Genomic DNA, 54,871 nt, shown 5'->3' with positions numbered 1-54,871 from the left:
AAACATCAAGAACTCACGTTTGTTGATGTCGGTCAGCTCGTCGACGTGGTGGTTGGCGATCTTGCCGAAGATGACGCGCTTGGCCATCCACAGCGAGTAGGCTGCGCCGAAGATCAGCGCGGTCGCGGCCAGCAGGCCGATCCAGAAGTTGTACTGCACCGCGCCCAGGATCACCATGAACTCGCCGACGAAACCGGAGGTCGCCGGCAGGCCGCAGTTGGCCATCGAGAAGAAGATGAAGAAGGCGGCGAACTTCGGCATGCGGTTGACCACCCCGCCGTAGTCGGCGATCTGGCGCGAGTGCATGCGGTCGTACAGCGCGCCGATGGACAGGAACATCGCGCCGGAGATGAAGCCGTGCGAGATCATTTGCATGATGCCGCCCTGCACCGCCATGTCGTTGAACATGAAGAAGCCCAGCGTGACGAAGCCCATGTGGGCGATCGAGGAATAGGCGACCAGTTTTTTCATGTCTTTCTGCACCAGCGCGACCAGGCCGATGTAGATCACGGCGATCAGCGACAGCGTAATCATGAAGCCCGACAGGTTGCGGCTGGCGTCGGGGGCGATCGGCAGCGAGAAACGCAGGAAGCCGTAAGCGCCCAGCTTGAGCATGATCGCGGCCAGCACGGCGGAGCCGCCGGTGGGCGCCTCGACGTGGACGTCGGGCAGCCAGGTGTGCACCGGGAACATCGGCACCTTGACGGCGAAGGCCATCAGGAAGGCCAGGAAGATGAAGGTCTGCTCTTTCATCGTCAGCGGCAGCTTGTGCCAGGCCAGGATGTCGAAGCTGCCGCCCGAGACGTTGTACAGGTAGATGATGGCGATCAGCGTCAGCAGCGAACCGAAGAAGGTGTACAGGAAGAACTTGAACGAGGCGTACACGCGGTTCTCGCCGCCCCACACGCCGATGATGATGAACATCGGGATCAGGGTCGCTTCGAAGAAGAAGTAGAACAGCAGGCCGTCCATGGCGGCGAACACGCCGATCATCAGGCCGGACAGGATCAGGAAGGCCGCCATGTACTGGGCGATGCGCTTCTCGATGACTTGCCAGGCCGAGATCACGACGATCACGGTGATGAAGGCCGTCAGCGGAATGAACCACAGCGACAGGCCGTCGATGCCCAGCGAGTACAGGATGTTGAAGCGGCCGATCCAGGGCGTTTTCTCGACGAACTGCATGCCGTGGGCGGCATTGTCGAAATGCTGGATCAGCGGCAGCGTGCACAGGAAGCTGACGCCGGCGCCGAACAGCGACAGCAGGCGGGTGAAGCCGGCCTTTTCGTCGCGGCCCAGCGCCAGGACCAGGACCCCGAACAGGACGGGAACCCAGATCGCCAGGCTCAGGTAAGGAGGAAGTGTAGAAATCGTAGACTGCATCATGGTTGTCAGTATTCTTTTATCAGGTCAGCTTACTTAGCGGGCCAGAATGGCAGGAAGTAGATCAAGGCACCCAGCACGCCGAGTATCATCACGAAGGCGTAGTGGTAGATGTAGCCGGTCTGCAGCGTGCGCGTCAGCGCGGCGATCCACGCCACCACTTTCGCGCTGCCATTGACGACCAGGCCGTCGATCAGGGTCTTGTCGCCGACATTCCACAGGCCGTTGCCGAGCATGCGGGCGCCGCCGGCGAACACGACTTCGTTGAACTTGTCCATGTAGTACTTATTGTCCAACAGCGTGTGCAGCGCATGGAATTTCTCGAAGAACCATGCCGGCACGCGCGGGTTGATCATGTAGCAGTAGTACGCCGAGGCGACACCGGCCGCGGCCAGCATCAGCGGCAAGGTGCTGATCGAGTGCAGCGCCATCGCCAGCGCGCCGTGGAACTCTTCGGCCAGCTCTTTCATCGCGTGGTGGTTGTCGCCGACCGCAATGACGCCCTTGAAGAAGTCGCCGTGCAGCATCGGGCCGATGGTCAGGTAGCCGATGATGACCGAAGGGATGGCCAGCATGACCAGCGGGAACCAGACGACGAATGGCGATTCGTGCGGCTTTTGTCCCGGCGCCAGGCCGTGGTGGTGCTCGTCTTCCTCGTGCTCGTCGTGGCCGTGGCCGTCGTCGTGGGCGCCGTGGGCGGCTTTCGCCGCGTGGTGGTCGTCATGGGCGTGGGCCTTGCCGAAACGCTCTTCGCCGTGGAATACCAGGAAGTACATGCGGAAGGAGTAGAACGCCGTCACGAAGACGCCGGCCAGCACGGCGAAGTTGGCGAAGCCGGCACCCCAGATGTGGGTGGCGTGGACCGCCTCGATGATGCTGTCCTTCGAGTAGAAACCGGAGAAGAACGGCGTGCCGATCAGCGCCAGGGAGCCCAGCAGCGAGGTGATCCAGGTGATCGGCATGTATTTGCGCAGGCCGCCCATGTTGCGGATGTCCTGGTCGTGGTGCATGCCGATGATGACGGAGCCGGCGCCAAGGAACAGCAGCGCCTTGAAGAAGGCGTGGGTCATCAGGTGGAACACGGCCACCGAGTAGGCCGAGCAACCGAGCGCCACCGTCATGTAGCCGAGCTGCGACAGGGTCGAGTAGGCGACGACGCGCTTGATGTCGGTCTGGATGATGCCGAGGAAGCCCATGAAGAGCGCCGTGATCGAGCCGATCACCAGGATGAAGGACAGGGCCGTGTCGCTGAGCTCGAACAGCGGCGACATGCGGGTGACCATGAAGATGCCGGCGGTAACCATCGTCGCGGCGTGGATCAGCGCGGAGATCGGCGTCGGACCTTCCATCGAGTCAGGCAGCCAGACGTGCAGCGGGAACTGGGCCGACTTGCCCATCGCGCCGATGAACAGGCAGATGCAGGCGACGCTGAGCAGGGCCCAGTCGGTGCCCGGCAGGGTCAGCATGGACAGCGCCTCTTTCTTGGCGAACACTTCCTGGTAGTTCATCGAACCGCCGTAAGCGAGCAGCAGGCCGATGCCGAGGATGAAGCCGAAGTCGCCGACCCGGTTCACCAGGAAGGCCTTCATGTTGGCGACGATAGCCGTCGGGCGGGTGTACCAGAAACCGATCAGCAGATAGGACACCAGGCCCACCGCTTCCCAACCGAAGAACAGTTGCAGGAAGTTGTTGGACATGACCAGCATCAGCATCGAGAACGTGAACAGCGAGATGTAGGCGAAGAAGCGGTTGTAGCCCTCGTCGTCCTTCATGTAGCCGATCGTGTAGATGTGCACCATCAGCGAGACGAACGTCACCACGCACATCATCATCGCCGACAGGCTGTCGATCTGGAACCCGACTTCGAGTTTCAGGGTGCCGACCGTCATCCAGTTATAGATGACGCCATTGAAGCTGGCGCCGTCGAGCACGCCCATGAGCGTCTGGACCGACAGAATGAATGCAATCAGCACGCCCAAAATCGTCACAGTATGCGACGTTTTGCGTCCGACCAAATTACCCAGGAACTGGGTTCCAAACAAGCCCGCAATCGCAGCGCCGGCCAGCGGCGCCAGGGGTACGGCAAGAAGGAGGTTAGGGTTAAGTATTTGCCCCGCCATGATGAACCTTAATCGTTATTATTCGAGGTTTAAAACTTAGCCTTTGAGGCTATCCAGGTCTTCCACATTGATGGTGTCCAGATTACGGAACATGACCACCAAAATAGCCAGGCCGATCGCCGATTCGGCGGCCGCCACTGTCAGGATGAAGAAGACGAAGATCTGCCCGGCCGCGTCGCCCAGGTAGTGCGAGAAGGCGATGAAGTTCATGTTCACCGCCAGCAGCATCAGCTCGATGGCCATCAGCAGCACGATGACGTTCTTGCGGTTCAGGAAGATCCCGACGACCGAGATCGCGAACAGGATCGCGCCCAGGACCAGGTAGTGTGCGAGCGAAAGTGTCATGGTGCCTCCTTGGTTTCTGGCGCTGCCGGACGCTCGACGACGGCGTCCATCTTGACGATGCGCAGGCGGTCGTTGCGTTTCACGCGGACGGCCTCGGACGGCGCGAAATGTTTGGTGTCCTTGCGGCGGCGCAGCGTCAGCGCGACGGCGGCGACGATGGCCACCAGCAGGATCGCGGCGGCGATTTCAAAGGCGTAGACATATTGCGTGTAGATCAGCATGCCCAGTTCCTTGGTGCCGCCGATGTTGCCGGCGACGGCGGGCGCGCGCGGCTCGAACTCCAGGAAGGAGCGCCACAGCACCGAGGCCATTTCCAGCACGATGACGACGCCGATGGTGGCGGCCAGCGGCAGATAGGCCCAGAAGCCCTCGCGCATCTTGTCGATGTTGATGTCCAGCATCATCACGACGAAGAGGAACAGCACCATGACGGCGCCGACATACACCAGGACCAGCACGATGGCCAGGAACTCGGCCTTGAGCAGCATCCAGATACCGGCCGCCGAGAAGAAGGACAACACCAGGAACAGCGCGGCGTGGACCGGATTGCGGGCCGTGATAACGCGGGTCGCGGCCAATATCAATATGGCCGAGAACGCGTAAAACAAAGCAGTTTTAAATTCCATAACAAACCCAGGAGACGTACAGATTAACGATCATCGCGCCCGCGCCGTCGGCGCGGGCGCGTGCATCAGCGATATGGCGCATCGGCGGCGCGCGCGGCGGCGATTTCGTCTTCGTAACGATCGCCCACGGCCAACAGCATCTCTTTCGTGTAATACAGATCGCCGCGTTTCTCGCCGTGGTATTCCAGCACGTGCGTCTCGACGATCGAGTCGACCGGGCAGGACTCTTCGCAGAAACCGCAGAAGATGCACTTGGTCAGATCGATGTCGTAGCGCGTGGTGCGGCGCGAGCCGTCTTCACGCTGCTCCGACTCGATCGTGATGGCCATCGCCGGGCAGACCGCTTCGCACAATTTGCAGGCGATGCAGCGCTCTTCCCCGTTCGGATAGCGGCGCAGCGCATGCAGGCCGCGGAAGCGCGGCGACATCGGCGTCTTCTCCTCCGGGAACTGCACGGTGATCTTGCGGGCGAACATGTACTTGCCCGTCAGCGCCATCCCTTTGAATAGTTCGGTCAGCATCAGGCTGCCGAAAAAATCTTTTACCTTGTCCATTCGTATTTCGCTCTCTTACTTCCAAATATTCCAGGATGTCTGCATCCAGGCGGCGACGAAGACCAAATAAGCCAATGTCAGCGGGATAAACACTTTCCAGCCCAGACGCATGATCTGGTCATAGCGGTAGCGCGGGAAGGTTCCACGGGTCCAGATGAACAGCGACACCACCAGGAAGGCCTTGGCGAACAGCCAGCACCAGCCGGGAATGAAGCTCAGCGCCTCGATCGGCGCGGACCAGCCGCCCATGAACATCAGCGCGGCGAGCACGCCGATCAGTATCATGTTGGCGTATTCGGCCAGGAAGAACATCGCGTAGGACATGCCCGAGTACTCGACCATGTGGCCGCCGACGATTTCCGACTCGCCCTCGACGACGTCGAAGGGGTGGCGGTTGCACTCGGCCAGGCCGGACACCAGGTAGACGACGAACACCGGCAGCAGCGGCAGCCAGTTCCACGAGAGGAAGTTCAAGCCCTTCTCGGCGAAATAGCCGTGCGTCTGGCCGTTGACGATGTCGATGAAGTTCAGGCTGCCCGACACCATCAGCACGATGACCAGCACGAAGCCCATGGCGATTTCATAGGACACCATCTGCGCCGAGGCGCGCATCGCGCCCATGAAGGAGTACTTCGAGTTGGAGGCCCAGCCGGCGATGATGATGCCGTAGACTTCCATCGAGGTGATCGCCAGCAGCAGCAGCAGGCCGGCGTTGACGTTGGCCAGCACCACTTCCGGGCCGAAGGGAATGACCGACCAGGCGGCCAGCGCCGGCATGATGGTCATGATCGGGCCGATGACGAACAGGGCCTTGCTGGACTTCGCCGGGATGATGATTTCCTTGAACAGCAACTTGAGCGCGTCGGCGATCGGTTGCAGCAGGCCCATCGGACCGACACGGTTCGGGCCGATACGGATTTGTATCCAGCCGAGCAGCTTGCGCTCCCACAGCGTCAGGTAGGCGACGGCGCCCATCAGGGGCAGCGTCACGCACAGGATCTTGGCCAGCGTCCAGAAGAACGGCCAGGTGGCGCCGACCAGGTTCTGGCCGGTGGTGTTGATGGTGGTGATGATTTCAGGCAGAGCCATTAGATACCCTCTCCTGCTTTTTCAACGGTGATGGAAGCGAACATGCCGCCCAGGGTGGCCGTCGACGGATGGGCCGCCGGGACGCGCACCACGTTCGCCGGCAAGCCGGCTTGCACGCAGGCGACCAGGATGGCGCTGCCGGAGCCTTGCGCCAGCTTGACCTTGTCGCCGGACTTGACGCCCAGTTGCTGCGCCAACGCGGCCGACAGGCCGGCCTGCGGCGCGGCCGCGTCGGCCGTGCGTTGCAGCGGCGCGGAGCGGCGCACCAGCGCGTCGGCGAAGTAGATCGGCACGTCGGTGACGCGCTCCAGCGCGGCCGATGGCGGCGCGAAGACGGCGGCGCGCGGCGCCAGCGTGGCGACGTTGCTGAGCTTCGCCGACAGGTCGGTGACGCCCTTGCCGAACGCCTCGTCGCGGATCGCTTCCGAGGTGTCGTAGTCGAAGCCGGACAGGCCGAGGATGTTGCCCAGCACGCGCAGCACTTTCCAGCCCGGGCGGGTTTCGCCGAGCGGCTTGACGGTGCCGTTGAAGCTTTGCGCGCGGCCTTCGCAGTTGACGAAGGTGCCCGAGGTTTCGGCGAACGGCGAAATCGGCAGCAAGACGTCGGCGTAGTCCATGCCGTGCTTGAAGGCGGACAGGGCGATGACCATCTCGGCCTTGCCCAGGGCGGCCGTGGCCGCCTGTGGGTTGGCGCTGTCGAGTTCCGGTTCGGCGTTCAGCAGGATGTAGGCTTTTTTCGGCGCGGCGAATGCCGGCGCCGCGTTTTTCGCCGTGGCGTTGACCAGGTAGCCGCCGACGGTGTTGGCCGCTTCGGTCAGGTAGCCCAGCTTGGCGCCGGTGTGGTCGGCGATCCATTGCGCGGCGGCGTGCAGCGCCGACGCTTGCGGGTGCTGCGCTGCCGCGTTGCCCAGCAAGACGGCGCCCTGCTCGCCCGCCAGCAGCGACGCGGCGATGTTGCCGGCGACCGCGGACGGCACGATGTGTTCAAAGCCGGCCGGCGCCGCCATGTCCTTGGCTTGCGCCACGGCGGCGACCACCTCGGACAAGGCCGCCAGCCAGTCGGACGGCGCGGCGATCATCTTGTTGGCGATCTTGATCAACTGGTCGTCGTCGGAGGCGTGCAGGATCGACAGCTTGGCGCCGCCCTTGACGGCGGCGCGCAGGCGCGTCGCCAGCAAAGGATGGTCCTTGCGCAAGAAGGAGCCGATGACGAAGGCGCGCTTGATCTGACCGAATTCGGCGATCGACATGCCCAGCCATGGCTTGACGTCGGCGTCCAGCGCGAAGTCGCTCTGGCGCAGGCGGAAGTCGACGTTCTCGGAACCGAGGCCGCGCACCAGCTTCTGCAGCAGGGCCAGCTCTTCCACGGTCGAGTGCGGCGTGGCCAGGGCGGCGATGGCGTCGGCGCCGTGTTCGTGCTTGATGTTCTTCAGGCCGTGGGCGACGTATTCCAGCGCCGTCTGCCAATCGACTTCCTTCCACTCGTTGCCCTGCTTGAGCATCGGCGTGCTCAGGCGCTCGGCGCTGTCCAGGCCGTCATACGAGAAGCGGTCCTTGTCGGAAATCCAGCATTCGTTGATGTCGTCGTTTTCCAGCGGCAGCACGCGCTTGACCTTGCCGCCCTTGACTTGCACGATGAGGTTGGTGCCCAGGCCGTCATGCGGGCTGACGGATTTGCGGCGCGACAGTTCCCAGGTGCGGGCGCTGTAGCGGAACGGTTTCGACGTCAGCGCGCCGACCGGGCACAGGTCGATCATATTGCCCGACAGCTCGGAGTCGACGGACTGGCCGACGAAGGAGACGATTTCCGAGTGCTCGCCGCGGCCTATCATGCCCAGCTCCATGACGCCGGCCACTTCCTGGCCGAAACGCACGCAGCGCGTGCATTGTATGCAGCGCGACATCTCTTGCATCGAGACGAGCGGGCCGGCTTCCTTCGGCGCGACGACGCGCTTGTCTTCCTGGTAGCGCGACTCGCCCTTGCCGTAGCCGACGGCCAGATCCTGCAACTGGCATTCGCCGCCCTGATCGCAGATCGGGCAGTCGAGCGGGTGGTTAATCAAGAGGAATTCCATCACGCTCTTCTGGGCTTGAACGGCCTTGTCGCTGTTCGAGCGCACAATCATGCCGGCCGAAACCGGCGTTGCGCACGCGGGCAAAGGCTTGGGCGCCTTTTCCACTTCGACGAGGCACATGCGGCAGTTCGCGGCGATCGACAATTTCTTGTGATAGCAGAAGTGCGGGATGTAGGTTCCCAATTTATTGGCGGCGTCCATCACCATGCTACCAGCAGGGACTTCGACTTTTTTGCCGTCTATTTCGATTTCAACCATGGTGATCGTTACCTGACGCAGCTTAGATGTAAGCGGGCACTAAGCAATGCTTGTGCTCGATGTGATATTCAAATTCTTCACGGAAATTCTTAATGAAGGCCCGTACCGGCATCGCCGCCGCATCGCCCAGCGCGCAGATGGTGCGGCCCTGGATGTTGTCGGCGATGGAGTTCAGCATGTCCAGATCGTCAGGCCGGCCCTGGCCCTGCTCGATGCGGTGGACCATGCGGTACATCCAGCCCGTGCCTTCGCGGCAAGGGGTACACTGGCCGCAGGACTCTTCAAAATAGAAGTAGGACAGCCGCTCCAGCGCCTTGACCATGCAGCGGGTTTCGTCCATGACGATGACGGCGCCGGAACCGAGCATCGAGCCGGCTTTGGCGATCGAGTCGTAGTCCAGGTCGGTGTTCATCATGACGTCGCCGCGTATCACCGGAGCGGACGAGCCGCCGGGGATGACGGCCTTGATCTTTTTGCCGCCGCGCATGCCGCCGGCCAGTTCCAAGAGCTTGGCGAACGGGGTGCCGAGCGGCACTTCGTAGTTGCCCGGCAGTTCGACGTCGCCCGAGATCGAGAAGATCTTGCTGCCGCCATTGTTCGGTTTGCCCATGCCCAGGTATTTCTCCGGGCCGATGTTGAGCACGAAGGGAACGGCGGCGAAGGTTTCCGTGTTGTTGATGGTCGTCGGCTTGCCGTACAGGCCGAACGAGGCGGGGAACGGCGGCTTGAAGCGCGGCTGGCCTTTCTTGCCTTCCAGCGACTCCAGCAGCGCCGTTTCCTCGCCGCAGATGTAGGCGCCGTAACCGTGGTGGGCGTGCAGCTGGAAGCTGAACTCGCTGCCCATGATCTTGTCGCCCAGGAAGTTGGCGGCGCGCGCCTCTTCCAGCGCTTCCTCGAAGCGGTCGTAGGCGGAGAAGATCTCGCCGTGGATGTAGTTGTAACCCACCGTGATGCCCATCGCGTAAGCGCCGATGGCCATGCCTTCGATCAAGGCATGGGGATTGTAACGAATGATGTCGCGGTCCTTGAAAGTGCCCGGTTCGCCTTCATCTGTATTGCAGACGAGGTATTTCTGGCCCGGGAACTGGCGCGGCATGAAGCTCCACTTCAAGCCCGTGGGGAAACCCGCGCCGCCGCGGCCGCGCAGGGACGAGGCTTTCAAGTCGGCGATGATTTGCTCGGGCGTGATTTTTTCTTCGAGGATGCGGCGCAGCGCGCTGTAACCGCCGCGGGCCACGTAATCTTCCAGGTGCCAGTTCTTGCCGTCCAGGCCCTTCAGGATCAAGGGATCGATGTGCCGATTATGGAGTGACGTCATTTCTTCAATTCCTCGACCAATGCGTCGATTTTGTCGTTCGACATCCAGCTGCACATGCGCTTGTTATTGACCAGCATCACGGGCGCGTCGCCGCAGGCGCCCATGCACTCGCCCTCGACGAGCGTGAACTGGCCGTCGGCCGTCGTTTCGCGGTAGTCGATGCCGAGCTTTTCTTTCAGGTGGTGGGCGGCGCGTTCGCCGCCGGACAAGGCGCACGGCAAGTTGGTGCACACGGAAATCTTGTGCTTGCCGACCGGCTTGGTGTTGTACATATTGTAGAAGGTGGCCACTTCCTGCACGGCGATCGCCGGCATGCCGATGTAGTCGGCGATGTCCTTCATCGTTTCCGGCGCCAGCCAGCCCTTTTCATCCTGGGCAATGGCAAGCGCGGCCATGACGGCCGACTGACGCTGGTCGGCCGGATACTTGGCCAACTCGCGGTCGATTTTTTTGTAAGACTGCTCTGATAACAACATGTGTATGCCTCTAGGACTTATCTGTCGATTTCGCCGAAGACGATATCTTGTGTACCAATAATCGTGACCGCGTCGGCAATCATATGCCCGCGCGCCATTTCATCCAGACCCTGCAGGTGCGCATAGCCGGGGGCACGAATCTTCATGCGGTAAGGCTTGTTGGCGCCGTCCGAGACGAGGTAGATGCCGAACTCGCCCTTCGGATGCTCGACCGCGCTGTACGCTTCGCCGGGCGGAACGTGGAAGCCTTCGGTGAACAGCTTGAAGTGGTGGATCAGCGATTCCATATTCGTCTTCATGTCGACGCGGCCCGGAGGCGCCACCTTGCGGTTGTCGGTCATGACGGGACCCGGATTGTTGCGCAGCCATTCTACGCATTGTTTGATGATGCGGTTGGACTGGCGCATTTCCTCGATGCGCACCAGATAGCGGTCGTAGCAGTCGCCGTTGGTGCCGACGGGGACGTCGAAATCCATCAGGTCGTACACTTCGTAAGGCTGCTTCTTGCGCAGATCCCACTCGACGCCGGAGCCGCGCAGCATGGCGCCCGTGAAGCCCATGGCCAGCGCCGCTTCCGGCGAGACGACGCCGATGCCGACGGTGCGCTGCTTCCAGATGCGGTTGTCGGTCAGCAGGGTTTCGTATTCGTCGACATAGGTCGGGAAACGGCGGGTGAAGTCTTCGATGAAGTCGAGCAGCGAACCCTGGCGGTTTTCGTTCAGCTGGGAAATCGCCTTGGCGTTGCGGATGATCGACGCCTTGTGCTGCGGCATCGCGTCCGGCAGGTCGCGGTAGACGCCGCCCGGGCGGTAATACGCGGCGTGCATGCGGGCGCCCGATACCGCCTCGTAGCAATCCATCAAATCTTCGCGGTCGCGGAAGGCGTACAGGAAGGGGCCCATGGCGCCGACGTCGAGCGCGTGCGCGCCCAGCCACAGCAAATGGTTCAGCAGGCGCGTGATTTCGTCGAACATGACGCGGATGTACTGGGCGCGCAGCGGCACGTCGAGCTGCAGCAGCTTCTCGATCGCCATCACGTAGGCGTGCTCGTTGCACATCATCGACACGTAGTCGAGGCGGTCCATATACGGCACCGACTGCAGATAGGTCTTTTGCTCGGCCAGCTTCTCGGTGGCGCGGTGCAGCAGGCCGATGTGCGGATCGGCGCGCTGGATGACTTCGCCGTCCAGCTCCAGCACCAGGCGCAGCACGCCGTGGGCGGCCGGATGCTGGGGACCAAAGTTCAGGGTGTAATTCTTAATTTCAGCCATTATTTCATCCCGTAATGTTCTTCGCGGATCACACGCGGCACGTTTTCCCGCGGCTCGATCGTCACGGGCTGGTAGATCACGCGCTTTTGCTCGGGATCGTAGCGCATCTCGACATAACCGGAGACGGGGAAGTCTTTACGGAAGGGATGGCCGATGAAGCCGTAGTCCGTCAGCAGGCGGCGCAAGTCGTTGTGGCCGTCGAACAGGATGCCGTACAGGTCGAACGCCTCGCGCTCGAACCAGTTGGCGGTGCGCCAGATGCCGGTCACCGAGGCCACCAACGGCATGGCGTCGTCGGGCGCGAACACGCGCACGCGCAAACGCCAGTTGTGCTTGACCGACATCAGGTGCGACACGGCGGCGAAACGCAAGCCATCCCATGTGCCTTCGCCATAGGATTGGTAATCGACGCCGCACAGGTCGATCAACTGCTCAAAATGCAAAGCTGCGTCGTCGCGCAGCGTTTGCATCGCTTCCAGGTAATCCGCCGCCTTCAACACCAGGGTCACTTCACCCAGCGCGACGGTGATGCTTGCACGCTCGCCCAGCGCGTTGCGCAGGGCGATTTCCAAGGCTTCTAGTTTTGTAGTCATAGTAAAAAAGCTGCCCCTTAGCGTGCGATCGTGTTGGTGCGCTTGATCTTGTTATGCAGTTGCAAAATACCGTACAGCAGCGCTTCCGCCGTCGGCGGGCAACCGGGCACATACACGTCGACCGGCACGATGCGGTCGCAACCGCGCACCACCGAGTAGGAGTAGTGGTAATAACCGCCGCCGTTGGCGCAGGAGCCCATCGAGATGACCCAGCGCGGCTCGGGCATCTGGTCGTAGACCTTGCGCAGCGCCGGCGCCATCTTGTTGCACAGCGTGCCGGCCACGATCATCACGTCGGACTGACGCGGCGACGGGCGGAACATGAAGCCGAAACGTTCGAGATCGTAACGGGCGGCACCTGCATGCATCATCTCCACCGCGCAGCAAGCCAGGCCGAACGACATCGGATACATAGACCCGGTGCGCGCCCAGTTGATCAGCTTGTCGGCTGTCGTGGTGATGAAACCTTCGTTTAATACGCCTTCAATAGACATGGCTTATTCCCAATCAAGGGCACCTTTCTTCCAGATATACCAAAATCCGACCACGAATTCAGCGATGAACACCATCATCGTGACGAAACCGGCCCAGCCCAGGTCGCGCATTGCCACGCCCCACGGGAAGAAGAATGCCGTTTCCAGATCGAACAAAATAAAGAGAATCGCGACCAGATAGTAACGGACGTCGAACTTCATGCGCGCATCTTCAAATGCTTCGAAGCCGCACTCATAAGGGGACAATTTCGCTACGTCGGGATTATTGGGGGCCAGCAGGCGCCCCAGCACTTGCGGGACAACACCAACGCCGATACCGACGAGGATGAATAAGAGAACGGGGAAGTAATTTTCGAGGTTCACGATTGATGAGCTTATGTTGAACGTTCGGTTAAATGAGGACGCCGCGCGGTATTGCGGGACACTTAACGTTACGACCCTAATCGAAGCTTAGACCAGGATCAAACGACAATTATCCTCGTAAAAAAGCCAGCTTAGGCATGAGCCATGGCTCATGCGCCAATGCTGGCTTCTGATTTCTGGTGCCGACGACGAGACTCGAACTCGTACAGCTTTCGCCACTACCCCCTCAAGATAGCGTGTCTACCAATTTCACCACGTCGGCGGTAAGGCCCGTATTCTACTCTGCTTTGCCCGCTTTGTTAATGCACAATTGCGTCAAAACAAGAAGAAAAACGATAAATCTTTACATCCAATCCCGGCGCACCGGGTGCCGCATCATTTTTTCGCCTGCGCTGCCGAAATAATGGGCACCCCACCGGTGCCACTGCCTGCGTTACTACTTGTTACTAGCTATTTTACCGTATTACTTTGGAATCTGGGCGGCCGGAGCGCTCGACGCCGGCGCTGGCGCCGCAGGAGCGGCCGGCGCCGGAGCGGCCGGGGCGGCCGGGGCCGCCGTCGGGATCGCCGCCGAACCGGAAACCGGCACCGGTTTGGTGGCGCGCTCCATCACGCTATTACCGCCGGAAACGGGGCGATTCGTCGACATATAAGACAGGGCCAAGGTGGCGCTGAAGAAAATCGCAGCGGCGACGCCGGTCGACTTGGACATGAAGTTCGAGGAGCCGGTGGCACCAAACAAACTACCCGAGGCGCCGGAACCGAAAGCGGCGCCCATATCGGCACCCTTACCGTGCTGCAGCAGCACCAGACCAATAATCGCCAAAGCCGCCAACACCTGCACCACCACAACCAGTTTGAACAACATGTCCATTGCTTTATTCCATTCTCAGTTTAAATTAATTCAATCGGCGGCGTGAACAATAGCCAGGAAATCTGCCGCCTTCAATGCTGCCCCGCCGATCAAACCGCCATCGATATCCGGCATCGCCATCAATTCTTTTGCGTTGTCCGGCTTCATGCTGCCGCCGTACAGAATCTGCACGCCGGCCGCCGCTGCCGCATTCTTTGTCGCCACTTGCGCGCGCAGCAGCAAATGCACATCCTGGGCCATTTGCGGCGTCGCCGTCTTGCCGGTGCCGATGGCCCAGACCGGCTCGTAGGCGAGCACGATCCTGGCGACATCGCCGGCGCCGATGGCGTCGAGCACGGCGCCCAGTTGCGCGCCGACGACGGCCTCGGTCTGCCCCGCTTCGCGCTGCGCCAGCGTTTCGCCGATGCACACGATGGGCGTCAGGCCGGCGGCCAGCGCGGCCACGGTCTTCTGCGCCACCAGCGCGTCGCTTTCGACGTGGTAGGCGCGCCGCTCGGAATGACCGAGGATCACATAGCTGCAGGCGAAATCGAGCAGCATGCCGGCCGCCACCTCGCCCGTGTAAGCGCCGCTGGCGTAGGCCGACATATCCTGCGCGCCCCAGGCCAGCGGCGTGCCGGACAACTCGGCTTCGCACTGCGCCAGATACGGCGCCGGCACGCACACGGCGCACGCTGCGCCCGCCGGCGTCAAGCCCGCGACCACACCCGACAGCAACACCGAATTCGCGGTGCGGCTGCCGTTCATCTTCCAGTTTCCGACAACGAGTTTGCGACGCATAGTAGCCTAAATTCTATTAACCCGCTATTTTAACAAGGGGCTTGGGGACAGACCACGATTTTTGAGAAATAATTTCTCGAAAATCGTGGTCCGTCCCCAGCTTTAGATAACTTGCAACATGATTTTGCCGACGTGGGCGCTGCTTTCCATCAGCGCGTGCGCCTGCGCCGCCTGCGCCAGCGGGAAGGTCTGGTAGATCACCGGCTTGATGGTGCCCGCCTCCAGCAGGGGCCACACGGTGGCGCGCAGCTGCGCCGCGATGGCCGCCTTGAAGGCGACGGGACGGGGGCGCAGCGTCGAGCCGCTGATGCTCAGGCGCCGCCGCAGGATCTGGCCGAGGTCGATGTTCGCCTTGGCCCCGCCCAGCAGCGCGATCAGGCCGATGCGGCCGTCGTCGGCCAGGCAGTTGATTTCGCGCTGCAGGTAGTCGCCGCCCACCATGTCGAGGATGACGTCGACGCCGCGGCCGTCCGTGAGCGCCTTGGCGACGCCGGCAAAGTCCTCGCTGCGGTAGTTGATGCCGCGCTCGGCGCCCAGCGCCTCGCAGGCGCGGCATTTGTCGTCGCTGCCGGCCGTGGCGAAGACGCGGTGGCCCAGCGCTGCGGCGATCTGGATGGCCGTCACGCCGATGCCGGAACTGCCGCCCTGCACCAGCAGGGTTTCGCCGGCCGACAGGCCGGCGCGGTCGAAGACATTGCTCCACACCGTGAAGTAGTTTTCCGGCAGCGAGGCCGCCTGCAGCGGACTCAGTCCGGCCGGCATCGGCAGGCACTGGCCGGCCGGCGCGGCGCAGTATTCGGCGTAGCCGCCGCCCTGCACCAGCGCGCACACCATGTCGCCCTTGCTGAAGCCGCTGCCTGCCAGGTCGCCGTCGACGATTTCGCCGGCCACTTCCAGGCCGGGCAAATCGGAGGCGCCCGGCGGCGGCGCGTACTGGCCCAGGCGCTGGAACACGTCGGGGCGGTTGACGCCGGCCGCATGCACCTTGATCAGCAGCTCGCCCGGCTTGAGCGACGGCAGCGGCCGCTCGGTAAGTTGCAGAACGTCGGCTGGGCCGGGCTGGCTGATTTCGATTGCGCGCATGGCGGGAGTCCCTCGTATTGAAAGGGCGATTGTACGACAGGCGCGCGCGCCGCGCCGGACGCGCGGGCGCGGCCCCTCAGCCGCCGGTGCGCGACTGTTTCGGCAGCGGCGTGCCCGGTTTCCAGCGGGCCGACAGGGCCTGGCCCTCCTCGATTTGCTCGGACGTCATTTTGCGCACCACGGCGGCGCGCTGCTCGGCCGCGTTGGCCGAGCCATTCGCCGCCGCCAGATTCCACAGCATGTAAGCGATCACGACGTCCTGCGGCATGCCGCCGATGTGGTAGCGGTACATCAGGCCCAGCACCTGCTGCGCCTCGGCATGGCCCTGCTCGGCCGCCTTGCGGAACCAGACCACGGCCTGCTTGTAGTCCTGGATCACGGCATTGCCGGTGTAATACATCGCGCCGACCACATATTGCGCGTCGGCCTTGCCGCGCTGGGCCGCCTTGCGGTGCCAGCCCAACGCCAGCTTGTAGTCCTGGGGCACGCCGCGGCCCATGTAGTACATCAGCCCCAGCAGGTGCTCGGCGTCGGCATTGCCGGCCTGCGCCAGCGGCACCACTTCCTTGTACGCCTGCTGATAGTTTTTCGAGTTATAGGCGGTTGCCCCTTCGGCGAAGCCGGCCAGCGCGGCCCGCTGCCCGCCCAGGATGAGGATGAACGCAAGAATTATTTTTTTCATGTCGCACAAAAAATGAGGATCAGTCGAATTACTCGTCTATTCCGGAAAAGCACCCTACTTCCAGCTCACCTTGCCCAGGCCGTCGACGCTGACATTGCGGCCCTGCGGCCGGCCATACACGGTCACCGAGCCGAGTCCGCTCAGGCTCAGCGTGGCATTTTGCTTGGCATTCACGGTCGCATTGCCCAGGCCGCTCAATTCGAGGTTCACGTTTTCCGCCTGGAATTGCTGCGCGTTCAGGCCGCCCAAGCCGCCCAAGTTGGCCTTGAGGATTTTGCTGCGCCCGCCCAGCGTGATGTAACCGGCGCCGCGCAAATCGAGCTCGGTGCTGTCGTTGTCGCTGACCCAGATCTGCATGCTGCCGACGCCGCCAAGGCTGGCCGTCAGTTTCTTGTAGTCGCAGACGACTTTCATGGTGCCGGCGCCGTCGAGCGACAACTCCAGCTCGTCGCCGGTGAAGCCGCTGACTTCACTCGACCCCATGCCCTCCGCGCTCAATTCCCGCAAGGCCGGCAAAATCAGTTCGGCGCGCACGGTGCTGGAGCTGTTGAACTTGAAGCCGTGGCCCTCGCTGGAAATATGCAGGGTGTCGCCCGACTGCGCCGTCGTGATTTTCGACACCATGCGCTTGTCGCCGTGGACGATCAGCGAGGCCGCGCTGCCCTGGCGCAGCTTGATGTTGACGGTGCCGTCGAGCTTGACGCGCACCACCTGCGCGCCGACGGCACGGGTTTCCGTCACGATATCGTCGGCGCTGGCAGTGCGCACGACGGCCATGATGCCCATCAGGACCAGCCCTAGCTGGAATACTTTTTTCATGTCGATTCCTCCTTATTTGTGTTGTTCTCAGGCGGCGCCAAGCGGGCCGGCCATGCGATGCAATCGGTCGACGGCTACTGTAGCAGCCGAGCATGTTCAAGGGCAATATTTTAAATTGCGATATGTGCTCACTATAACAACACGCGGCGGCGCGCCGCAGGCGATTGCGACGAACTGCGTATTTGGCGTGCCAGCCTACGCATTCCAAGGAGTGGCGGGCAAAGAAAAACCGCCAGGCTTGACAGGCTGGCGGTTTTTTACGAACGGGACTAAGGGGATAGCTTAAAACTCTTCCCACTCGTCCTCGCCGCCCTTGGCCGGCGTGGCCAGCTTTTTCGGCGGCGGCATGGCGCGGGCGGGCGCGGCCATACGCACCGGCGCCGCAGCCGGCGCGCGCGGCGCGGCCGGCTTGTGCGGCGCCGGCGACGCCAAGGCCGGGGCGTCGTCGCCGAGGCGGAACACGCCCACCATCTGCGCCAGCGTCACGGCCTGCTCCTGCAAACTCTCGGCGGCGGCGGCGGCCTGCTCCACCAGCGCGGCGTTCTGCTGCGTCATCTCGTCCATGTGGGTGATGGCCGTGTTGACCTCCTCGATGCCGGCGCTCTGCTCCTGGCTGGCGGCAGTGATCTCGCCCATGATGTCGGCCACTTGCTGGACCGAGGTGACGATCAGGCCCATCGTGTGGCCGGCGTCGTCGACCAGCTTGCCGCCGGCGTCGACCTTCTCCACCGAGTCGCCGATCAATTCCTTGATCTCCTTGGCCGCGCCGGCCGAGCGCTGCGCCAGGTTGCGCACTTCCGACGCCACCACCGCGAAGCCGCGGCCCTGCTCGCCGGCCCTGGCCGCCTCGACGGCCGCGTTCAAGGCCAGAATATTCGTCTGGAAGGCGATGCCGTCGATGACGCCGATGATGTCGACGATCTTGCGCGAGCTTTCCTTGATCGAGGCCATCGTGCCGACCACCTGCGCCACCACCTCACCGCCCTGGGCGGCCACCGACGAGGCCGACACGGCCAGTTGGTTGGCCTGGCGGGCGTTGTCGGCGTTCTGCTTGACGGTCGAGGTCAGCTCCTCCATCGAGCTGGCCGTTTCCTCCAGCGAACCGGCCTGCGCCTCGGTGCGGGCCGACAGGTCGGCATTACCGGCGGCGATCTCGCCCGAGGCGATGCGCACGGAACCGCTGATCTGGCGGATTTCCACCAGCACATGGGCGATCTTGTCGACGAAGAGGTTGAATGCCTGGGCGATCTGCGCCAGTTCGTCGCTGCCCTGCGCGTCGAGGCGGCGCGTCAGGTCGCCGTCGCCCGTGGCGATGTCGGCCATGGCGTCGCGCGCCAAGCCGAGGCGGCGCAGCGCCCGCGCCACCAGCGCGGTCAGCACGAAGGCGGCCAACGCCACCACCAGCGCCGCCGTCACGGCCGACGTCGTCAACATCGCGCTCAGCGCATGGGTCGCCTCGGCGCGGTCCAGCACGGTGGCCAACAGCCAGTCGCTGCCCTCGACCTTGGTCACGTGCAGCATGCCGTCGCGGCCGTTCAGGCGGATCGCGCCGCTCTCCTTCGAGCGCTCGATTTCCTCCAGCACTTGCGGGCTCAGTCCGGCGTCGAGTTGCGCCACCGGCTTCAGCGTCAGGCTCTGGTCCGGGTGGGCGATGATTTTGCCGCTGCCGTCGAGCAGGAAGGCGAAGCTGTTCGGCGTGGGCTTGATCGACACGACATTGCGCACGACCACGTCCATCATCACGTCGGCGGCCGCGACGGCGCTGGCGCTGCCCTTGGCGCCGATGGGCTCGGCGAAGGTCACCACCAGCTTGCCGGTGCTGGCGCCCAGGTAGGGCGCGGTGATGATGGGGCCGCCCACCTGGGTCGCCTTGACGTACCACGGACGGGCCGTCGGATCGTAGTCGGCGGCGCGCTTGCGCTCCTGCGAAAACACGGCGCGCTTGTCGGCGAAGCCGATGTAGGCTTGGTCGAAGCTGCCGGCCTGCTCGGCCGCCTTCAGCATGGCCAGCGGCTCGGCCTGCTCGGCGGCCTGCTTGATCGACGCCACCACGGCCTGCTTGGAGCGCAGCCATTCGGCAATCGCGGCGGAATGGCTCTGCGACAGTTGCAGCATTTGGTTGTTGAGCGACTCCAGCGTGCGGGAACGGGTCGTCAGGAAATTGGCGCCGACCACGGCCAGCATGGCCAGCACAACGATGGAGACGGAGATGACAATGAGGCGCCTACGGAGCGTTGAAAACATGGCGAGATTCTCCCAGGTGAAACATAAATTTTACCATGAGGCAATATGTCAATGGAACTAGAAGTATGCGCCCGTACACGCCAAAGATAAAAAAAACCGCCAGGCTTGCGCGCTGGCGGTTTTGTTTAGCCTAAGCTAAAAAGGATTACTGGGCCGCCGCTTCCGCGCCTTCGGCCGCTGCCTTCATCGACAGCTTCAGACGACCGCGGTCGTCCGTTTCCAGCACTTTGACGCGCACGACTTGGCCTTCTTTCAGGTAATCGGCGACCGCGTTGACGCGCTCGTTGGCGATTTGGCTGATGTGCAGCAAGCCGTCTTTGCCTGGCATGACTTGAACGATGGCGCCGAAGTCGAGCAATTTCAGCACGGTGCCTTCGTAGGTCTTGCCCACTTCAACCGACGCGGTCAATTCCTCGATGCGACGCTTGGCTTCCTGGCCGGCGGCAGCGTCGACGGAGGCGATGGTGACCACGCCTTCGTCGCTGATGTCGATCTGGGTGCCGGTTTCTTCGGTCAGCGCGCGGATGACGGCGCCGCCCTTGCCGATGACGTCACGGATTTTTTCCGGATTGATCTTGATGGTGATCAGGCGCGGCGCGAAATCGGACAGTTCGGTTTTGACGTGCGGCATGGCTTTTTGCATTTCGCCCAGGATATGCTCGCGGCCTTCCTTGGCTTGCGCCAGTGCCACTTGCATGATTTCCTTGGTGATGCCCATGATCTTGATGTCCATCTGCAAAGCGGTGATACCGACAGCGGTGCCGGCCACTTTGAAGTCCATGTCGCCGAGGTGATCTTCGTCGCCGAGGATGTCGGACAGCACGGCGAACTTGCCGCCTTCCTTGATCAAGCCCATGGCGATGCCGGCCACGTGCGATTTCATCGGCACGCCGGCATCCATCAGCGCCAGGCAGCCGCCGCAGACGGAAGCCATCGACGAGGAACCGTTCGATTCGGTGATTTCCGACACCAGGCGCACCGAGTAGCTGAACTCTTCAGGCGCCGGCAGCGCTGCCAGCAGCGCGCGCTTGGCCAGACGGCCGTGGCCGATTTCGCGGCGCTTCGGCGTACCGACGCGGCCCGTTTCGCCGGTGGCGAACGGTGGCATGTTGTAATGCAGCATGAAGCTGTCGGTGAACTCGCCCATCAGCGCGTCGATCTTCTGGCTGTCTCGGGCGGTGCCCAGCGTGGCAACGACCAGCGCCTGGGTTTCGCCGCGGGTGAACAGGGCCGAACCGTGGGTGCGTGGCAGGACGCTGGTGCGGATCGAGATCGGACGCACGGTGCGGGTGTCGCGGCCGTCGATGCGCGGCTCGCCGTCGAGGATCTGCGAACGGACGATCTTCGCTTCCATGTCGAACAAGATGTTGTTCACTTCAGCGGCGTCGATCGGCGCGGCGCCGGTGGCGGCCGCTTCGGCAACCAGGTCGGCCAGCACTTCGGAGGTGGCCGATTTCAGCTTGGCGGTACGCTCCTGCTTGTCCTTGGTCTGGTAGGCGTCGCGCACTTTCGCATCGGCGAAATGGGCAACGCGGGCGATCAGCGCTTCGTTTTTCGGCGCCGGCGCCCATTCGACTTCAGGCTTGCCGCCGTCGCGCACCAGGTCGTGGATCGCGTCGATGACTGCTTTCATCTGGTCGTGGCCATACACCACGGCGCCCAGCATGATTTCTTCGGACAGTTGCTGGGCTTCCGATTCCACCATCAGCACGGCCGTTTCAGTACCGGCGACAACCAGGTCCATCTGCGACGTTTTCAACTGCGTCGTGGTCGGGTTCAGGATGTACTGGCCATTGGCGTAACCGACGCGGGCGGCGCCGATCGGGCCGCTGAACGGCACGCCCGACACGCACAGGGCGGCCGAAGCGCCGATCATCGCGGCGATGTCGGGATCGATTTCAGGGTTGACCGACAAGACGTGAATGATGATTTGCACTTCATTCAGGTAGCCTTCCGGGAACAGAGGGCGGATTGGACGGTCGATCAGACGGGATGTCAGTGTTTCTTTTTCGGAAGGACGACCTTCGCGCTTGAAAAAACCGCCCGGGATTTTGCCGGCAGCGTAAGTTTTCTCAACATAGTCGACGGTCAGCGGGAAGAAGTCCTGGCCTGGCTTGGCGTCTTTGCGCGCCACTACCGTTGCCAGCACCACCGTGTCTTCGATCGACACGAGCACTGCGCCGGATGCCTGGCGAGCGATTTCGCCGGTTTCCAGCGTGACCTGGTGTTGACCGTACTGGAAGGTTTTCGTAACTTTATTAAACATGGGTAATCCCTTTCTAATTGCCGACAGATTTTCAGGGGCTGTCGTTCACCTCACCACAGGCAGCCGCTCACGCATGATTGGCCGCCTTTACTACTGATCTACTGCCTACTCACCACATCTGCCCTCAAACATGCCGGCACGGTGTTGCCGCTCCAGCATATCTCTTGTAAAACAGAATCAAAAAAGCAATTTCAAATGACAAAATGCCCGCGTCAGCGAACTGGCGCAGGCATTTCTGTATAAACCGTGTGACGCAAAAATTACTTGCGCAGACCGAGTTTAGCGATCAGGTCGCGATAACGGGTAGCGTCTTTTGCTTTCAGGTACGACAGCAAGCTCTTACGACGGTTAACCATCATGATCAGACCGCGACGCGAGTGGTGATCCTTCGAGTGTGCCTTGAAGTGGCCGTTCAGTTCGTTGATACGAGCTGTCAGCAGAGCCACTTGCACTTCTGGGGAGCCGGTGTCGTTTTGACCACGTGCGTTGTCCGCGATGATGGCGGTTTTGTTGATGTTTTCTACTGTCATGATAAACCTTTCACATGCGGTGCAAAGAGTCTGAACCCGAAGCACCGTGAACTACGATTAAAAAAGCCCGGCCAAAAAGACCAGACGCGCAAGTATATCGGAAAAAACGGCCCCTGTATCCATACACACGGTTTTTCTTGGTGCATCATAAGGATTTGCGGCTTTGGAGGGGCGATTCAATGGAAAACCTAGGCAAATCAGCAACACTGGCCCTGCTGCTGGGCGTGGCGGGCTGCGCCGGTTTCGGCGGCCCGCCGCCCATGCTGGGCGAAACGCGCGCCGCCGTCGAGGCGAAAAAAGGCCGCCCGACGGCCGTCTACCCGGCCGGCCAGGACGCCATGCTGGAATATGCGACCGGGCCGTTCGGCCAGTTCACCTATATGGCGCGGATCGGGCCGGACGGTTTGCTGAAGTCGTATGAACAGGTGCTGACGGGGGAAAAGTTCGCCACCATCAAGATTGGCGTCGCCAACAAGCAAGACGTGCTGCGCAGCATAGGGCGGCCGGCCGAAACCTCCTTCCTGCCGCGGCAACAATTGGAGGTGTGGTCCTACCGCTACAAGGAATCGGGTGTGTGGGACTCGATGATGCATGTGCATTTCGACCGGCAAGGCATCGTGCAAATGATGATGAACGGGCCGGACCCGCTGAAGGAGGAGCGCCGCGGCTTCTTCAGGTGAGGCACCGGCCGATGGCTTGGGGACAGACCACGATTTTCGAGGGCAGTCCCTCGAAAATCGTGGTCTGTCCCCAGCTTGCCTACTGCTACGGGTTGAGCTTTTCCATCTTCGAGCGCAACTTGTTCAAGGCCGACAGATAGGCTTTGGCCGAAGCGACGATGATGTCCGGCTCGGCGCCGACGATGGCTTGGGGACAGACCACGATTTTCGAGAGCAGTCCCTCGAAAATCGTGGTCTGTCCCCAAGCTTGCCTACCGCTGCGGCTTGAGCTTTTCTATCTTCGAATGCAACTTGTTCAAGGCCGACAGATAGGCTTTGGCCGAGGCGACGATGATGTCCGGGCCGGCGCCGACGATGGCTTGGGGACAGACCACGATTTTCGAGAGCAGTCCCTCGAAAATCGTGGTCTGTCCCCAGCTGTCCTACTGCTGCGGATTGAGCTTTTCTATCTTCGAGTGCAGCTTGTTCAAGGCTGACAGATAGGCTTTGGCCGAGGCGACGATGATGTCCGGGTCGGCGCCGACGCCGTTGACGATGCGCCCGGCCTTGGACAGCCGCATCGTCACTTCGCCCTGCGACTGCGTGCCGGTGCTGATGGCATTGACGGAGAACAGCACCAGCTCGGCGCCGCTGGCCACGGCGCTTTCGATGGCGTTGACGGTGGCGTCGACGGGGCCGTCGCCCTGCCCTTCGCAGAGGTATTCCTTGCCGTCCATCGAGAAGACCACCTTGGCCACCGGCATCTCGCCCGTTTCCGAGCGCTGCGCCAGCGACACGAAGCGGTAGTATTCGTGGCCCTGGGCCTGCTGCTCGTCCGTCACCAGGGCCATGATATCTTCGTCGAAGATCTCCGCCTTGCGGTCGGCCAGCTCCTTGAAGCGAACGAAGGCGGCGTTGATCTCGGCCTCCGATTCGAGCTCGATGCCCAGCTCGTGCAGGCGCTGCTTGAAGGCGTTGCGGCCCGACAGCTTGCCCAGCACGATTTTGTTGGCCGACCAGCCGACGTCTTCGGCGCGCATGATTTCATAGGTTTCGCGCGACTTCAGGATGCCGTCCTGGTGGATGCCGGAGGCGTGCGCAAAGGCGTTCGCGCCGACGACGGCCTTGTTCGGCTGCACCGCGAAACCGGTGATTTGCGACACCATTTTCGAGGCGGCGACGATCTGCGTCGTGTCGATGCCGACGTCCAGATTGTAGTAGCCGGCGCGCGTGCGCAGCGCCATCACGACCTCTTCCAGCGCCGTGTTGCCGGCCCGCTCGCCCAGGCCGTTGATGGTGCATTCGATCTGGCGCGCGCCGCCTATCATGACGCCGGCCAGCGAGTTGGCGACGGCCAGCCCCAGGTCGTTGTGGCAGTGCACCGACCAGACGGCCTTGTCGGCGTTCGGGATGCGCTCGCGCAAGCGCTTGATGGTGGCGCCGAAGATCTCCGGCACGGCGTAGCCGACCGTGTCGGGGAAGTTGATGGTCGTCGCGCCCTCGTCGATGACGCCTTCCAGCACGCGGCACAGGAAGTCCTCGTCCGAGCGGCTGCCGTCCTCCGGGCTGAATTCGATGTCGTCGGTGAACTGGCGGGCGAAGCGCACGGCGTTGCGGGCCTGCAGCAGCACCTGCTCGGGCAGCATGCGCAGCTTCATTTCCATGTGCAGCGGCGAGGTGGCGATGAAGGTGTGGATGCGCTTGCGCGCGGCCGGCGCCAGCGCCTCGGCCGCGCGGGCGATGTCGCGGTCGTTGGCGCGCGACAGCGAGCAGATGGTCGATTCGCGCACGGCGGCGGCGATCGCCTTGATGGCCTCGAAGTCGCCCTGCGAGGCGGCGGCGAAGCCGGCCTCGATGACGTCGACTTTCATGCGTTCGAGCTGCTTGGCGATGCGGAGCTTTTCCTCTTTGGTCATCGAGGCGCCCGGCGATTGCTCGCCGTCGCGCAGGGTGGTGTCGAAAATGATGAGTCGGTTGGCCTTGCTCATATCTGCTCCCGATGGCGTGAAAGAAATGTGCCGACCGGCCCGCGCCGCCTGCGCGGCCGCCGGGCCGCCTAGTGCCGCTCGCTGACGTCGACGGCGCCCTTGCCGGTCTGGACGATGCTGACCGGCCTGCCCTTGGCCAGGCGCCAGAAATAGATCGCGTAACCGGACAGGCCGTAGACGACGAAAATCGGGAACAGCACTTTCGGCGGGTCGATGGACACCAGCGCGAAGGCCAGCGCGATCAGGAACACGACGATGAAGGGCACCGACTTGCGGAAATTCACGTCTTTGAAGCTGTAGAACGGCACGTTGGTCACCATCGTCAGGCCGGCGAACAGGGCGATGCACCAGGACACCCACGGCAATTGCACGCCGGACACATCAAGGTCGTTCATCAGCAGGATGTAGCCGGCCACGATGGCCGCCGCCGCCGGGCTGGGCAAGCCCTGGAAGAAGCGCTTGTCGACCACTTCGATATTCGTGTTGAAGCGGGCCAGGCGCAGCGCGCCGCCGGCGCAATACACGAAGGCGGCCAGCCAGCCCAGCTTGCCCAGGCCACGCAGCGACCATTCATAGATGACCAGCGCCGGCGCGGCGCCGAAGGACACCATGTCCGACAGGCTGTCGTACTGGGCGCCGAATTCGCTTTGGGTGTTGGTCAGGCGGGCGATGCGCCCGTCCAGGCCGTCGAGAATCATGGCGATGAAGATCGCCCATGCGGCGTGTTCGAATTTCTGGTTCATCGCCATGACAATGGCGTAGAAACCGCAAAACAGGGCGGCCGTCGTAAAGGCGTTCGGCAGCAGATAAATGCCGCGCCGGCGCAGCGTTTTCTGGCCGGTGGCGTCGCCGGCCGGCTGGCGCACAAACTTGCTGAAGCGCGTAGCCTTGGGTGCCTGCGCTGCGCCATTCTTGGCTCGACGACGGGGAAAGTTTGCCATATGGTTCCATTTCAATTACTGCGAGCTGATCAAATACAGTCCATGTATCGCTTCGGCCGCCGGCCGCGCCGGCAAGGCGCCGGCCAGCGGTGTTCGCCCCCATTATAGAGGAGCGAACGGCAAAGAAAGCGATCAAATGGTTTACTTGAATTTAACTTTGCCCACCAGTCGCATCTCCAGCGTCGTCTCGCCCGGCTCGAAGCTCGGCTCCTCGACCGGCGCGGCGTCCTTGGCCATCGCCCGCATCCTCATCGGCGCGTCCTGGACGCTTTCGTGCTGGGCGTAATTGCCCGAGCCCTCGAAGTCGACCGTGTCGAGCACGGCGTCGGAAACCTTGCGGCCCATCGCGGCGGCGATCGCGGCGACGCGCTCGTTCAGGTTTTGGTAGGTGGCGGCGATGCGCTGGTCGTCGAGCTTCTTGGTGGTGGCCGGCGTCAGGCCGAAGTGCAGGCCGTTCAGCGACAGCACGCCTTGCGCGGCGGCGACGGTTTTCGGCAGCGCCGCCAGGTTGCTGGTGGTGAGCTGCAGGTACTGGCCGACGCGCCACGCCGTCGGCACGCGCGGCTTGGCCTGGGCGCCCGGCGGCAGCGGACGGTCTTCCGGATACACGGGATAGGTGTAGTAACCCTGGGTTTTCAGCACGGCTTGCGGGTCTTCCTTCTTGACGATCGCAATGCCCTTGTTCATTTTTTGGTTGACGCGCGACGCGGCCGCGGCCTTGTCCTTGTCCTGCTCTTCGATGGCCAGCGTGGCAACGACCTGGTCGTTGACGTGTTTGACTTCGCCGTATGCGGGCACCACCACGAGCGTGCCGCTGGTCGGCAGGGACTGGGCGTGCGCCTGGGCGCCCAAGGCGACGGTGGCGACGAGGATGGTTTTCAATACGGTCATAAATACTCCTAGGTTGATGAAACGCAAATGGGGCACGAATGCCCCATTTCATGCGCGAAACCAGCAAGACTGGCAGTAAAGTCAACTCTACAGGAATTTACCGGATTCCGGCCCGAACTCACAAATAGTTGCAAAATAGCCAGAATCTGTCGCCATCAACCGCCGGGGCCGGCGTGGCGCCGGCCCCTTGCCGCTTAGTTTTTCGACTGGTCGACCAGCTTGTTTTTGGCGATCCACGGCATCATCGCGCGCAGCTTGCCGCCCACCTCTTCGATCTGGTGCTCGGCCGTCAGGCGGCGGCGCGAGATCAGCGTCGGTGCGCCGGCCTTGTTTTCCAGGATGAAGCTCTTGGCGTATTCGCCGGTCTGGATGTCCTTCAGGCACTGGCGCATGGCGTTTTTCGTGTCTTCCGTGACGATGCGCGGACCCGTCACGTACTCGCCGTACTCGGCGTTGTTCGAGATCGAATAGTTCATGTTGGCGATGCCGCCTTCATAGATCAGGTCGACGATCAACTTGAGTTCGTGCAAGCACTCGAAGTAGGCCATCTCCGGAGCGTAACCGCCTTCGACCAGGGTTTCGAAGCCGGCCTTGATCAGTTCGACGGCGCCGCCGCACAGCACGGCTTGCTCGCCGAACAGATCGGTTTCGGTTTCTTCGCGGAAGTTCGTCTCGATGATGCCGGCGCGGCCGCCGCCGTTCGCCATCGCATACGACAGCGCGATGTCGCGGGCCACGCCGGACTTGTTCTGGTAGACGGCGATCAGGTGGGGCACGCCGCCGCCCTGGGCGTAGGTGCCGCGCACCGTGTGGCCCGGCGCTTTCGGCGCGATCATGATGACGTCGAGGTCGGCGCGCGGCACGACCTGGCCGTAATGCACATTGAAGCCGTGGGCGAAGGCCAGCACGGCGCCCTGCTTTGCGTGCGGGGCGACGTTCTCGTGGTAGACCTGGGCGATGTTCTCGTCCGGCAGCAAGATCATGATGACGTCGGCCGCCTTGACGGCGTCGTTGACTTCGGCGACCTTCAGGCCGGCGTTCTTCGCCTTGTTCCACGAGGCGCCGTCCTTGCGCAGGCCGACGGTGACGTCGATGCCGGAGTCGTTGAGGTTTTGCGCGTGGGCGTGGCCCTGCGAGCCGTAGCCGATGATGGCAACCTTCTTACCGGCGATGAGGGAGAGGTCGCAATCTTTGTCGTAAAAAACGTTCATGATATATCCTGATATGTAAAATTTTTGTTATGCGCAATGCGCGAAATGGTGGCGCTGCCGCCGGGTCACACTTTGAGGATGCGTTCGCCGCGTCCTATGCCGGAACCGCCGGTGCGGACGGTTTCCAGAATCGAGGCCCGGTCTATCGAATCGATGAAGGCGTCGAGCTTGACCTTGTTGCCGGTCAGTTCGATCGTATAGGTCTTTTCCGTGACGTCGATGATGCGGCCGCGGAAGATGTCGGCGGTGCGCTTCATTTCCTCGCGCTCCTTGCCGACGGCCCGCACCTTGATCAGCATCAGCTCCCTCTCGATGTGGGCGCCCTCGGTCAGATCGACCACCTTGACGACTTCGATGAGCCGGTTCAAGTGCTTGGTGATCTGCTCGATGATGTCGTCCGAGCCGCTGGTGACGACGGTCATGCGCGACAGCGTCGGGTCTTCCGTCGGCGCCACCGTCAGCGTTTCGATGTTGTAGCCGCGGGCCGAGAACAGGCCGACCACGCGCGACAGGGCGCCGGCTTCGTTTTCCAGCAAAACAGAGATAATGTGTCGCATCTTATAAGTCCTCCGAACCCAGCATCATTTCGGAGAGGCCCTTGCCCGCCTTCACCATCGGCCACACGTTTTCCGACTGATCGGTGATGAAGTTCATGAATACCAGCCTGTCTTTCATACCGAACGCCTCTTTCAAGGCGCCATCGACGTCGCCCGGTTTTTCAATTTTCATGCCGACGTGGCCATACGCTTCGGCCAGCTTCTCGAAGTCCGGCAGCGAATCCATATACGATTCCGAATAGCGCGAGCCGTAGTCGATCTGCTGCCACTGCCGCACCATGCCGAGGAAACGGTTGTTGAGCATGATGATCTTCGGCGTCAGGTGGTATTGCTTGCAGGTGGCCAGCTCCTGGATGCACATCTGGATCGAGCCCTCGCCGGTGATGCAGGCGACGGTGGCGTCCGGGTTGGCCATCTGCACGCCCATCGCATACGGCAGGCCGACGCCCATCGTGCCCAGGCCGCCGGAATTGATCCAGCGCCGCGGCTTGTCGAAGCGGTAGTACTGGGCCGCCCACATCTGATGCTGGCCGACGTCGGAGGTGATGAAGGCGTCGCCCTTGGTCAACTGGTAGACCTTTTCCACCACGGACTGGGGTTTGATCACCAGGTCCGAGCTCGGGTATTTCAGGCAATCGCGGCCGCGCCACTCTTCGATCTGCTTCCACCACGTCTTCAGCGCCGGCGCGTTGGGCTTGGCCTCGGCCGCGTCGAGCTGGGCGAGGAATTCGACCAGCACGTCCTTGACGTTGCCGACGATGGGGATGTCGACCTTGACCCGCTTCGAGATCGACGAGGGGTCGATGTCGACGTGGATGATTTTGCGCGGATGCGAGGCGAAATGCTTGGGGTTGCCGATGACGCGGTCGTCGAAGCGGGCGCCGATGGCGATCAGCACGTCGCAGTTCTGCATCGCCATGTTCGCCTCGTAGGTGCCGTGCATGCCCGGCATGCCGAGGAACTGCTCGCTCGACGCGCGGTAGGCGCCCAGGCCCATCAAGGTGTTGGTGCAGGGGAAGCCGAGCTTGTCGACGAGCTTGTTCAACTCCGGCGCCGCATTCGCCAGGATCACGCCGCCGCCCGTGTAGATCATCGGCCGCTCGGCCTGCAGCAGCAACTGCACGGCCTTGCGGATCTGCCCCGAATGGCCCTTGTCGACCGGACGGTAGGAGCGCATCTCGATCTCCTTCGGATACGCGAACACGCACTTGTGCATGCTGATATCCTTGGGGATGTCGACCAGCACGGGGCCGGGACGGCCGGTGCGGGCGATGAAGAAGGCTTTCTTGATCGTTTCGGCCAGATCCTTGACGTCCTTGACGAGGAAGTTGTGCTTGACCACGGGGCGGGTGATGCCGACGGTGTCGCATTCCTGGAAGGCGTCCTGGCCGATGGCGTAGCTCGGCACCTGGCCGGAGATGACCACCATCGGGATCGAATCCATATAGGCCGTCGACAGGCCGGTGACGGCGTTCGTTACGCCGGGGCCGGAGGTGACGAGGGCGACGCCGACCTTGTTCGAGCTGCGCGAATAGGCGTCGGCGGCGTGCACGGCGGCCTGCTCGTGGCGCACGAGCACATGCTGGAATTTGTTTTGCTGGAAGATGGCGTCATAGATGTACAGGACGGCCCCGCCCGGATAGCCGAAGACGTGCTCGACGCCCTCCTCCGCCAGACAGCGCACCAGTATTTCCGCGCCCGTGATGGGTAATGTTGCTTCTGTATTCATAAAACATTCCTTTCAAGGTCCATTGGGAGATTGATCGGATGCTCTTTCCTGACGATATACACGCTACGCAACAGTGCTCCTGCTTCCCTTCTCTCTGCGGGCGCGACATTTCTTTGGGTACCCATAGATACCTTACAAAACGCCGCTAGACGCAACTCGTTCGGCCGGAGTTTCTGTAGCGTTTACACGTATCTCTCGCGCTTGTGGCGCGGGTTAGAGCAAACTGCCTACATATGAAAGCGCGTCCTGTCGCGGTGGGCGTTGTGTGCCGAGGGCGACCAGACCATAGAGCTTCGGGGTGTTCAAAGCGTTCCATACGTTACTGCGTCGCACCATTGCGGTCAAGGTAAATTCTCGGGAAAGTGAATTTCCGGCCCCGAACGTCGTAAAAAACATGCAAGAACAGCGGTTTTTTGCTAGCATGCGCTCAGTTCGCAAAACGCCGCAAGCCAGGAGGCGGGCGGGCGCGGCCGCCAGGCCCGCCAGCGCCTCCCAGACCAGTGCTCCTAACCACCCCGTATCCCCGGCAGCCCGCTCCACATTGCATGGCAACAGACAAAGAACTCTCCGATTTTCTCCAACACGTCGAACGGCGCGCCTTCAAACAGGCCGCGTATGCCGTCCGCAAGGACGAGTCTGCGCTGGACATCGTGCAGGACGCGATGATCAAACTTGCCGAGAAGTATGGCGACAAGCCGGCCGCCGAGCTGCCGATGCTGTTCCAGCGCATCCTGCAGACGACCATACTCGACTACTTCCGCCGCGAAAAGGTGCGCAACACCTGGGTCAGCCTGTTCTCCGGCATGAAGCCGGCCGGCGACGAGCACGAGGACTTTGATATACTCGACACCTACGAGGCGGAGCAGGGCTCGCAGGCGGCCGAATCGAGCGCCGACCAGGTCGAGCGCGCGCAAATGCTTGATTTGATTGACGAAGAGGTACAAAAACTGCCGGCGCGTCAACGCGAAGCCTTCCTCATGCGTTACTGGCAAGACATGGACGTGGCTGAAACAGCCGAAGCGATGGGCTGCTCCGAGGGAAGCGTGAAAACGCATTGCTCCCGCGCAACTCACACCCTCGCCGAATCGCTGAAAGCCAAAGGAATAAAATTATGAATACCGATGATATCAATTTCGCCTACAAGGTGCGGCACGCGCTGAACGAAAAGCTCGACGACCTGCCGGCGTCGACGAGCGAGCGGCTGGCCGCCGCGCGCGCGCTGGCGATGGCGCGCAAGAAGGCGCACGCGCCCGTGCGCGTGGCCCACAGCGTGGCCGCCGGCAACGTCGGCCACCTGCTCTCGCAGCCCTTCGCCTGGCTGGGCCGGATGTCGCTGGTGCTGCCGCTGCTGCTGATGGGCGCCGGCCTGGTCGGCATCTACCAGTTCGAGCAAGACCAGCACATCGCCGAGCTGGCCGAGCTGGACGCGGCCGTGCTGTCGGACGAATTGCCGCTGACGGCCTATCTGGACCACGGCTTCAACGCCTACCTGACGACGAAACGCGAGCAATAGGCATGGCCCGCACCAAGGTTCGCAATGCATTGATCGGCCTGGGCGCGGCTGCGCTGGCGGGCGCCTCGTGGGTGAACGCGAACGCGCCGTCGGCGCCGGCGCCCGCCGCCGCGACGGCCCCGGCCACCCCGGCCGCCGGCACGCCCGTGCCCGCGAAAACCCTGAGCGCCGGCCGCGCCGCGCCGGCCAAGGGCGCGCCGAAAGCGCTCGACAAGCCGCGCTGGGCCGAACTCAGCCGTCCACAACAGGAAGCCCTGCTGCCGCTGGCGGCCGAATGGGACAAGCTGGAAAGCGCGCGCAAGCAAAAATGGCTGGACATCGCCAACCGCTTCGCCTCGATGAAGCCGGACGAGCAACTGCGCGTGCACGAACGCATGCGCGAATGGATCAAACTGACGCCGGAACAGCGCCGCCTGGTGCGCGAGAACTACACGCGCGCGAAGAAAATCGAACCGAGCCAGAAATCGGCGCAATGGGAACAGTACCAGCAACTGCCCGAAGACGAAAAACAAAAACTCGCCGCCGCCGCGGCCGCGAAGAAACAACTGGCGAATCTGCCGAGCGCGGCGCAAAGCAAGGCCAAGACCATCGCGCCGGTCAAGGCGCCTGTGGCGCCGCCGGCCGCCGCGCCTGGCGCCCTGCCGGCGCCGGCAACGCCGGCCACGCCGGCTGCTGCCCCGGCAAGCGCGCCGGCCGCGACAGTGCCGGCACCGGCGCCGGCTGCGCCGGCCAGCGCCCTCCCCTCCACCGTTACCCCGGCCAGCCCGGTAGCACCAACCAATGTCAAATAGTAAGCTCAGCATTACCACGCCCACCGTCCGACGCCGCCTCATCTGCATGATTTACGAAACGCTGCTGCTGGCGGCCGTGGAGCTGGCCGCCGTTGCCGTCTACCTGCTAGCGACGCAAAACCGCCAAACGACGGCCTACACGCACGGACTGCAATTCACGCTCTTCCTCGTCACGGCCGCCTACTTCATCCACTTCTGGAGCGACAGCGGCCACACGCTGGCGATGAAAACCTGGCGCATCAAACTGGTCAAGCCGGGCTACGCGCGGCTGCCGATCAAGATCGCGGCGGCGCGCTTCATGCTGGCGTGGGGATGGTTTTTGCCGGCGCTGGTGGCGTGCTACGCCTTCGACCTGCACAAGGGACAGATGGGCATCGCCATCGGCGTCGGCATGGCAGCCTGGGCCGCCACGGCCTTCCTCGACAAAGACCGCCAGATGCTGCACGACAAATTACTCGGCACGCGCCTGATCCTGCTGCCGAAGCCAGTCAAAGCGAACAAGAACAAAGCCGCTTAAAACACCGACGCCGCCGGGGTCTGACCCCGGTCGTCTGGGGTCAGACCCCGGTCGTCTGGGGTCAGACCCCAGCTGTCGACACAAGCCGCGCGCAACTCAAAAGCGCTCAAAATCCTGCAAATAGCGCCACTGCCCAGACTGCAGCGCCGCCATCGAAATACGCCCTACGCGCAGCCGCTTCATCGCCACCACCGACAGCCCCACCATCTTGCACATATGCTCGATCTGAGCGGGCTGCACCCCCTTCAGCGCAAAGCGCAACCGGGTTTCGTTCTGCCAACTCACCTTGATCGGCGCCAGCGGCTTGCCGTTGAACGGCAAGCCGTGATTGAGCAACGCCAACCCGTTCGGCGCGATATCGCCCGCCACCTCGACAATGAACTCCTGCTCGACCCGCGCCGCCTCATCCACCAGCTTGCGCGCGACGCGGAAATCCTGCGTGAAGATCAACAGACCGCTGGCCTTGGTGTCGAGCGGATTGGTCAGCGTCAGGCCATTCAAATGGCATTTCAGGAAACGCTTGCCGCCGTGGCCGGCCTCGGCCAGGGTATCCTTGCCAAGACAGCTCAGGGCCGGCGTGCCGTCGCGGCCGATGCCGGCGCTGAAGCCGGCAGGCTTGTGCAGCAGGATCGTCACCGGAGGAATCTCCTCCAGCGTGGCGCCGGGCGCCAGCTCGACTCGCTGCTCTGGGGCGACGCGCGCGCCCGGCTCCTCCACCAACTCGCCGTCCACGCTGACCCAGCCGCCCCCGATATACAGCTCGGCCTCGCGGCGCGAACAGGGAAGCGACTCCGCCAGGCGTTTGGCGAGGCGGACGGTGGAATCTGTACTGGAGGATGTCATTGAAAAGAGAGAAGAACGAAGGGAAAGCGGTATTGTACCTGCTATGCCACAGGCGGGCCGCAGGGGCAGTCAGAACCCGCTGCCAACGCTTGGCGCCGCCCGACATCCTGCGCAAACACCCAGCCAGCGCGATGTTGGCTTGGGTAAGACAAAGTTAGCAACGCACTGGATGGAAAATTAAGGCGTCACATCGCCGATATAGCCAGGGACGAAAGCGCTGCCATCGGCGCAAAAACGCCAATCCAGGCGCTGAAAGAATGGCAGCCGGCCAAACCGGAGCTATTCGTTAAACGCGCTCACGATCAAACGGGACTAGACAAATACCTACCCGGGAGAGTAATTGATCGGGCTGTAGCGGACTAACTTTCCCAGGCACCTCAGTTTTTCTCCGGCAGATCTGGAGTGCGACCATTTATCGAAACTAAATATTTACAACCCCGTATAACTAGTTATAAATTCCGATTTAATATAACGCATATCCTTATCCACGTAAACATGTGCGACCACGGCGCAGCCATTGCTCCGGCCATTTTCTTCGGAACGAATTATTCCTTGAAATCTGCCGGAAAACTCATCGTACGAATATTTAATATTTTTTCTCAACAGAAAATTTTCAACCGAAGCGCCACCAGACCCGACATGCAATTCCGAGTTTGCCGCAATAGAAAGTTCAGCTGCGGTGCGACCACAATTACCCATACTACCCCTACCCTTCCAAAGAAATACAGCGGCGATAATTACCAGAAACATTAGCACCCAGCACATCACATATTTAAAATTAATTTTTTCATGCTCATTTTTCATTTCGCACCATCAATTTCTACATTCAAACAGCATTTCCACATCGACTCTTGAATATTCAGAAAAAAACAAGGAGACAAATTTAACGCTCTCAGCCAAATTTCTCAAGTCATTTGGCAAAATTTCTAGCCCTATCGGATTGGTCGGGATGGCGATTTTTTCATACATCCCGATCCGATTTCGCGATATACGACTTACATCCTGCCAGTCAAAAACGTAGATCCCTCGCTTTGCGATATCTATGAAATCATCGGGCCGTGGCATTGGCACGAGCAATCTCGCATCAGAAACCACATCCAAGCCACATATGGACATTTCGACATCCTCGATCTGGATGGAGTTATTACTTAAAACACTAGAAGGAATTGCCCCCTCCCCTCCGGTAACGAACGCGGCCAGATTTCCTGCCGCATCGGATGCCAACCAAACACAGTCAACTCCTACTGGATATTGGTAGATCATAAAATCATCTTTCATCTGATTGAAACAAAGTACCTGGCGGGAACGGCTGACGCCCATAAGTGTCGAGTCCCCTTGGCCTCTGCGCTGCGGGTATCGCTAATCCGGCACCAAACGAGATAGCTCTCGCCGTCGTATGCCCCAACGACGACACTGATTGAATTCAACACGATTAATTTGAGAGAAAAATTTTCTGGATGCGGATACCTACTTGATCCCCGCCTTGTGGAGGCTTTCCACGCCAAACCCATCCCCCCCGTTCGGACCGACGAGTTCCGCAACCTTCGCAATTGACTGAGCCTGATCACTTTTTACAACGGGCCCCGACTGGATCAAACCCGACTGGCCAAATCGTCATATCATCATAAATGGCATCAAAAAATTCTGCCTCCTCTATTCTCTTGCATAGCAAATTAGCTCCGCATAGATTCGCGCCTCTAAAGCTGGCTCCACCTATATCTGCGCCCTCAAAGTTTGCTTTCCAAATATCTGCGCCAGAAAAGTCCGCATAGACTGCAACTGCTTGAGTGAAATCCGCACACCGCAGGTTCGCTCGCAGAAATAAGCTATTCATTAACGCTGCCCCTGCAAACGCTCCGCCCTCAATAATCGCGTCGTTGAAAATGGCATTTCTCACATTCGCATTGCGGAATGTCGCCTGGCTAAGATCCATTCCTTCGAATATTGCGCGATGTAGGCTGTCGCCGTCAAAGCACGCGCCGCTCAAAGAATCACGATCGACTATTCGTTCTTCTCCAGTTTCAAATCGAATAGTAATCAACGTTTTCCCCAATCAAAAAAAATCAATTTGAATTTCATAGATCAGCTTAGCATTAGCTGCACGTGTAAGAGGCGCGGCACCTGCAACAACCACCAGCATCTTTCCTGCCAACTTCCGGCAATATACCTATGAAAACGCTGATCAATTCATCCTTCTAGCCAAATTGGCATATCCAACCGACATCGGCGATCAACCGCCGGAATGTGGCATCGGTAAGACGCGGAAGGCGAACGCGCGTTTACGATCAAACGGGGCTGGAGACGCAGCAAGCGTGGCCATTAGCCTTTCTATTTCTCTGGCTCATGAATCTGCCCAGTGCTGACCAAGAAAATATTCAATCTCCACTCCCTTACCAACAATATCATTTCGATTATAAAAGTTCAAGCAATCAGGCAAAATCTTTCCTTTTCTTCTAGTTTTACTTTTATTCATAAATTTCATCGAATTAACTATCAGGCAATAGCGCAGACATCCCAAATTCTCGCCAGAATGATTACCACCTTTTATTACCGCAGAAAAATCAAACAGCAAACGACTCATAATCCAAAGATCAATCGTTTTAATGCTTCCACCCAACAATTTATTGAAGAAGTTACCATTAATCTCCCCAAGAAAAGGCTGAAGCTCTACGACCGCAAAGGCCAATTCTTCCGATTTATTTCTTTCGGCATAAAATAATCGAAGCTCTTGTAAATCCGAGCGCAAAGCACGATCCAACGATTGCGCTGCCTGATATGCAAAAAAACCAATTCCATCAAATAAATTCCTTACTACTTCGATCGATCCCACATAAATTCCTTTACAAAATTAGCGTGAGGACGGCTGTCTCCAAAACTTTCCATCAAGGCGCTTGATAGTAAATTTGATTTTTATCACCAATTGGATACAGCATTAATGAAGGAATAACCACTCCATTATCTCGTGGGCCAATCTTTGGCATAGGCAACATAGAGCCTACAGGAGCATTGAACTCCACGTAAGAGTTTGTTTTTGAAGGTGCCACAACACCCCAATTTTTCCCAGCTGTTTTTAGTGGCCCACACATGACGCAGACTGAGTAACGTATCTGTTTGGGCTCGATAGCATTGTCTCCCAAATTATGTCATTCCTACTAGGACTACCGGCACCTCCCCTGTTTGCCGAATCAGCGTAGCTCACTGCATCCTATCGTACCGCAGCGGCCAAATCCCAGCATCCATGCGGGTTTCCGCGCCATGCGTGGGGTGCGTTATCCAGTTAAAAGAGCGAGACCCCCTAATGCGAGTTTTGGGCCCGTCGCCATTGCGCCTCCGCCGCAGGCGTCACCGCCGCCCTAAATGGCACTCATTCCGAAGAGACATTAAGAGGTCGCAATCATATGGCAGTCCTGGCTCAAGAATTGCGAGTAAGGCTTCGTTAGAAATTTCTTCCAAAGTCGTCGTATAAACGAAGAAGTTAATGACGTCGCTTGGACAATCGTCATTATGGTACGTCGTCGCCACTGTTGCACAGCGGGACTGCCGAAAAATCAAGTTATCCACTAGATCGTGCAATTCTTCAGCAAAATCTCCCGCACAGACAAAATATGTACAACCATCCTCTAGCAAATCTTCAACAATTTCCTCCCAGAATATCAGAGAACCCGGCTCAGCGCGCCAGGCCGACAAAAGAGTTACGCGAGGAATAGCACCAGACGCAGCCAAGTCATCGCGGAAGCTGCGCCGATCAGAGATGATTAATCGCCTACCGTTCAAGCATGTGCGTTCCTGTTCCATTACTTCCCCAAAAGATCAAAAATCTTGTCAACGAAATTTTTTTGAATCTCAACGCGAATATCTTGGACGCGCGGAGCCTGCTGCGCCTCAATCTGAGCCTTGGACAGATTTTCCATACCTGGTCGCACCGTACCCCGCACCGGCCCTCGCTGGCGGTTACCAGCGGCGGCAACAGCACCGGGCGGCATTTTCGGCATGATACGAACGGTATACAAATGGGATACGACCAGTGGCCGATGGGATACGACAGGATACGAACAGGATACGAGTCACCCGTGCCACCGCTTCCGTCCGGCCCGCCGCTAAAGCTAGGCATTGTCCACGGACGAGACCGTGTTGGGATGTGGTCACTGACCCCGCGCCCCGGAAATAGCCACAGCTAATCCTCAACGACTTCTTGCCGAGTCAGTTTCAGATCATAAAAATTGCTCGTCCCATTTAGCAAGCCAATGCTCGCATTTATCATTCAAATCCGGCCAACACGATGCAATCCTTGTGAAGTGACTCTCCATCTCAGCCCTTGTCGGAAACGGATAAACTTCGTTCATATTCAAGGCCACTTCCACCTTATATTTATCGTCGGAATGGAACCATTCGCGTCTGACCTGACCAATTTCCTCACCATTATCGACCATACACCAAATTAACCTATCGAATACCTCTGACACTGCATCAGCTGGCAGGCCATTAACTCGATTGGCGACAATGTGTTCCATAAATTCTTTCATTCGCTGCATAGCTGATCCTCTTATGGCACTCTACGATAAACGGTGGTAATTGAACTATTCATAGGTAGCGGCTCACCTCTGGTGCTCTTCTGCACACCAAATGCATGCGATCTCACCATCGGCCCCGAAGAAATCACTTCAAATCCGGCAGCCTTTGCATCAAGCGCACCCATTGGCTTCGCAAATCTATTGGCGGGAGAACCCGTGACGTACAACATTCCACCCGGTTGCATTACCCTCGCCGTTTCCGCACTAACAGGATTGAACCCAAACGGATTTATAGAATGAGCCTGCGAGAATGATCCATTCTTAAAAGGCAGCTTAGTCGCATCCGCAACCACATTTACACCGTTTACAGCTCGAAGATCAACGTTGATTGCTCCAGCCATCGCGTTGTCCCCAGCATCCAGGTTCAAGGTTCGACCTCCCGAAGGAACACCGTCGGCCATTGATTGCATCTCAAGCCCGAAACCCAAAAAGGCCAAAAATGCCCGTCCAGCAGAGGTGGTAGCCAACGCGGCGGTGCCGGATCCGCCGAGCATCGCACTAGTCCCTGCTACCGCGAGAGGCTGTAATGGCTCATAAACACCACCATTACCATTCTGAACGTCGTTACGGTGTTGTTCCACGAACCTGTCAGCCGCTCCACCGCCCCCAGCTTTCAGCGGAAATAGGCGGCGAAGACGTCGACCAGGCGTCGCAGGTCGGCGCGGGTGGCGTCGAGGTGGGTCACGAGGCGCAGGCGAGGCGCCATCGACACGCGGATGCGCTCAGCCTGCAGCGCCGCGTTCAGCCCGGCGCAGGCATCCGCCGGCAGGTCGACGTAGAGGATGTTGGTTTGCGGCGTGCTGACGCTGATGCCGGGAATTTGCGCCAGCGCCTGCGCCAGGAAGGCGGCGTTGGCGTGGTCGTCCGCCAGCCGCGCGACGTTGTGTTCCAGCGCGTACATGCCGGCGGCGGCCAGGCCGCCCGCCTGGCGCATGCCGCCGCCCAGCATTTTGCGCCAGCGCTTGGCTTGGGCGATGAAGGTTTTGTCGCCGCACAGCAGCGAGCCGACGGGCGCGCCCAGCCCTTTCGACAGGCAGACGGAGACGCTGTCGAAACCGGCCACGGCGGCGCGCAGGCTGATGCCCTGTTTGACGGCGGCGTTGCAGATGCGCGCGCCGTCCAGGTGGGTGGCCAGGCCGCGGCCGTGCGCCAGCGCGGTCGCCTGCGCCAGGTAGTCGGCGCCCAGCACGCGCCCGCCTATGGTGTTTTCCAGGGCCAGCAGTTTGCTGCGCGCGAAGTGGAAGTCGTCCGGTTTGATTTGCGCCGCGATGTCGGCCAGCGCCAGGCTGCCGTCGGCCTGGTTGGCGATCGGCTGCGGCTGGATGCTGCCCAGCACGGCCGCGCCGCCCGCTTCGTAGCGGAAGGTGTGCGCTTCCTGGCCGACCAGGTATTCGTCGCCGCGGCCGCAGTGCACCAGCAGGCCGATCAGGTTGCTTTGCGTGCCGGACGGGGCGAACAGCACCGCCTCGAAGCCGAACAGCTCGGCCGCGTAGTCTTGCAGGCGGTTGACGCTGGGGTCGTCGCCGTAGACGTCGTCGCCCAGCGGCGCCGCGTGCATCGCTTCGCGCATCGCCGCGCCGGGGTGGGTGACGGTGTCGCTGCGCAGGTCCAGCCATTGCTCGTACAACTCACTAATCACGCGCCCTCGTTTGCGGTTTATTGAACGGCTTGCGCTTGAGCCACTTGCTCGGCGAAGAAGCGCTGCCCCATTTCTTCCAGTCCCAGCGTTTCCAGCACTTCGCTCAGGCGCTCGGTGGGGCGCTGGCGCGGCAGGTTTTTGTAGCTGGCGATGATCAGCTCGTTTTTCATCGAGTGTTCCCATCCTACCAGTTCCGTCACGCTGACCTGGTAGCCGTGGGCTTCCAGTTGCAGGCAGCGCAGCACGTTGGTGATCTGGCTGCCGAATTCGCGCGTGTGCAGCGGGTGGCGCCACAGTTCCGTCAGCGCGTTCTTGCCCAGGGCCTTGCCTTTGTTCTTCTTCAGCACGGAGGCCACTTCGGCCTGGCAGCACGGCACCAGCACCATGAATTTGGCGCGTTTTTTCAGGGCGAACTGGATGGCGTCGTCGGTCGCCGTGTTGCAGGCGTGCAGGGCCGTGACGACGTCGATCTGCCGCGGCAGCAGCTCCGACTCGGTCGATTCGGCCACCGACAGGTTGAGGAAGGACATGCCGGGGAAGTCCAGTTTCTTCGCCAGTTCCTGTGATTTTTGCACCAGTTCTTCGCGGGTTTCGATGCCGTAGATGCGCGAGCCGTCGTTCAAGGTCTTGAAGAACAGGTCGTACAGGATGAAGCCCAGGTAGGATTTGCCGGCGCCATGGTCCACCAGCGAGATGGCCGGATGGTCTTGCTGGATTTCCTTGAGCAGCGGCTCGATGAACTGGTACAGGTGGTAGACCTGTTTCAGTTTGCGCCGGCTGTCCTGGTTCATCTTGCCCTCGCGGGTCAGGATGTGCAGTTCTTGCAGCAGTGCGATGGACTGGCCCGGTTTGATCTCGGGCATGGCGGCTACGGTTGTGGCGACGTCCGCCACCGGCTTAGCGCGCTTCATCGATCCACGCCGCCTGTATCGCTTCCAGCACTTTTTCGCCGCCACGGCTGTGGTCGTCGTCGAAGCCTTCCAGGTCCACTACCCAGTTGTGCAGGTCGGTGAAGCGTATCGTCAGCGGGTCGATGTCCGGGTATTGGTCGTACAGCGCTTCCGCGATGACGTTGATGTCACTCCATTTCATGTCGGGCTCCGGTAAATTAGTGGCTGCCTTCGCTGACCTGGTTGATGGTGTACTTCGGAATTTCGACGACAAGGTCGGTGTCGGCGACGATGGCCTGGCACGACAGGCGCGACACGGCTTCCAGGCCCCAGGCCTTGTCGAGCAGGTCTTCTTCCGTTTCGTTCGCTTCGCCCAGCGAGGCGAAGCCTTCGCGCACCAGCACGTGGCAGGTGGTGCAGGCGCAGGATTTTTCGCAGGCGTGCTCGATGTGGATGTCGTTTTCGAGCATGACGTCGCACAGCGATTTGCCGGCCGGCGCGTCGATGACGGCGCCCTCGGGGCACAGTTTGGGGTGGGGCAGGAAGACGATTTGTGGCACTTGTAACCTCTAGATGTAAAGTTTGCGGCCGCTTAGGCGACCTGGTCCAGCGTTTTGCCCTTCAGGGCGCTGCGCACGCTGCGGTCCATGCGGCGCGAGGCGAATTCCTCGGTGCCGTTGGCGAGCGCCTCGACGGCCAGCTTGATGCCGCTGTGGCCGAGCGCGCCGGCGGCCGAGCCGGTGACGGCGTCGCGCACGGCCTGCATCAGCGCCGCGACGGCGGCGCGTTCGGCGGCGTCGAGCAGGCCGCCGTCCTCGTCCAGCGCCGACTGGGTCGCCAGCAGGATGCGCTCGGCCTCGACCTGCTCTTCGCGCAGCGCGCGCGCGGCCATGTCGACGTCGGCCGAGCTGTAGGAGTCTTGCAGCATGCGCGCGACGTCGTCGTCGCCCAGGCCGTAGGCCGGCTTGACGCTGATCGACGCTTCCACGCCGGAGCGCAGTTCGCGCGCCGACACCGACAGCAGGCCGTCGGCGTCGACCTGGTAGGTGATGCGGATGCGCGCGGCGCCGGCCACCATGGGCGGGATGCCGCGCAGCTCGAAGCGGGCCAGCGAGCGGCAGTCCGACACCAGTTCGCGTTCGCCCTGCAGCACGTGCACGGCCAGGGCCGTCTGGCCGTCCTTGAAGGTGGTGAATTCCTGGGCCCGCGCGCAGGGGATGGTGGAGTTGCGCGGGATGATCTTCTCGACCAGGCCGCCCATCGTCTCGATGCCCAGCGACAGCGGGATGACGTCCAGCAACAGCCAGTCGTCGCCGGCGGCGCGGTTGCCGGCCAGCAGATTGGCCTGCATCGCCGCACCCAGCGCGACCACCTTGTCGGGGTCGATGTTGGCGTGCGGGATGGTGTGGAAGTATTCGCCGACGGCGCGGCGCACGTGCGGCATGCGCGTTGCGCCGCCGACCATGACCACACCGTCGACGTCGTCGACGTCGACGTGGGCGTCGCGCAGCGCCTTCTTGATCGCGCTCATGGTCTTGGCGACCAGGTGCTTGGTGATGTCGGTGAAGGTTTCCGCCGTCACGCGCAGGCGCACTTCCTCGCCGGAGTTGAGGATGGCGTCCACGCTCACTTCGGCGTTGGTCGACAGCAGTTCCTTCGCCTCGCGCGCCTTCACTTTCAGGATCGCCGTGTCCTCGTCGGACAGGGGCGCCAGTTTTTCCTGCTCGTGTATCCAGCAGAACAGGCGGTGGTCGAAGTCGTCGCCGCCCAGGGCCGAGTCGCCGCCGGTGGAGAGCACCTCGAAGACGCCCTTGCTCAGTTTCAGGATCGAGATGTCGAAGGTGCCGCCGCCCAGGTCGTAGACGGCGTAGATGCCCTCGGAGGCGTTGTCGAGGCCGTAGGCGATGGCGGCGGCCGTGGGTTCGCTCAGCAGGCGCAGCACGTTCAGGCCGGCCAGCTGGGCCGCGTCCTTGGTGGCCTGGCGCTGGGCGTCGTCGAAGTAGGCCGGCACGGTGATGACGGCGCCGACCAGGTCGTCGCCGAGCGCGTCCTCGGCGCGCTGGCGCAGCGTGGCCAGGATCTGCGCCGAGATCTCCACCGGGCTTTTAATGCCGGCCACGGTTTTCAGTTGCACCATGCCTGGCGTGTCCTGGAAGTCGTAGGGCAGGTTTTCCGCGTAGGCGATGTCGTGCAGGCCGCGCCCCATGAAGCGCTTGACGGAGACGATGGTGTTTTTCGGGTCGGTGGTCTGGGCCGCCTGCGCCTTGTAGCCGATGTTGGCGTGGCCGTTCGGCAGGTAGCGCACGACGGACGGCAGCAAGGTGCGGCCCTCCTCGTCGGCCAGGACTTCGGGGATGCTGTTGCGCACGGTGGCGACCAGCGAATTGGTCGTGCCCAGGTCGATGCCGACGGCCAGCCGGTGCTGGTGCGGCGCGGTCGACATGCCCGGTTCGGAAATTTGCAGAAGTGCCATGTATGTATGCCTTGTGGCTCTGATTTAGTTAGATTCTTTGGCTGGCCGCTTGCGCCGGCGAGCCAGGGCTGGCCTAGGCCTCGATCGCCTCGAAGGCGAAGTGGACTTCCTCGCCGAATTTTTCCAGGAACATCAGCGCGCGCACGCCCTGGGCCGCCGCATGGAAATCGCCGGCGTCGAGCCGCGCGCCGACCTCGGCCAGGCGCGCCTTGCGCTCGGACTTCAGCTGCCCGTCAAGCGCCTCCAGCGCCGCCACATCCTTGCCGGCGCGCGCCTCGCCCAGCTCCTCGCGCCATTCCATCTGCTGCATCAGGAAGGCCATCGGCATGGCCGTGTTCGACTCCGTCTGCAGGTCGACGCCGTTCAGCTCGCACAGATACTGGGCCCGCTTTTGCGGCTTCTTCAGGGTCTGGTAGGCTTCGTTGGCGCGCGTGGCCCATTGCATCGCGACGCGCTTTTCGGCGTCGCTCGCGTTGACGAATTTATCGGGATGGACCCGGCTCTGGACTTCGCGGTAGGCCGCGTCGAGGGCGCCGGCGTCGAGCGCGAACTGTTGCGGCAGGTGGAAGAGTTCGAAATGGTTTTGCATGGCTACGTCTATCTGTTTGCTACTGGATCAATCAGATGACCGCGGCGCAAGGGGTGGTGGCTTTAGATGCGGAAGCTTTCGCCGCAGCCGCAGGCATCCTTCTCGTTCGGATTGTGGAACTTGAAGCCTTCGTTCAAGCCCTCGCGGGCGAAGTCGAGTTCGGTGCCGTCGATGTAGGGCAGGCTTTTCGGGTCGACGAAGACCTTGACGCCGTGCGACTCGAAGACGCTGTCCTCGGCGGCGACGTCATCGACATACTCGAGCTTGTAGGCCAGGCCCGAGCAGCCGGTGGTGCGCACGCCAAACCGCAGGCCGACGCCCTTGCCGCGGCGCTCGATGTAACGGCTGATGTGCTTCGCCGCTTTTTCCGTCAGGGTAATTGCCATTCATTCCTCCGCTCCCGTCCTCGCTGGAGGACGGGTGTCAAAAACTGCTGCTTATGCCGCCGCAGGGTGGCGGTTCTGGTAGTCCAGCACCGCGGCCTTGATGGCGTCTTCGGCCAGGATCGAGCAGTGGATCTTGACCGGCGGCAGCGCCAGTTCTTCGGCGATCTGCGTGTTCTTGATCGACAGCGCCTGGTCCAGGGTCTTGCCCTTGACCCACTCCGTCACCAGCGAGCTCGACGCGATGGCCGAACCGCAGCCGTAGGTCTTGAATTTCGCGTCTTCGATCAGGCCGTCCGCGCCCACCTTGATTTGCAGCTTCATCACGTCGCCGCAGGCCGGCGCGCCGACCATGCCGGTGCCGATCGTGTCGTCGCCCTTGTCGAAGGCGCCGACGTTGCGCGGGTTTTCGTAGTGATCGAGTACTTTTTCCGAGTATGCCATTTTGATGCTCCTAAATTTAAACCGGGCCTCCCGCGTGCGGGCGGCCATGAACGCAATTAGTGCGCCGCCCACTGGATCGAGTTGATGTCGATCCCTTCCTTGAACATGTCCCACAGCGGCGACAGCTCACGCAATTTGCTGACCTTGGCCTTGAGCAGCTCGACGGCGAAGTCGATGTCCGCCTCGGTCGAGAAGCGGCCGATGGTGAAGCGGATCGAGCTGTGCGCCAGTTCGTCGCTGCGGCCCAGCGCGCGCAGCACGTAGGACGGCTCCAGGCTGGCCGAGGTGCAGGCCGAACCGGACGACACGGCGATGTCCTTGATGGCCATGATCAGCGATTCGCCTTCGACGTAGTTGAAGCTGACGTTCAGGTTGTGCGGCACGCGGTGCGCCATGTCGCCGTTGACGTAGACTTCCTCGATTTCCTGCAAGCCCTTGGCCAGGCGGTCGCGCAGGGCCTGGATGCGGACGATTTCCGCGTCCATCTCTTCCTTGGCCAGGCGGAACGCCTCGCCCATGCCGACGATCTGGTGGGTCGGCAAGGTGCCCGAGCGCAGGCCGCGCTCGTGGCCGCCGCCGTGCATCTGCGCTTCGATGCGCACGCGCGGCTTGCGGCAGACGTACAGCGCGCCCACGCCTTTCGGGCCGTAGGTCTTGTGCGCCGTGAAGGTCATCAGGTCGACCTTGGTCTTTTGCAGGTCGATGGCCAGCTTGCCGGTGGCCTGGGCGGCGTCGCAGTGGAAGATGATGCCCTTCGAGCGGCACAGCGCGCCGATCTCGTCGATCGGCTGGATGACGCCGATTTCATTGTTGACCAGCATCACGGAGACGAGGATGGTGTCCGGGCGGATGGCCGCCGTCAGTTGCTCGATCGTGATCAGGCCGTTGTCCTGCGGCTCCAGGTAGGTGGCGTCGAAGCCGACGCGCTCCAGTTCGCGCACCGTGTCCAGCACGGCCTTGTGCTCGGTCTTGACGGTGATGATGTGCTTGCCCTTGGTCTTGTAGAACTGCGCCGCGCCCTTGATCGCCAGGTTGTTGCTTTCCGTCGCGCCCGAGGTCCAGATGATCTCGCGCGGGTCGGCGTTGACGAGGGCGGCCACGTGGCCGCGCGCCTCTTCGACGGCCTTTTCCGCGGTCCAGCCGTACATGTGGCTGCGCGAAGCGGGATTGCCGAACTGCTCGCGCAGGTAGGGGATCATCTTGTCGGCCACGCGCGGGTCGATCGGCGTCGTCGCCGAATAGTCCATATAGATGGGGAAATGCGGCGCCGTTTCAAAGTGCACTACTGGGCCAAGGTTTTTTTCGGGGGCATTCATCAAATCACTCCATGCATTCAAGCAGACTGTATATTCTATTAACCCAGCGCAACGTGGTTGCGATGCATCACCATCACGTTTTGTTCGGCGTTCTTTTGTCTCTGTTGGTCGACCAGATCCTGCAGGGACACAGAATCCAGGTAGTCGACCATTTTTTCATTCAGCGTAGACCACAGCTCATGCGTCATGCAGCGCGCGCCGGTGGCGGCGTCGGCGCCGTGGCAATGTTCCTTGCCGCCGCACTGGGTTGCGTCGAGGGGCTCGTCGACGGCGATGATGATGTCGGCCACCGTGACCTTGTCGGCGCGGCGCGCCAGACTGTAGCCGCCGCCGGGGCCGCGGATCGACTCGACGATCTCATGGCGGCGCAGCTTGCCGAACAATTGTTCCAGATACGACAGGGAAATCGACTGGCGCTGGCTGATGCCCGACAGCGTGACCGGACCCTTGCCCTGGCGCATGGCAAGATCGATCATTGCAGTCACGGCAAAACGGCCTTTAGTAGTCAGACGCATACCACCTCGGTTGAACTCGGTTAAAATGTCGCGTGTCCAACTAGGAAGCCCTGATTAGTTGAACGATTTAGTCAAGTATAACAAATCCGCGTGGGTTTGTCAGAGCGCCCCCAAAACGGCGCGGCCGGCGCTCAGGCGCGCAGGGCCGCGCGCACCTGCATCAATGCAAATCCCAACAGATTCAAGCCCTTCCAGCTGCCCGGCGCGGCGATGGCCGCATCGTTGGCGGCCATGCCGACGCCCCAGATCGGATCGACCGGGCTGGCCTCGACGATGACACTGTTGGCGCTAGACAACAGAAACTTCTTCAAAGACGGGTTTTGCCCGAATTTCGCCAGATTGCCGTCGAACACGATGGCTTCGCGCGCCCCCTCCCACTTGGCCGAGTCGAAATTGGCGACCAGGCGGCCGAGCTTTTTCACTTCGGACGGCAATTGCGCGGCGATGATGCGGGCTTCGACGGCCGTATCGCCGAACAGCGCGGCCTTGCGCGCCATCATGTAATGCTCGGCGGTGGGGTAGCGCACGCCGTCGACGCTGAAGGCGGCCGGATACCACTGGCTCATGCAGCTTTTGTCGACCAGCGAGGCTTTCGCCGGCGTGTGGCCCCAGAAACACAGATAGTCCGGGGTGGCGCCGGCGGCTATGGCGGCCAGCAACTCTTGGGTGTTTTTGATCTTCATATCGCTCAATTCATCATTTATTTAGAAATACGCGGGCAGCCGACTCAGGCCCGCAACAGGCGCATCGGCCCAAACAGTGCCTGCATCGCCCCATTGCCGATAAAGCTCAGGTTATACGGATGCTCCGACTGCACCTGCGGCAGCCGCGCCGCGGCCGGCAGGCGCTTCAACTGTTCGGCAATCTTCCCCCACAACACCAGGGTTGGCGCCGTGCGCTCGGCCAGCGCCCCCAGCACCACCTCCAGGAACGGCAGCCAGGCCCTGGCGTCCTGCACCGGCGGCACATGGGCGCGGAACACCAGCGCCGCGTTCAGCAGCAGGAAGCCGTGGCGCGTCAGGTTCGCCTGCAATTGCGCCAGCGTCTGGATCGTGCCATTGCCGCGCGCCCTGGCCGCCACCGGCGCCAGCGCGGCGCCCGAGGTGTCATCCAGGCGCAACTGACCGTCGGCCACCAGCAGCATCTTCATGAAATTGCGCAGCGAAGTGGCGCGGTTGACGGGCTTCGACAGGCCGGCCTCGGACCACAGGCTGGCGACGGCGCCGTCCATGAAGCAGACGCCGGTCGCGCTTTCGGCGCGCGGATACGGCCCCTCGCCCACCAGCACATACTTGACTTGCTCCAGCGGCAAGGCGAACGCGGCGAACAGGCGCTGCCCGGTCGGCAGGTAGCGATCCGCGGCCAGGGCCGGCAGATAGGCCGGGTCGGCCGCGGCGACGGCCTCCAGCCCCTTCAGCAATATCGGGCGCCAGGAAGCGTCGGCCAGGGCCAGCGCGTCAAGAATGGGGGCGGGAATGGAAGTCGAAGTCATCGGACGCAGCGCGCAAAAGTCCGAATTGTAGCGCAACGCCTGGTTTTCATCCCATCGGCACAGCCGGGGACAGACCACGATTTTCAAGAAACTATTCCTTGAAAATCGTGGTCTGTCCCCGGCTTTCGTTTTAGAACGCGTGCGTGATGCCGACGTTGAACAGCGACGAGTAGTCAAAGGCCTTGCCGTCGTGGCCGTCGTAGCCATCGATGCCGAACGCGGCATTGCCTTTGTTTTTGATGCGCGCATACGAGGTGTACAGCGTGGTGCGCTTGGACATCGAGTACAGGTAGCCCACGGCGTATTGGTCGGCCGTGTTGGCGTTCGAGTTCTTGCCCGTCGATCGGTTCCAGCTGGCCAGCACTTGGCCGTTCGAGGCCACCGGCGCGCTCACGCCCAGCAAGTAGTAGTTCGCCTTGTCTTCGACTCCGGCGGAGTTGGCCTTTTTGGTGGCCGCCAGCGCGTGCAGCTTGGCGGCGCCGAAGTCGTAGGTGAGGCCCAGCGCGTCGCTCTTCTGGTTGTAGTTGAGCGTCGCGGGGTTCACGACGCCGGCGCTGTTGTCGTGGATATGCACGTAGCCGACGTAGACCGGACCCTGGTTGTAGCTGACGCTGGCGATGCCGATGTTGCCGTGGCGCGACTCCGCCGCCTCGCCCAGGCCGTACAGCACGCTGCCGCTGAAGCCTTGCACGTTCGGCGTATCGTAGCGCACGCTGTTGTTGGCGCGGAAGGCGGACAAGCCCATCCAGCCCTGCTGCGGCACGCCTCCCAGGCGGCCGACCGGATACAGGGCCTTGTTGCCGGCATGGATGTTGCCGGCGGAACCGGCCAGGCCCACGCCCATCGGGTCCACGCTGCTGAGCAATTCGAATGCCGGCGTGTCCTGGCGGCCCAGGTGCACGGAGCCGTAGTTGCTGTTCAGGCCGACGCGGGAGGTACGGCCGAACAGGCGACCGCCCTGCTCGGACATGCCGTTGTCCAGTGTGATGCCCATTTCCAGCTTGAAGTCGGCGCTCAGGCCGCCGCCGAGGTCTTCCTTGCCTTTGAAGCCGAGGCGGCTGCCGGCCAGGTTGTTGCCGGCGCTGGAGTCGATGCGCGTCGTCGAGCCGTTCGATTGCAGGCCGCCATTGCTGCCGGAGTAGCGATTCAGCGAGACGTCGGCGATGCCGTAAATGGTCACGCTGGATTGCGCCGCCGCGAACGCTGGGGCGCCCAATACCGCAAGTGCTATCAGTGCTTTTTTCATTTTTGTCGTCTCGTAATTATTGAATGGATGCCACCATTCCATCATAGCCGCGATTGCCGGGGCCGCCTACCAAGACTCATGAAACTGTATTGTTAGTGCAACAAGTGGTCACTACCAATGGGAAAGTGCGGCACTGCGCACCAGGGGAAAGCCGGGGCCGGCCGCCGGGACCGGGGGCCGACCCCGGCTTGGGGTCGCGGCGCTGTCTGCGCGCTTACAGGGCGGTGCGCAGCTCGAACAACTCGGGGAACAGCACGACGTCGAGCATCTTGCGCAGGTAGCCGACGCCGTCGGTGCCGCCGGTGCCCGTCTTGAAGCCGATCACGCGCTCGACCGTGGTGGCGTGGCGGAAGCGCCACAGGCGGAACGCGGTTTCCAGGTCCACCAGTTTCTCCGCCAGTTCGTACAGCGGCCAGTATTGCTCGGTGTGCTGATACACCGTCGTCCAGGCCGCCTTGACGGAGGCGTTGCTGACGGTCGGCAGGCGCCAGTCGGCGCTCAGGCGTTCCGCGTCGACCGGCAGGCCGGCGCGCGCCATCACCATGACGGCCTCGTCGTAGATCGACGGCGCGCACAGCACGCCTTCGAGCGCCGCGTGGGCCGCCGCCTTGTGCCGGTGCACCTGCAGGTGGGTGGCGTTCTTGTTCCCCAGCAGGAACTCGATTTCCCGGTACTGGTGCGACTGGAAGCCGGACGATGCGCCCAGATACGGGCGGATCGCCGTGTATTCCGGCGGCGTCATCGTCGCCAGCACGTCCCAGGCGTGCACCAGCTGGTTCATGATGCTGGCGACGCGGGCCAGCATTTTGAAGGCCGCCGGCAACTGGTCGCGCTGCATGCAGGCGCGCACGGCGTGCAGCTCGTGCAGCATCAGTTTCATCCACAGCTCGCTGGTCTGGTGCTGGACGATGAACAGCATTTCATTGTGCTCGGGCGACTTCGGGTGCTGCGCCGACAGGATCACGTCCAGCGACAGGTAGTCGCCGTAGCTCATGGCGTCGCTGAAGTCGAGCTTGGCGCCGTGGTAGTCGGTCTTGCTGGAAAATGGGCATTCCATCTTGTTCTCCCCCCCCCTCAGGTGACGGCGCCGCGGGCGGCGTCGATCTGGTAATCACCCTCGTCGAGGATGCGCTTGAGCGTCTGCACGGCGCCCCACACTTCGCTGTAGCTGGTGTACAGCGGCGTGAAGCCGAAGCGCATCACGTGCGGCTCGCGGTAGTCGCCGATGACGCCGTGGGCGATCAGCGACTGCATCACCGCGTAGCCGTGCCGGTGGCTGAAGCTGACGTGGCTGCCGCGTTCGGCGTGGGCCAGCGGGGTCACCAGTTCCAGGCCGTGCGCGCCGCAATGTTCTTCGACGAGGGCGATGAACAGGTCGCTCAGCGCCAGCGACTTGCGGCGCAGCGCCGCCATCGTCACCAGGTCGAAGACGTCGAGGCCGCATTCGATCAGCGCCAGCGAGGCGATCGGCTGGGTGCCGCACATGGCGCGGCGGATGCCGGCGGCCGGCACGAAGGACGCTTGCATGGCGAACGGCTGGCGGTGCGCCCACCAACCCGACAGCGGCTGGCTGAAATCGGCCTGGTGGCGCTCCGGCACCCAGATGAAGGCCGGCGCGCCGGGGCCGCCGTTCAGGTATTTATAGGTGCAGCCGACGGCGAAGTCGGCCTGCGCCGCCCGCAGGTCGACCTCGACCGCGCCGGCCGAATGGGCCAGGTCCCAGATCATCAAGGCGCCGGCTTCGTGCGCCTGGGCCGTGACGGCCGGCATGTCGAACATGCGGCCGGTGCGGTAGTTGACGTGGGTGAGCATGACGACGGCGACGTCGTCGTGCAGCGCGGCCGGCAACTGGTCCCAGGAGTCGAGCAGTTGCAGCGTGTAGCCGCGGTCCAGCCACTCGATGATTCCCTGCGCCATGTAGATGTCGGTGGGAAAGCTGTCGCGCTCGGTGACGATGGTGCGCCGCTGCGCCCGTTCCGGATGGTTCGCCTGCAGCTTGATGGCCGCCGCCAGCGCCTTGAACAGGTTGACCGAGGTGGAGTCGGTGATGACGACCTCACCCTTGCCGGCGCCGACCAGCGGCGCCAGCTTGTCGCCTAGGCGGCTGGGCAAGTCGTACCAGCCGGCCGTGTTCCAGCTGCAGATGAGGCCATCGCCCCACTCCGCTTCCAGCACGTCGTGGGCGCGCCGCAGCGCCGCCTTCGGACGGGCGCCCAGGGAGTTGCCGTCGAGGTAGGTGATGCCGGCGGGCAGCGAGAACTGGCCGCGCAGCGCGGCCAGCGGGTCGGCGGCGTCGAGCGCCAGGCAGTCGTGTTGTGTCGTCATGAAAAATCTCCTGTATATGGCCGGAAGGGCCTGTTTGTTGCGTGACAGGAGTATTTTAGGGGAAGGCGGCGCGGTTTTTTCTGCAAAAGCGAGCGCCATTTCTTCCATATTTCGCATATTATTCTGATTACACAATCAAAATAAGAGAATAATTCGAATGAACCTCGACGCGATCGATTTCGCCATTTTGAAGGCGCTGCAGCAGGATGGCCGTATCAGCAACCTGAAGCTGGCGGAGAAGGTGTGCCTGTCGCCGTCGGCCTGCTTGCGCCGCGTCGGCATGCTGGAGCAGTCCGGCGTCATCCAGGGTTACACGGCGCAACTCGACGCCGGCATGCTGGGGCTGGAGGTGGAAGCGTTCGTGATGATTACGATGCGCCGCGACGTCGAGCACTGGCATGAGCAATTCGTCGCCGCGCTGCAGAACATGGACGAGGTGGTCGGTTCGCATATTGTCACGGGCGAGGCGAACTACCTGCTGCGGGTGCGCGCCCGCAACCTCAAGCATTACTCCGATTTCGTGCTGGAGAAGCTCTACAAGATTGCCGGCGTGCTCGACATCCGCTCCTACATGGTGCTGCAAACCATAGGCGAAAGCGCCGTGCTCGGCGAGCCGGCGGCGGCCGGCAAGGCGTGAGCGGCGGCGCCGGCGCTTACTCGGCGTCGGGCTGCCGCGCCGGGTGGGCGGCGATGAAGGCCGGGTGCGCGGCGCAGCGCGCGTGGATGCGCGCCACGGTCGGGTAGGCCGCCAGGTCGAGCTCGAAGCGCTCGGCGTTAAAAGCCTGCGGCTCCAGGCAGCAGTCGGCCAGCGTCGGCGTGTCGCCGTGGCAGAATTCGCCCGTGCCCGGATTGCCCGCCAGCAGCGCTTCGAGCGTCGCCAAGCCCTCGGCCAGCCAGTGCCGATACCAGACCATCTTCACCTCATCGGACACGCCCAGCGTGTGCTTGAGGTATTTCAGCACGCGCAGATTGGTCAGCGGATGGGTGTCGGCGGCCACCGTCAGCGCCAGCGCCCGCACGCGCGCGCGGCCCAGCGCGTCGGCCGGCAGCAGCGGCGCGCCCGGATGGATCTCGTCGAGGTATTCGAGGATGGCCAGCGACTGCGTCAGCGTCGCGCCGCCGTCTTGCAGCGAGGGGATCAGCGCGGCCGGGTTGACGCTGCGGTAGCTGTCCTGCAGTTGCTCGCCGCCGCCGCGCAGCAGGTGCACCGGCACCGCCTCATAGGGCAGCCCCTTCAGGTTCAGCCCGATGCGCACGCGGTAGGCGGCGGAGCTGCGGAAGTAGGTGTAGAGCTTCATGTCAGCGCCGGCCGGGGTAAGGCGCAACCGTCTGCTCGATGGCGCCGAAGATGCTGGCGCCGGCGGCGTCGAACATTTCGATGCGCACGCTGTCGCCGTATTTCAGGAAACCGGTGGTCGGCGCGCCGCCTTCGATGGTTTCATACATGCGCACTTCGGCCAGGCAGCCGTAGCCGACGCCGCCGTTTTCAATGCTCGATCCGTGCAGGTTGCCCTGCTTGTTCGACACGGTGCCGGAGCCGATGATGCTGCCGGCCGCCAGTTCGCGCGTCTTGGCCGCGTGCGCCACCAGTTGGGCGAAGTCGAAGGTCATGTCTTCGCCGGCGTTCGGCTTGCCGAACGGGCGGCCGCTCAGTTGCACCATGAGCGGCAGGTGCAGCTTGTTGCCGGCCCAGTGGCTGCCCAGCTCGTCCGGCGTGACGGCCACCGGCGAGAAGGCGCTGGCCGCCTTCGACTGGAAGAAGCCGAAGCCCTTCAACAGTTCGGCGGGGATCAGGTTGCGCAGCGAGACGTCGTTCACCAGCAGCACCAGGCGGATGGCCTTGGCCGCGTCGGCCGGGCTGGCGCCCATCGCCACGTCGGCCGTGATGACGGCCACTTCCGCTTCCAGGTCGATGCCCCACTCTTCCGACTGGGCGTAGATCGGGTCGCGCGGGCCGATGAAGCTGTCCGAGCCGCCCTGGTACATCAGCGGGTCGGTGTAGAACGAGGCCGGCACTTCGGCATTGCGCGCCTTGCGCACCAGTTCGACGTGGTTGATGTAGGCCGAGCCGTCGGCCCACTGGTAGGCGCGCGGCAGCGGCGAGTGGCACAGGCGCTCGTCGAACGCCTGCGCATGCGCCGCCGTGCCGGCGTTCAGGGCCGCGTACAACTGTTCCAGCCGGGGCGCCAGCGCGTCCCAGTCGTCCAGCGCCGCCTGCAGATTGGGCGCCACCGCGGCGGCGCTCACGTATTGGGTCAGGTCGCGGCTGACCACGACCAGCGCGCCGTCGCGGCTCGCGTTTTTTAAAGTTGCCAGTTTCATCGTTGTCCTTTTATTCTGCGCTCGGGGCGTGCATCCAGGCGGCGTGCTTGGGCGCCCGGCGGGTTTGCGACCATTCTTCCAGCATCTCCCACTTGACGTCGTCGAGCTTTTTCATCATCTCCGGCGTCGCGGTGTTGGCCGCCAGCTCCAGGCGGTGGCCGTTCGGGTCGAAGAAGTAGATCGAGTGGAAGATCGCGTGGCTGATGGGGCCGAGCACGTCGATGCCGGCCGCCACCAGGCGCTCCTTGGCCGCCAGCAGGTCGGCCATGCTGTCCACTTCCAGCGCCAGGTGCTGCACCCAGGCCGGGGTGTTGCGGTCGCGGTCCATGGGCGGCTGGGTCGGCAGCTCGAAGAAGGCCAGCACGTTGCCGTGGCCGGCGTCGAGGAACACGTGCATATAGGGGTCCGGCGCCTTGGTCGAGGGCACCAGGTCTTCGGCGATGGCCAGCACGAAGTCCATGTTCAAGTGCTTGACGTACCATTCGACGGTCTGTTTGGCGTCGATGCAGCGGTACGCGACGTGGTGTATCTGCTTGATTTTCATCTGTTTGTCTCCGGTGAGTCCATCCGATGTGGGGCCGCCACATGCATTTTCACCATTAGAATCGACTTCCAGCTATCATACAAACAATATTTTTCCATTGATATATCGGATTAACTTATGAGTCCCAGCCTGCGCCAGATGCGCGCCTTCGTCGCCCTCGCCAAAACCGGCAGCTTCACGCTGGCCGCCGAGTATCTGCATGTCACCCAGTCGGCCTTGAGCGGCCTGATCAAGGAGCT

62 protein-coding genes and 1 tRNA gene (2 of these 63 only partly in view) are annotated in these 54,871 nt (G+C 62.0%); 7 read left to right on the top strand and 56 right to left on the bottom strand.

Annotated features, from left to right (window positions below; genetic code table 11):
- The 22 genes from OIK44_RS00585 to rpsO all read right to left on the bottom strand — a co-directional run.
- Positions 1 to 1,386, bottom strand: the 5' portion of a protein-coding gene (locus tag OIK44_RS00585) for an NADH-quinone oxidoreductase subunit M (protein WP_273668705.1). The gene continues 117 nt to the left of window position 1, outside the view; the window shows 1,386 of its 1,503 coding nt (coding positions 1-1,386); its start codon is at positions 1,384 to 1,386; its stop codon lies off the left edge, out of view.
- Between the two features lie 29 nt (positions 1,387 to 1,415).
- Entirely contained in the window at positions 1,416 to 3,503 is a 2,088-nt protein-coding gene (gene nuoL / locus OIK44_RS00580; protein ID WP_273668703.1) for an NADH-quinone oxidoreductase subunit L, read from the bottom strand.
- A 36-nt stretch (positions 3,504 to 3,539) separates the two neighbouring features.
- Positions 3,540 to 3,848 (bottom strand): NADH-quinone oxidoreductase subunit NuoK, encoded by a 309-nt coding sequence (nuoK, locus tag OIK44_RS00575; RefSeq protein WP_273668702.1) that lies wholly within the window; start codon positions 3,846 to 3,848, stop codon positions 3,540 to 3,542.
- Positions 3,845 to 4,474 (bottom strand): NADH-quinone oxidoreductase subunit J, encoded by a 630-nt coding sequence (locus OIK44_RS00570; protein WP_273668701.1) that lies wholly within the window; start codon positions 4,472 to 4,474, stop codon positions 3,845 to 3,847. The genes nuoK and OIK44_RS00570 overlap by 4 nt, the downstream gene beginning before the upstream one ends.
- Positions 4,475 to 4,539: 65 nt before the next feature.
- Positions 4,540 to 5,028, bottom strand: a complete 489-nt coding sequence (gene nuoI / locus OIK44_RS00565) for an NADH-quinone oxidoreductase subunit NuoI (protein ID WP_273668700.1) — start codon at positions 5,026 to 5,028, stop codon at positions 4,540 to 4,542.
- 15 nt (positions 5,029 to 5,043) lie between these two features.
- Positions 5,044 to 6,117 carry an NADH-quinone oxidoreductase subunit NuoH gene (gene nuoH / locus OIK44_RS00560; RefSeq protein WP_273668699.1) on the bottom strand — a complete coding sequence of 358 codons (1,074 nt, stop codon included), beginning with the start codon at positions 6,115 to 6,117 and terminating at the stop codon, positions 5,044 to 5,046.
- Positions 6,117 to 8,450, bottom strand: coding sequence for an NADH-quinone oxidoreductase subunit NuoG (gene nuoG / locus OIK44_RS00555; protein ID WP_273668698.1), 2,334 nt, complete (start codon positions 8,448 to 8,450; stop codon positions 6,117 to 6,119). Before nuoG ends, nuoH begins: the two co-directional genes overlap by 1 nt.
- A gap of 22 nt (positions 8,451 to 8,472) precedes the next feature.
- Positions 8,473 to 9,768, bottom strand: coding sequence for an NADH-quinone oxidoreductase subunit NuoF (gene nuoF / locus OIK44_RS00550; RefSeq protein WP_273668697.1), 1,296 nt, complete (start codon positions 9,766 to 9,768; stop codon positions 8,473 to 8,475).
- A complete protein-coding gene (nuoE, locus tag OIK44_RS00545) occupies positions 9,765 to 10,244 on the bottom strand; it encodes an NADH-quinone oxidoreductase subunit NuoE (RefSeq protein ID WP_273668696.1) in 480 nt (159 codons plus the stop codon). The genes nuoF and nuoE overlap by 4 nt, the downstream gene beginning before the upstream one ends.
- Positions 10,245 to 10,261: 17 nt before the next feature.
- Positions 10,262 to 11,515 (bottom strand): NADH-quinone oxidoreductase subunit D, encoded by a 1,254-nt coding sequence (locus tag OIK44_RS00540; protein WP_273668695.1) that lies wholly within the window; start codon positions 11,513 to 11,515, stop codon positions 10,262 to 10,264.
- The gene (locus OIK44_RS00535; RefSeq protein ID WP_273668694.1) at positions 11,515 to 12,108 is read right to left on the bottom strand and encodes an NADH-quinone oxidoreductase subunit C; all 594 of its coding nucleotides are present in this window, start codon (positions 12,106 to 12,108) and stop codon (positions 11,515 to 11,517) included. Before OIK44_RS00535 ends, OIK44_RS00540 begins: the two co-directional genes overlap by 1 nt.
- Positions 12,109 to 12,125: 17 nt before the next feature.
- Positions 12,126 to 12,602, bottom strand: a complete 477-nt coding sequence (locus tag OIK44_RS00530; protein ID WP_017874735.1) for a NuoB/complex I 20 kDa subunit family protein — start codon at positions 12,600 to 12,602, stop codon at positions 12,126 to 12,128.
- Between the two features lie 3 nt (positions 12,603 to 12,605).
- On the bottom strand, positions 12,606 to 12,965 hold the full coding sequence (locus OIK44_RS00525) for an NADH-quinone oxidoreductase subunit A (RefSeq protein ID WP_273668693.1): 360 nt from the start codon (positions 12,963 to 12,965) through the stop codon (positions 12,606 to 12,608).
- A 177-nt stretch (positions 12,966 to 13,142) separates the two neighbouring features.
- A tRNA-Leu gene (locus tag OIK44_RS00520) sits at positions 13,143 to 13,227 on the bottom strand.
- Between the two features lie 201 nt (positions 13,228 to 13,428).
- On the bottom strand, positions 13,429 to 13,839 hold the full coding sequence (gene secG / locus OIK44_RS00515) for a preprotein translocase subunit SecG (protein WP_273668692.1): 411 nt from the start codon (positions 13,837 to 13,839) through the stop codon (positions 13,429 to 13,431).
- Positions 13,840 to 13,869: 30 nt separating this feature from the next.
- Positions 13,870 to 14,619: a triose-phosphate isomerase gene (gene tpiA / locus OIK44_RS00510; protein ID WP_273668691.1), complete on the bottom strand. Its 750-nt coding sequence runs from the start codon at positions 14,617 to 14,619 to the stop codon at positions 13,870 to 13,872.
- A 102-nt stretch (positions 14,620 to 14,721) separates the two neighbouring features.
- Entirely contained in the window at positions 14,722 to 15,702 is a 981-nt protein-coding gene (locus OIK44_RS00505) for an NAD(P)H-quinone oxidoreductase (protein ID WP_273668690.1), read from the bottom strand.
- Between the two features lie 76 nt (positions 15,703 to 15,778).
- The gene (locus OIK44_RS00500) at positions 15,779 to 16,384 is read right to left on the bottom strand and encodes a tetratricopeptide repeat protein (RefSeq protein WP_273668689.1); all 606 of its coding nucleotides are present in this window, start codon (positions 16,382 to 16,384) and stop codon (positions 15,779 to 15,781) included.
- Between the two features lie 54 nt (positions 16,385 to 16,438).
- Complete coding sequence (locus OIK44_RS00495; RefSeq protein ID WP_273668688.1) at positions 16,439 to 17,203, bottom strand: GIN domain-containing protein; 765 nt, start codon at positions 17,201 to 17,203, stop codon at positions 16,439 to 16,441.
- 282 nt (positions 17,204 to 17,485) lie between these two features.
- A complete protein-coding gene (locus tag OIK44_RS00490; RefSeq protein ID WP_273668687.1) occupies positions 17,486 to 19,447 on the bottom strand; it encodes a methyl-accepting chemotaxis protein in 1,962 nt (653 codons plus the stop codon).
- Between the two features lie 145 nt (positions 19,448 to 19,592).
- Complete coding sequence (pnp, locus tag OIK44_RS00485) at positions 19,593 to 21,713, bottom strand: polyribonucleotide nucleotidyltransferase (protein WP_273668686.1); 2,121 nt, start codon at positions 21,711 to 21,713, stop codon at positions 19,593 to 19,595.
- 260 nt (positions 21,714 to 21,973) lie between these two features.
- Positions 21,974 to 22,243: a 30S ribosomal protein S15 gene (rpsO, locus tag OIK44_RS00480; RefSeq protein ID WP_273668685.1), complete on the bottom strand. Its 270-nt coding sequence runs from the start codon at positions 22,241 to 22,243 to the stop codon at positions 21,974 to 21,976.
- A gap of 179 nt (positions 22,244 to 22,422) precedes the next feature.
- On the opposite strand from rpsO, the gene OIK44_RS00475 reads away from it, so the two are divergent.
- On the top strand, positions 22,423 to 22,923 hold the full coding sequence (locus OIK44_RS00475; RefSeq protein ID WP_273668684.1) for a hypothetical protein: 501 nt from the start codon (positions 22,423 to 22,425) through the stop codon (positions 22,921 to 22,923).
- Between the two features lie 251 nt (positions 22,924 to 23,174).
- Here OIK44_RS00475 and OIK44_RS00470 read toward each other — a convergent pair whose 3' ends face one another.
- From OIK44_RS00470 to OIK44_RS00440, 7 genes are all read right to left on the bottom strand, one after another.
- Positions 23,175 to 23,297, bottom strand: coding sequence for a hypothetical protein (locus tag OIK44_RS00470; RefSeq protein WP_273669802.1), 123 nt, complete (start codon positions 23,295 to 23,297; stop codon positions 23,175 to 23,177).
- Positions 23,298 to 23,345: 48 nt separating this feature from the next.
- A complete protein-coding gene (locus OIK44_RS00465; protein ID WP_273668683.1) occupies positions 23,346 to 24,890 on the bottom strand; it encodes a 2-isopropylmalate synthase in 1,545 nt (514 codons plus the stop codon).
- A gap of 68 nt (positions 24,891 to 24,958) precedes the next feature.
- A complete protein-coding gene (pssA, locus tag OIK44_RS00460; RefSeq protein ID WP_273668682.1) occupies positions 24,959 to 25,831 on the bottom strand; it encodes a CDP-diacylglycerol--serine O-phosphatidyltransferase in 873 nt (290 codons plus the stop codon).
- Between the two features lie 141 nt (positions 25,832 to 25,972).
- Positions 25,973 to 26,722: an SIMPL domain-containing protein gene (locus OIK44_RS00455; RefSeq protein WP_273668681.1), complete on the bottom strand. Its 750-nt coding sequence runs from the start codon at positions 26,720 to 26,722 to the stop codon at positions 25,973 to 25,975.
- Positions 26,723 to 26,916: 194 nt separating this feature from the next.
- Positions 26,917 to 27,933, bottom strand: coding sequence for a ketol-acid reductoisomerase (gene ilvC / locus OIK44_RS00450; RefSeq protein WP_273668680.1), 1,017 nt, complete (start codon positions 27,931 to 27,933; stop codon positions 26,917 to 26,919).
- 65 nt (positions 27,934 to 27,998) lie between these two features.
- Positions 27,999 to 28,490, bottom strand: coding sequence for an acetolactate synthase small subunit (gene ilvN, locus OIK44_RS00445; RefSeq protein WP_273668679.1), 492 nt, complete (start codon positions 28,488 to 28,490; stop codon positions 27,999 to 28,001).
- A 1-nt stretch (position 28,491) separates the two neighbouring features.
- Positions 28,492 to 30,219 (bottom strand): acetolactate synthase 3 catalytic subunit, encoded by a 1,728-nt coding sequence (locus tag OIK44_RS00440; protein ID WP_273668678.1) that lies wholly within the window; start codon positions 30,217 to 30,219, stop codon positions 28,492 to 28,494.
- Positions 30,220 to 30,764: 545 nt separating this feature from the next.
- Between OIK44_RS00440 and OIK44_RS00435 the strand changes: the two genes are divergently transcribed.
- From OIK44_RS00435 to OIK44_RS00420, 4 genes are read left to right on the top strand one after another with little or no spacing between them, the layout of a single operon-like run.
- On the top strand, positions 30,765 to 31,334 hold the full coding sequence (locus tag OIK44_RS00435) for an RNA polymerase sigma factor (RefSeq protein WP_273668677.1): 570 nt from the start codon (positions 30,765 to 30,767) through the stop codon (positions 31,332 to 31,334).
- Entirely contained in the window at positions 31,331 to 31,732 is a 402-nt protein-coding gene (locus tag OIK44_RS00430) for a DUF3619 family protein (protein ID WP_273668676.1), read from the top strand. The genes OIK44_RS00435 and OIK44_RS00430 overlap by 4 nt, the downstream gene beginning before the upstream one ends.
- Before the next feature lie 2 nt (positions 31,733 to 31,734).
- Positions 31,735 to 32,523, top strand: a complete 789-nt coding sequence (locus OIK44_RS00425; RefSeq protein WP_273668675.1) for a DUF3106 domain-containing protein — start codon at positions 31,735 to 31,737, stop codon at positions 32,521 to 32,523.
- The gene (locus tag OIK44_RS00420; RefSeq protein ID WP_273668674.1) at positions 32,513 to 33,040 is read left to right on the top strand and encodes an RDD family protein; all 528 of its coding nucleotides are present in this window, start codon (positions 32,513 to 32,515) and stop codon (positions 33,038 to 33,040) included. The genes OIK44_RS00425 and OIK44_RS00420 overlap by 11 nt, the downstream gene beginning before the upstream one ends.
- Before the next feature lie 96 nt (positions 33,041 to 33,136).
- On the opposite strand, the gene OIK44_RS00415 is transcribed toward OIK44_RS00420, so the two are convergent.
- From OIK44_RS00415 to kynU, 24 genes are all read right to left on the bottom strand, one after another.
- Positions 33,137 to 33,883 (bottom strand): rRNA pseudouridine synthase, encoded by a 747-nt coding sequence (locus OIK44_RS00415; RefSeq protein WP_273668673.1) that lies wholly within the window; start codon positions 33,881 to 33,883, stop codon positions 33,137 to 33,139.
- Between the two features lie 429 nt (positions 33,884 to 34,312).
- A complete protein-coding gene (locus OIK44_RS00405) occupies positions 34,313 to 34,687 on the bottom strand; it encodes a hypothetical protein (RefSeq protein WP_273668672.1) in 375 nt (124 codons plus the stop codon).
- A gap of 9 nt (positions 34,688 to 34,696) precedes the next feature.
- Positions 34,697 to 35,146 (bottom strand): hypothetical protein, encoded by a 450-nt coding sequence (locus tag OIK44_RS00400; protein ID WP_273668671.1) that lies wholly within the window; start codon positions 35,144 to 35,146, stop codon positions 34,697 to 34,699.
- A gap of 301 nt (positions 35,147 to 35,447) precedes the next feature.
- Positions 35,448 to 35,924 carry a pentapeptide repeat-containing protein gene (locus OIK44_RS00395; protein ID WP_273668670.1) on the bottom strand — a complete coding sequence of 159 codons (477 nt, stop codon included), beginning with the start codon at positions 35,922 to 35,924 and terminating at the stop codon, positions 35,448 to 35,450.
- Positions 35,925 to 36,224: 300 nt separating this feature from the next.
- Positions 36,225 to 36,713, bottom strand: coding sequence for a hypothetical protein (locus tag OIK44_RS00390; protein ID WP_273668669.1), 489 nt, complete (start codon positions 36,711 to 36,713; stop codon positions 36,225 to 36,227).
- Positions 36,714 to 37,225: 512 nt separating this feature from the next.
- A complete protein-coding gene (locus tag OIK44_RS00385) occupies positions 37,226 to 37,678 on the bottom strand; it encodes a DUF7684 family protein (protein ID WP_273668668.1) in 453 nt (150 codons plus the stop codon).
- The gene (locus OIK44_RS00380) at positions 37,678 to 37,875 is read right to left on the bottom strand and encodes a hypothetical protein (RefSeq protein ID WP_273668667.1); all 198 of its coding nucleotides are present in this window, start codon (positions 37,873 to 37,875) and stop codon (positions 37,678 to 37,680) included. Before OIK44_RS00380 ends, OIK44_RS00385 begins: the two co-directional genes overlap by 1 nt.
- A 219-nt stretch (positions 37,876 to 38,094) precedes the next feature.
- Positions 38,095 to 38,394 carry a hypothetical protein gene (locus OIK44_RS00375; RefSeq protein ID WP_273668666.1) on the bottom strand — a complete coding sequence of 100 codons (300 nt, stop codon included), beginning with the start codon at positions 38,392 to 38,394 and terminating at the stop codon, positions 38,095 to 38,097.
- Between the two features lie 32 nt (positions 38,395 to 38,426).
- Positions 38,427 to 39,035 (bottom strand): methyltransferase domain-containing protein, encoded by a 609-nt coding sequence (locus OIK44_RS00370; protein WP_273668665.1) that lies wholly within the window; start codon positions 39,033 to 39,035, stop codon positions 38,427 to 38,429.
- Positions 39,036 to 39,067: 32 nt separating this feature from the next.
- Positions 39,068 to 40,090 (bottom strand): low-specificity L-threonine aldolase, encoded by a 1,023-nt coding sequence (gene ltaE, locus OIK44_RS00365; protein WP_273669763.1) that lies wholly within the window; start codon positions 40,088 to 40,090, stop codon positions 39,068 to 39,070.
- Positions 40,091 to 40,110: 20 nt separating this feature from the next.
- Positions 40,111 to 41,004 (bottom strand): class I SAM-dependent methyltransferase, encoded by an 894-nt coding sequence (locus OIK44_RS00360; RefSeq protein WP_273668664.1) that lies wholly within the window; start codon positions 41,002 to 41,004, stop codon positions 40,111 to 40,113.
- Positions 40,991 to 41,185, bottom strand: a complete 195-nt coding sequence (gene iscX / locus OIK44_RS00355) for a Fe-S cluster assembly protein IscX (protein ID WP_273668663.1) — start codon at positions 41,183 to 41,185, stop codon at positions 40,991 to 40,993. The genes OIK44_RS00360 and iscX overlap by 14 nt, the downstream gene beginning before the upstream one ends.
- A 16-nt stretch (positions 41,186 to 41,201) precedes the next feature.
- Entirely contained in the window at positions 41,202 to 41,543 is a 342-nt protein-coding gene (fdx, locus tag OIK44_RS00350) for an ISC system 2Fe-2S type ferredoxin (RefSeq protein WP_273668662.1), read from the bottom strand.
- Between the two features lie 32 nt (positions 41,544 to 41,575).
- A complete protein-coding gene (gene hscA, locus OIK44_RS00345; protein ID WP_273668661.1) occupies positions 41,576 to 43,456 on the bottom strand; it encodes a Fe-S protein assembly chaperone HscA in 1,881 nt (626 codons plus the stop codon).
- A gap of 73 nt (positions 43,457 to 43,529) precedes the next feature.
- Positions 43,530 to 44,045 (bottom strand): Fe-S protein assembly co-chaperone HscB, encoded by a 516-nt coding sequence (hscB, locus tag OIK44_RS00340; protein ID WP_273668660.1) that lies wholly within the window; start codon positions 44,043 to 44,045, stop codon positions 43,530 to 43,532.
- A gap of 62 nt (positions 44,046 to 44,107) precedes the next feature.
- A complete protein-coding gene (gene iscA / locus OIK44_RS00335; RefSeq protein ID WP_273668659.1) occupies positions 44,108 to 44,431 on the bottom strand; it encodes an iron-sulfur cluster assembly protein IscA in 324 nt (107 codons plus the stop codon).
- Between the two features lie 51 nt (positions 44,432 to 44,482).
- Positions 44,483 to 44,872: a Fe-S cluster assembly scaffold IscU gene (gene iscU / locus OIK44_RS00330; RefSeq protein WP_273668658.1), complete on the bottom strand. Its 390-nt coding sequence runs from the start codon at positions 44,870 to 44,872 to the stop codon at positions 44,483 to 44,485.
- 56 nt (positions 44,873 to 44,928) lie between these two features.
- On the bottom strand, positions 44,929 to 46,188 hold the full coding sequence (locus OIK44_RS00325) for an IscS subfamily cysteine desulfurase (protein WP_420213797.1): 1,260 nt from the start codon (positions 46,186 to 46,188) through the stop codon (positions 44,929 to 44,931).
- Positions 46,189 to 46,226: 38 nt separating this feature from the next.
- Complete coding sequence (iscR, locus tag OIK44_RS00320) at positions 46,227 to 46,703, bottom strand: Fe-S cluster assembly transcriptional regulator IscR (protein ID WP_273668657.1); 477 nt, start codon at positions 46,701 to 46,703, stop codon at positions 46,227 to 46,229.
- 131 nt (positions 46,704 to 46,834) lie between these two features.
- Positions 46,835 to 47,386, bottom strand: a complete 552-nt coding sequence (locus tag OIK44_RS00315) for an NADAR family protein (RefSeq protein WP_273668656.1) — start codon at positions 47,384 to 47,386, stop codon at positions 46,835 to 46,837.
- A 44-nt stretch (positions 47,387 to 47,430) separates the two neighbouring features.
- On the bottom strand, positions 47,431 to 48,195 hold the full coding sequence (locus OIK44_RS00310) for a uracil-DNA glycosylase family protein (RefSeq protein WP_273668655.1): 765 nt from the start codon (positions 48,193 to 48,195) through the stop codon (positions 47,431 to 47,433).
- Between the two features lie 130 nt (positions 48,196 to 48,325).
- Positions 48,326 to 49,441: a porin gene (locus OIK44_RS00305; protein WP_273668654.1), complete on the bottom strand. Its 1,116-nt coding sequence runs from the start codon at positions 49,439 to 49,441 to the stop codon at positions 48,326 to 48,328.
- A 214-nt stretch (positions 49,442 to 49,655) separates the two neighbouring features.
- Positions 49,656 to 50,498: a tryptophan 2,3-dioxygenase gene (gene kynA, locus OIK44_RS00300; protein WP_273668653.1), complete on the bottom strand. Its 843-nt coding sequence runs from the start codon at positions 50,496 to 50,498 to the stop codon at positions 49,656 to 49,658.
- 17 nt (positions 50,499 to 50,515) lie between these two features.
- Positions 50,516 to 51,766 (bottom strand): kynureninase, encoded by a 1,251-nt coding sequence (kynU, locus tag OIK44_RS00295; protein WP_273668652.1) that lies wholly within the window; start codon positions 51,764 to 51,766, stop codon positions 50,516 to 50,518.
- Between the two features lie 157 nt (positions 51,767 to 51,923).
- Here kynU and OIK44_RS00290 point away from each other — a divergent pair, with 157 nt between their 5' ends.
- A complete protein-coding gene (locus tag OIK44_RS00290) occupies positions 51,924 to 52,403 on the top strand; it encodes an Lrp/AsnC family transcriptional regulator (protein WP_273668651.1) in 480 nt (159 codons plus the stop codon).
- 16 nt (positions 52,404 to 52,419) lie between these two features.
- On the opposite strand, the gene maiA is transcribed toward OIK44_RS00290, so the two are convergent.
- The 3 genes from maiA to OIK44_RS00275 are packed head-to-tail and all read right to left on the bottom strand — an operon-like array spanning position 52,420 to position 54,632.
- Positions 52,420 to 53,064 carry a maleylacetoacetate isomerase gene (maiA, locus tag OIK44_RS00285; RefSeq protein WP_273668650.1) on the bottom strand — a complete coding sequence of 215 codons (645 nt, stop codon included), beginning with the start codon at positions 53,062 to 53,064 and terminating at the stop codon, positions 52,420 to 52,422.
- Position 53,065: 1 nt separating this feature from the next.
- Positions 53,066 to 54,088 (bottom strand): fumarylacetoacetate hydrolase family protein, encoded by a 1,023-nt coding sequence (locus OIK44_RS00280; protein ID WP_273668649.1) that lies wholly within the window; start codon positions 54,086 to 54,088, stop codon positions 53,066 to 53,068.
- A 10-nt stretch (positions 54,089 to 54,098) separates the two neighbouring features.
- Positions 54,099 to 54,632, bottom strand: coding sequence for a VOC family protein (locus OIK44_RS00275; protein ID WP_273668648.1), 534 nt, complete (start codon positions 54,630 to 54,632; stop codon positions 54,099 to 54,101).
- A gap of 117 nt (positions 54,633 to 54,749) precedes the next feature.
- On the opposite strand from OIK44_RS00275, the gene OIK44_RS00270 reads away from it, so the two are divergent.
- On the top strand, positions 54,750 to 54,871 hold the 5' end (the start) of the coding sequence (locus OIK44_RS00270) for a LysR family transcriptional regulator (protein ID WP_273668647.1). 802 nt of this gene lie beyond the right edge of the window; only the first 122 of its 924 coding nucleotides appear in the window; it begins with the start codon at positions 54,750 to 54,752; the stop codon falls past the right edge of the window.

The organism is Janthinobacterium fluminis (assembly GCF_028595325.1).
Classification (GTDB): domain Bacteria; phylum Pseudomonadota; class Gammaproteobacteria; order Burkholderiales; family Burkholderiaceae_D; genus Janthinobacterium; species Janthinobacterium fluminis.
Note: the sequence above shows the minus strand (reverse complement) of the source record. Positions and strands in the feature narration are given on the sequence as shown.

Excerpts from the sequence above, each read along its gene's own strand:
- nuoL (WP_273668703.1), bottom strand. The coding sequence starts at position 3,503 with ATGGCGGGGCAAATACTTAACCCTAACCTCCTTCTTGCCGTACCCCTG.
- nuoK (WP_273668702.1), bottom strand. The coding sequence starts at position 3,848 with ATGACACTTTCGCTCGCACACTACCTGGTCCTGGGCGCGATCCTGTTC.
- OIK44_RS00570 (WP_273668701.1), bottom strand. The coding sequence starts at position 4,474 with ATGGAATTTAAAACTGCTTTGTTTTACGCGTTCTCGGCCATATTGATA.
- nuoI (WP_273668700.1), bottom strand. The coding sequence starts at position 5,028 with ATGGACAAGGTAAAAGATTTTTTCGGCAGCCTGATGCTGACCGAACTA.
- nuoH (WP_273668699.1), bottom strand. The coding sequence starts at position 6,117 with ATGGCTCTGCCTGAAATCATCACCACCATCAACACCACCGGCCAGAAC.
- nuoG (WP_273668698.1), bottom strand. The coding sequence starts at position 8,450 with ATGGTTGAAATCGAAATAGACGGCAAAAAAGTCGAAGTCCCTGCTGGT.
- nuoF (WP_273668697.1), bottom strand. The coding sequence starts at position 9,768 with ATGACGTCACTCCATAATCGGCACATCGATCCCTTGATCCTGAAGGGC.
- nuoE (WP_273668696.1), bottom strand. The coding sequence starts at position 10,244 with ATGTTGTTATCAGAGCAGTCTTACAAAAAAATCGACCGCGAGTTGGCC.
- OIK44_RS00540 (WP_273668695.1), bottom strand. The coding sequence starts at position 11,515 with ATGGCTGAAATTAAGAATTACACCCTGAACTTTGGTCCCCAGCATCCG.
- OIK44_RS00535 (WP_273668694.1), bottom strand. The coding sequence starts at position 12,108 with ATGACTACAAAACTAGAAGCCTTGGAAATCGCCCTGCGCAACGCGCTG.
- OIK44_RS00530 (WP_017874735.1), bottom strand. The coding sequence starts at position 12,602 with ATGTCTATTGAAGGCGTATTAAACGAAGGTTTCATCACCACGACAGCC.
- secG (WP_273668692.1), bottom strand. The coding sequence starts at position 13,839 with ATGGACATGTTGTTCAAACTGGTTGTGGTGGTGCAGGTGTTGGCGGCT.
- tpiA (WP_273668691.1), bottom strand. The coding sequence starts at position 14,619 with ATGCGTCGCAAACTCGTTGTCGGAAACTGGAAGATGAACGGCAGCCGC.
- OIK44_RS00505 (WP_273668690.1), bottom strand. The coding sequence starts at position 15,702 with ATGCGCGCAATCGAAATCAGCCAGCCCGGCCCAGCCGACGTTCTGCAA.
- OIK44_RS00500 (WP_273668689.1), bottom strand. The coding sequence starts at position 16,384 with ATGAAAAAAATAATTCTTGCGTTCATCCTCATCCTGGGCGGGCAGCGG.
- OIK44_RS00495 (WP_273668688.1), bottom strand. The coding sequence starts at position 17,203 with ATGAAAAAAGTATTCCAGCTAGGGCTGGTCCTGATGGGCATCATGGCC.
- OIK44_RS00490 (WP_273668687.1), bottom strand. The coding sequence starts at position 19,447 with ATGTTTTCAACGCTCCGTAGGCGCCTCATTGTCATCTCCGTCTCCATC.
- pnp (WP_273668686.1), bottom strand. The coding sequence starts at position 21,713 with ATGTTTAATAAAGTTACGAAAACCTTCCAGTACGGTCAACACCAGGTC.
- rpsO (WP_273668685.1), bottom strand. The coding sequence starts at position 22,243 with ATGACAGTAGAAAACATCAACAAAACCGCCATCATCGCGGACAACGCA.
- OIK44_RS00475 (WP_273668684.1), top strand. The coding sequence starts at position 22,423 with ATGGAAAACCTAGGCAAATCAGCAACACTGGCCCTGCTGCTGGGCGTG.
- OIK44_RS00465 (WP_273668683.1), bottom strand. The coding sequence starts at position 24,890 with ATGAGCAAGGCCAACCGACTCATCATTTTCGACACCACCCTGCGCGAC.
- pssA (WP_273668682.1), bottom strand. The coding sequence starts at position 25,831 with ATGGCAAACTTTCCCCGTCGTCGAGCCAAGAATGGCGCAGCGCAGGCA.
- OIK44_RS00455 (WP_273668681.1), bottom strand. The coding sequence starts at position 26,722 with ATGACCGTATTGAAAACCATCCTCGTCGCCACCGTCGCCTTGGGCGCC.
- ilvC (WP_273668680.1), bottom strand. The coding sequence starts at position 27,933 with ATGAACGTTTTTTACGACAAAGATTGCGACCTCTCCCTCATCGCCGGT.
- ilvN (WP_273668679.1), bottom strand. The coding sequence starts at position 28,490 with ATGCGACACATTATCTCTGTTTTGCTGGAAAACGAAGCCGGCGCCCTG.
- OIK44_RS00440 (WP_273668678.1), bottom strand. The coding sequence starts at position 30,219 with ATGAATACAGAAGCAACATTACCCATCACGGGCGCGGAAATACTGGTG.
- OIK44_RS00435 (WP_273668677.1), top strand. The coding sequence starts at position 30,765 with ATGGCAACAGACAAAGAACTCTCCGATTTTCTCCAACACGTCGAACGG.
- OIK44_RS00430 (WP_273668676.1), top strand. The coding sequence starts at position 31,331 with ATGAATACCGATGATATCAATTTCGCCTACAAGGTGCGGCACGCGCTG.
- OIK44_RS00425 (WP_273668675.1), top strand. The coding sequence starts at position 31,735 with ATGGCCCGCACCAAGGTTCGCAATGCATTGATCGGCCTGGGCGCGGCT.
- OIK44_RS00420 (WP_273668674.1), top strand. The coding sequence starts at position 32,513 with ATGTCAAATAGTAAGCTCAGCATTACCACGCCCACCGTCCGACGCCGC.
- OIK44_RS00415 (WP_273668673.1), bottom strand. The coding sequence starts at position 33,883 with ATGACATCCTCCAGTACAGATTCCACCGTCCGCCTCGCCAAACGCCTG.
- OIK44_RS00405 (WP_273668672.1), bottom strand. The coding sequence starts at position 34,687 with ATGAAAAATGAGCATGAAAAAATTAATTTTAAATATGTGATGTGCTGG.
- OIK44_RS00400 (WP_273668671.1), bottom strand. The coding sequence starts at position 35,146 with ATGATCTACCAATATCCAGTAGGAGTTGACTGTGTTTGGTTGGCATCC.
- OIK44_RS00385 (WP_273668668.1), bottom strand. The coding sequence starts at position 37,678 with ATGGAACAGGAACGCACATGCTTGAACGGTAGGCGATTAATCATCTCT.
- OIK44_RS00380 (WP_273668667.1), bottom strand. The coding sequence starts at position 37,875 with ATGCCGAAAATGCCGCCCGGTGCTGTTGCCGCCGCTGGTAACCGCCAG.
- OIK44_RS00375 (WP_273668666.1), bottom strand. The coding sequence starts at position 38,394 with ATGGAACACATTGTCGCCAATCGAGTTAATGGCCTGCCAGCTGATGCA.
- OIK44_RS00360 (WP_273668664.1), bottom strand. The coding sequence starts at position 41,004 with ATGAAGCGCGCTAAGCCGGTGGCGGACGTCGCCACAACCGTAGCCGCC.
- iscX (WP_273668663.1), bottom strand. The coding sequence starts at position 41,185 with ATGAAATGGAGTGACATCAACGTCATCGCGGAAGCGCTGTACGACCAA.
- hscA (WP_273668661.1), bottom strand. The coding sequence starts at position 43,456 with ATGGCACTTCTGCAAATTTCCGAACCGGGCATGTCGACCGCGCCGCAC.
- hscB (WP_273668660.1), bottom strand. The coding sequence starts at position 44,045 with ATGCAAAACCATTTCGAACTCTTCCACCTGCCGCAACAGTTCGCGCTC.
- iscA (WP_273668659.1), bottom strand. The coding sequence starts at position 44,431 with ATGGCAATTACCCTGACGGAAAAAGCGGCGAAGCACATCAGCCGTTAC.
- iscU (WP_273668658.1), bottom strand. The coding sequence starts at position 44,872 with ATGGCATACTCGGAAAAAGTACTCGATCACTACGAAAACCCGCGCAAC.
- OIK44_RS00325 (WP_420213797.1), bottom strand. The coding sequence starts at position 46,188 with ATGAATGCCCCCGAAAAAAACCTTGGCCCAGTAGTGCACTTTGAAACG.
- iscR (WP_273668657.1), bottom strand. The coding sequence starts at position 46,703 with ATGCGTCTGACTACTAAAGGCCGTTTTGCCGTGACTGCAATGATCGAT.
- OIK44_RS00315 (WP_273668656.1), bottom strand. The coding sequence starts at position 47,386 with ATGAAGATCAAAAACACCCAAGAGTTGCTGGCCGCCATAGCCGCCGGC.
- OIK44_RS00310 (WP_273668655.1), bottom strand. The coding sequence starts at position 48,195 with ATGACTTCGACTTCCATTCCCGCCCCCATTCTTGACGCGCTGGCCCTG.
- OIK44_RS00305 (WP_273668654.1), bottom strand. The coding sequence starts at position 49,441 with ATGAAAAAAGCACTGATAGCACTTGCGGTATTGGGCGCCCCAGCGTTC.
- kynA (WP_273668653.1), bottom strand. The coding sequence starts at position 50,498 with ATGGAATGCCCATTTTCCAGCAAGACCGACTACCACGGCGCCAAGCTC.
- kynU (WP_273668652.1), bottom strand. The coding sequence starts at position 51,766 with ATGACGACACAACACGACTGCCTGGCGCTCGACGCCGCCGACCCGCTG.
- OIK44_RS00290 (WP_273668651.1), top strand. The coding sequence starts at position 51,924 with ATGAACCTCGACGCGATCGATTTCGCCATTTTGAAGGCGCTGCAGCAG.
- maiA (WP_273668650.1), bottom strand. The coding sequence starts at position 53,064 with ATGAAGCTCTACACCTACTTCCGCAGCTCCGCCGCCTACCGCGTGCGC.
- OIK44_RS00280 (WP_273668649.1), bottom strand. The coding sequence starts at position 54,088 with ATGAAACTGGCAACTTTAAAAAACGCGAGCCGCGACGGCGCGCTGGTC.
- OIK44_RS00275 (WP_273668648.1), bottom strand. The coding sequence starts at position 54,632 with ATGAAAATCAAGCAGATACACCACGTCGCGTACCGCTGCATCGACGCC.